The organism is Bacteroides sp. 1_1_30 (assembly GCF_020982715.1).
In the GTDB taxonomy this organism is placed as follows: domain Bacteria; phylum Bacteroidota; class Bacteroidia; order Bacteroidales; family Bacteroidaceae; genus Bacteroides; species Bacteroides xylanisolvens.
Genome location: NZ_JAJKHN010000048.1, coordinates 1,900 through 51,078, shown reverse-complemented (window position 1 = coordinate 51,078; position 49,179 = coordinate 1,900). Strand labels below are relative to the sequence as shown.

Annotated in this window: 41 protein-coding genes and 1 tRNA gene; 27 read left to right on the top strand and 15 right to left on the bottom strand. The window is 44.1% G+C overall.

The window, feature by feature from the left end; genetic code table 11:
- Positions 1–101 precede the first annotated feature (101 nt).
- Entirely contained in the window at positions 102–1,124 is a 1,023-nt protein-coding gene (locus LPH68_RS15220) for a LacI family DNA-binding transcriptional regulator (protein ID WP_004313409.1), read from the bottom strand.
- A gap of 330 nt (positions 1,125–1,454) precedes the next feature.
- On the opposite strand from LPH68_RS15220, the gene LPH68_RS15215 reads away from it, so the two are divergent.
- The 15 genes from LPH68_RS15215 to LPH68_RS15145 all read left to right on the top strand — a co-directional run bounded on the left by LPH68_RS15215 (position 1,455) and on the right by LPH68_RS15145 (position 22,033).
- Positions 1,455–2,774: an FAD-dependent oxidoreductase gene (locus tag LPH68_RS15215; protein ID WP_151923155.1), complete on the top strand. Its 1,320-nt coding sequence runs from the start codon at positions 1,455–1,457 to the stop codon at positions 2,772–2,774.
- Positions 2,775–2,788: 14 nt separating this feature from the next.
- Positions 2,789–4,579, top strand: a complete 1,791-nt coding sequence (locus tag LPH68_RS15210; protein WP_120079006.1) for a sodium:solute symporter family protein — start codon at positions 2,789–2,791, stop codon at positions 4,577–4,579.
- A 31-nt stretch (positions 4,580–4,610) separates the two neighbouring features.
- Positions 4,611–5,975 (top strand): BACON domain-containing protein, encoded by a 1,365-nt coding sequence (locus LPH68_RS15205; RefSeq protein ID WP_151923156.1) that lies wholly within the window; start codon positions 4,611–4,613, stop codon positions 5,973–5,975.
- Between the two features lie 5 nt (positions 5,976–5,980).
- On the top strand, positions 5,981–9,067 hold the full coding sequence (locus LPH68_RS15200; RefSeq protein WP_151923157.1) for a TonB-dependent receptor: 3,087 nt from the start codon (positions 5,981–5,983) through the stop codon (positions 9,065–9,067).
- Positions 9,068–9,091: 24 nt separating this feature from the next.
- Positions 9,092–10,831: a RagB/SusD family nutrient uptake outer membrane protein gene (locus LPH68_RS15195; RefSeq protein WP_151923158.1), complete on the top strand. Its 1,740-nt coding sequence runs from the start codon at positions 9,092–9,094 to the stop codon at positions 10,829–10,831.
- 21 nt (positions 10,832–10,852) lie between these two features.
- Complete coding sequence (locus LPH68_RS15190) at positions 10,853–11,806, top strand: DUF6772 family protein (RefSeq protein WP_004304775.1); 954 nt, start codon at positions 10,853–10,855, stop codon at positions 11,804–11,806.
- Positions 11,807–11,823: 17 nt separating this feature from the next.
- Positions 11,824–12,153: a hypothetical protein gene (locus tag LPH68_RS15185; protein ID WP_117513547.1), complete on the top strand. Its 330-nt coding sequence runs from the start codon at positions 11,824–11,826 to the stop codon at positions 12,151–12,153.
- Positions 12,141–13,517 (top strand): ComEC/Rec2 family competence protein, encoded by a 1,377-nt coding sequence (locus LPH68_RS15180; protein WP_151923159.1) that lies wholly within the window; start codon positions 12,141–12,143, stop codon positions 13,515–13,517. The genes LPH68_RS15185 and LPH68_RS15180 overlap by 13 nt, the downstream gene beginning before the upstream one ends.
- A complete protein-coding gene (locus tag LPH68_RS15175; protein WP_151923160.1) occupies positions 13,517–14,791 on the top strand; it encodes an FAD-dependent oxidoreductase in 1,275 nt (424 codons plus the stop codon). Before LPH68_RS15180 ends, LPH68_RS15175 begins: the two co-directional genes overlap by 1 nt.
- A gap of 40 nt (positions 14,792–14,831) precedes the next feature.
- Positions 14,832–17,069, top strand: a complete 2,238-nt coding sequence (locus LPH68_RS15170; protein WP_151923161.1) for a histidine phosphatase family protein — start codon at positions 14,832–14,834, stop codon at positions 17,067–17,069.
- Complete coding sequence (locus LPH68_RS15165; protein ID WP_151923162.1) at positions 17,056–18,378, top strand: mannitol dehydrogenase family protein; 1,323 nt, start codon at positions 17,056–17,058, stop codon at positions 18,376–18,378. Before LPH68_RS15170 ends, LPH68_RS15165 begins: the two co-directional genes overlap by 14 nt.
- A gap of 21 nt (positions 18,379–18,399) precedes the next feature.
- Positions 18,400–19,485, top strand: a complete 1,086-nt coding sequence (locus LPH68_RS15160; protein ID WP_149946747.1) for an SGNH/GDSL hydrolase family protein — start codon at positions 18,400–18,402, stop codon at positions 19,483–19,485.
- On the top strand, positions 19,482–20,510 hold the full coding sequence (locus LPH68_RS15155) for a zinc-binding dehydrogenase (protein ID WP_151923163.1): 1,029 nt from the start codon (positions 19,482–19,484) through the stop codon (positions 20,508–20,510). The genes LPH68_RS15160 and LPH68_RS15155 overlap by 4 nt, the downstream gene beginning before the upstream one ends.
- Before the next feature lie 4 nt (positions 20,511–20,514).
- Positions 20,515–21,381 carry a carbohydrate kinase gene (locus LPH68_RS15150; RefSeq protein WP_151923164.1) on the top strand — a complete coding sequence of 289 codons (867 nt, stop codon included), beginning with the start codon at positions 20,515–20,517 and terminating at the stop codon, positions 21,379–21,381.
- A gap of 85 nt (positions 21,382–21,466) precedes the next feature.
- The gene (locus LPH68_RS15145; protein WP_118408606.1) at positions 21,467–22,033 is read left to right on the top strand and encodes a nucleosidase; all 567 of its coding nucleotides are present in this window, start codon (positions 21,467–21,469) and stop codon (positions 22,031–22,033) included.
- Here the strand turns inward: LPH68_RS15145 and LPH68_RS15140 are convergent.
- Positions 22,003–22,362 carry a YbaN family protein gene (locus LPH68_RS15140; RefSeq protein ID WP_004304786.1) on the bottom strand — a complete coding sequence of 120 codons (360 nt, stop codon included), beginning with the start codon at positions 22,360–22,362 and terminating at the stop codon, positions 22,003–22,005. The genes LPH68_RS15145 and LPH68_RS15140 overlap by 31 nt on opposite strands.
- Before the next feature lie 129 nt (positions 22,363–22,491).
- On the opposite strand from LPH68_RS15140, the gene LPH68_RS15135 reads away from it, so the two are divergent.
- The 6 genes from LPH68_RS15135 to LPH68_RS15110 all read left to right on the top strand — a co-directional run bounded on the left by LPH68_RS15135 (position 22,492) and on the right by LPH68_RS15110 (position 27,374).
- Positions 22,492–22,848: a 6-carboxytetrahydropterin synthase gene (locus LPH68_RS15135; protein WP_004304787.1), complete on the top strand. Its 357-nt coding sequence runs from the start codon at positions 22,492–22,494 to the stop codon at positions 22,846–22,848.
- A gap of 21 nt (positions 22,849–22,869) precedes the next feature.
- A complete protein-coding gene (locus LPH68_RS15130) occupies positions 22,870–23,415 on the top strand; it encodes a radical SAM protein (protein WP_004320698.1) in 546 nt (181 codons plus the stop codon).
- A 51-nt stretch (positions 23,416–23,466) separates the two neighbouring features.
- Entirely contained in the window at positions 23,467–24,207 is a 741-nt protein-coding gene (locus LPH68_RS15125) for a (Fe-S)-binding protein (RefSeq protein WP_004304789.1), read from the top strand.
- Positions 24,204–25,589: a lactate utilization protein B gene (locus LPH68_RS15120; RefSeq protein ID WP_004304790.1), complete on the top strand. Its 1,386-nt coding sequence runs from the start codon at positions 24,204–24,206 to the stop codon at positions 25,587–25,589. The genes LPH68_RS15125 and LPH68_RS15120 overlap by 4 nt, the downstream gene beginning before the upstream one ends.
- Positions 25,586–26,167: an LUD domain-containing protein gene (locus tag LPH68_RS15115; RefSeq protein WP_008021058.1), complete on the top strand. Its 582-nt coding sequence runs from the start codon at positions 25,586–25,588 to the stop codon at positions 26,165–26,167. The genes LPH68_RS15120 and LPH68_RS15115 overlap by 4 nt, the downstream gene beginning before the upstream one ends.
- A 334-nt stretch (positions 26,168–26,501) precedes the next feature.
- Complete coding sequence (locus tag LPH68_RS15110) at positions 26,502–27,374, top strand: pyridoxamine kinase (protein ID WP_004304792.1); 873 nt, start codon at positions 26,502–26,504, stop codon at positions 27,372–27,374.
- 117 nt (positions 27,375–27,491) lie between these two features.
- Here LPH68_RS15110 and LPH68_RS15105 read toward each other — a convergent pair whose 3' ends face one another.
- Genes LPH68_RS15105 through LPH68_RS15085 form a run of 5 tightly spaced genes read right to left on the bottom strand, consistent with a single transcriptional unit; the run spans position 27,492 to position 31,635 of the window.
- The gene (locus tag LPH68_RS15105; protein ID WP_049703255.1) at positions 27,492–28,775 is read right to left on the bottom strand and encodes an energy transducer TonB; all 1,284 of its coding nucleotides are present in this window, start codon (positions 28,773–28,775) and stop codon (positions 27,492–27,494) included.
- Positions 28,772–29,344 carry an RNA polymerase sigma factor gene (locus tag LPH68_RS15100; RefSeq protein WP_074909510.1) on the bottom strand — a complete coding sequence of 191 codons (573 nt, stop codon included), beginning with the start codon at positions 29,342–29,344 and terminating at the stop codon, positions 28,772–28,774. The genes LPH68_RS15105 and LPH68_RS15100 overlap by 4 nt, the downstream gene beginning before the upstream one ends.
- Entirely contained in the window at positions 29,345–30,001 is a 657-nt protein-coding gene (locus LPH68_RS15095) for a lysophospholipid acyltransferase family protein (RefSeq protein ID WP_074909513.1), read from the bottom strand.
- A 24-nt stretch (positions 30,002–30,025) separates the two neighbouring features.
- The gene (locus LPH68_RS15090) at positions 30,026–30,982 is read right to left on the bottom strand and encodes a phosphatidate cytidylyltransferase (RefSeq protein ID WP_008016953.1); all 957 of its coding nucleotides are present in this window, start codon (positions 30,980–30,982) and stop codon (positions 30,026–30,028) included.
- The gene (locus LPH68_RS15085) at positions 30,979–31,635 is read right to left on the bottom strand and encodes a CDP-alcohol phosphatidyltransferase family protein (protein ID WP_004325081.1); all 657 of its coding nucleotides are present in this window, start codon (positions 31,633–31,635) and stop codon (positions 30,979–30,981) included. Before LPH68_RS15085 ends, LPH68_RS15090 begins: the two co-directional genes overlap by 4 nt.
- 190 nt (positions 31,636–31,825) lie before the next feature.
- Here LPH68_RS15085 and LPH68_RS15080 point away from each other — a divergent pair, with 190 nt between their 5' ends.
- The gene (locus LPH68_RS15080) at positions 31,826–33,676 is read left to right on the top strand and encodes a VWA domain-containing protein (RefSeq protein WP_151923165.1); all 1,851 of its coding nucleotides are present in this window, start codon (positions 31,826–31,828) and stop codon (positions 33,674–33,676) included.
- 259 nt (positions 33,677–33,935) lie between these two features.
- On the opposite strand, the gene LPH68_RS15075 is transcribed toward LPH68_RS15080, so the two are convergent.
- The 3 genes from LPH68_RS15075 to LPH68_RS15065 form a co-directional block, all read right to left on the bottom strand.
- Positions 33,936–34,008 (bottom strand) — tRNA-Trp (locus LPH68_RS15075).
- A gap of 65 nt (positions 34,009–34,073) precedes the next feature.
- A complete protein-coding gene (locus LPH68_RS15070) occupies positions 34,074–34,427 on the bottom strand; it encodes an arsenate reductase family protein (RefSeq protein WP_004308288.1) in 354 nt (117 codons plus the stop codon).
- Between the two features lie 69 nt (positions 34,428–34,496).
- A complete protein-coding gene (locus LPH68_RS15065) occupies positions 34,497–35,075 on the bottom strand; it encodes a uracil-DNA glycosylase family protein (RefSeq protein ID WP_049703251.1) in 579 nt (192 codons plus the stop codon).
- A 108-nt stretch (positions 35,076–35,183) separates the two neighbouring features.
- On the opposite strand from LPH68_RS15065, the gene LPH68_RS15060 reads away from it, so the two are divergent.
- The 4 genes from LPH68_RS15060 to LPH68_RS15045 all read left to right on the top strand — a co-directional run bounded on the left by LPH68_RS15060 (position 35,184) and on the right by LPH68_RS15045 (position 42,175).
- Positions 35,184–38,315 (top strand): TonB-dependent receptor, encoded by a 3,132-nt coding sequence (locus LPH68_RS15060; RefSeq protein ID WP_192923134.1) that lies wholly within the window; start codon positions 35,184–35,186, stop codon positions 38,313–38,315.
- Between the two features lie 15 nt (positions 38,316–38,330).
- A complete protein-coding gene (locus tag LPH68_RS15055) occupies positions 38,331–39,926 on the top strand; it encodes a SusD/RagB family nutrient-binding outer membrane lipoprotein (RefSeq protein ID WP_120145152.1) in 1,596 nt (531 codons plus the stop codon).
- A 73-nt stretch (positions 39,927–39,999) separates the two neighbouring features.
- Positions 40,000–40,707 (top strand): DUF5020 family protein, encoded by a 708-nt coding sequence (locus tag LPH68_RS15050; RefSeq protein WP_008021077.1) that lies wholly within the window; start codon positions 40,000–40,002, stop codon positions 40,705–40,707.
- Positions 40,708–40,861: 154 nt separating this feature from the next.
- Positions 40,862–42,175 carry a nucleobase:cation symporter-2 family protein gene (locus tag LPH68_RS15045; protein WP_008644291.1) on the top strand — a complete coding sequence of 438 codons (1,314 nt, stop codon included), beginning with the start codon at positions 40,862–40,864 and terminating at the stop codon, positions 42,173–42,175.
- A gap of 116 nt (positions 42,176–42,291) precedes the next feature.
- On the opposite strand, the gene LPH68_RS15040 is transcribed toward LPH68_RS15045, so the two are convergent.
- The 4 genes from LPH68_RS15040 to LPH68_RS15025 form a co-directional block, all read right to left on the bottom strand.
- On the bottom strand, positions 42,292–44,433 hold the full coding sequence (locus LPH68_RS15040; RefSeq protein ID WP_049703249.1) for a KamA family radical SAM protein: 2,142 nt from the start codon (positions 44,431–44,433) through the stop codon (positions 42,292–42,294).
- Between the two features lie 485 nt (positions 44,434–44,918).
- A complete protein-coding gene (locus LPH68_RS15035) occupies positions 44,919–45,551 on the bottom strand; it encodes a hypothetical protein (protein ID WP_009041269.1) in 633 nt (210 codons plus the stop codon).
- A 111-nt stretch (positions 45,552–45,662) separates the two neighbouring features.
- The gene (locus LPH68_RS15030; RefSeq protein ID WP_074909523.1) at positions 45,663–47,051 is read right to left on the bottom strand and encodes a sodium:alanine symporter family protein; all 1,389 of its coding nucleotides are present in this window, start codon (positions 47,049–47,051) and stop codon (positions 45,663–45,665) included.
- Between the two features lie 40 nt (positions 47,052–47,091).
- On the bottom strand, positions 47,092–47,739 hold the full coding sequence (locus LPH68_RS15025) for a helix-turn-helix domain-containing protein (protein ID WP_230296970.1): 648 nt from the start codon (positions 47,737–47,739) through the stop codon (positions 47,092–47,094).
- A gap of 147 nt (positions 47,740–47,886) precedes the next feature.
- Here LPH68_RS15025 and LPH68_RS15020 point away from each other — a divergent pair, with 147 nt between their 5' ends.
- On the top strand, positions 47,887–48,063 hold the full coding sequence (locus tag LPH68_RS15020) for a histone H1 (protein ID WP_004301965.1): 177 nt from the start codon (positions 47,887–47,889) through the stop codon (positions 48,061–48,063).
- A 93-nt stretch (positions 48,064–48,156) separates the two neighbouring features.
- Here LPH68_RS15020 and LPH68_RS15015 read toward each other — a convergent pair.
- Positions 48,157–49,179, bottom strand: a 1,023-nt coding sequence (locus LPH68_RS15015; protein ID WP_230296969.1) for a PD-(D/E)XK nuclease domain-containing protein, incomplete at its 5' end; no start/stop codon positions are given.

Genomic DNA, 49,179 nt, shown 5'->3' with positions numbered 1-49,179 from the left:
AAAGTGAGTAAAAAGGGATAATTATTAACTTGGAAATAAAGAGATAAAGAATTTACCACCAAATTTGACGAAGAACCATATAATATCTTTGAGATAAGTCATTAATATACCTCCAAACGTGGCGTCGATGCACGCATTTTGATTTCCGCATCCAACACGATTGAATGATTGGGAGATGCCGGATCTTTGATTTTCTCTAAAATAAGTTCGGCAGCTTTTTTCCCCATCTGGTACAAAGGCGGTTCTACTGTAGTCAATTTGGGATAGACTATGTTGGAAAGTTCAGTTCCTGAAAAACTGGCTACGGCGATTTCTTCGGGTATTTTTTTTCCAAGTTCTCTCAATCTGTTCATGGCTCCAATAGCCAATGTTTCTGTAAAAGCGAAAATAGCATTGAAAGGAATATTTCTTTCCACTAATATATCCGCTGCTTTTTTCCCTTCTTCAAAAGTCATACCGGTTTTTATCAGCATATTATTCTTATCAAAAGGAATCCCGAATTTAGCCAAAGCGTCTTTGTATCCTCTGACACGTTCTATGGAGTTGTAAATATCGTCCGGTCCCTGTATATGAACAATCTGTTTGCGTCCGCTTCGGATCAGACTTTCTACGAGAAAGAATGACTTCATATAATCGTCCACTATAACTTGCGGAACTTCAAGTCCATAGGGAATACGATCATAGAACACCATAGGCATTCCCGCTTGCTGTAAACGAGCATATTCCTCCTTATTCCTTTTATAACTGCAAAGACAGATGATGATGCCATCCACCATGAATCCTTCCATCAGTTGCAGGTTCTCTTTTTCTTTTTCCGGATCTCCTCCCGACTCTGCAATAATCACCTTTATATTTTTGGTGTGAAGCACTTCTTGTATTCCGTTTATTACTCGTGAAGCAAACGGAGTAACCATTTCAGGAACGATCACCCCCACGGTATTGGTATGTCCGTATTTAAGGTTGATTGCTACAGGGTTTGGTCTATATCCCAATCTTTTAGCTGCTTCTATCACCTTTTCTTTCGTTTCTTTACGGATATTCTTGTCATCCCCCAATGCACGAGATACAGTGGAGACGGATATTGATAAATGTCGAGCGATGTCTTTTATGGTTATATACTTCATGCTGAATGATTGTTTAAATCAAAGCAAAGATATTGATTTCAAACAATAAATCCTAATATTGGAGTAAAATACGAATCCCATTTGCCTTTGTGTAATGCTTTTGTAACGTTTGCAGATTTTGGGAACGTTCCCGCAATCGTTTGCAGGCAAAAGAGTTAGGAAAAAACTTTTTTTCAAGCTCTTGTTCTTTATCTTTGCTACATCAACATGATGTCGAACTAAAGAAAAAGAACTATGAAAACACACCTCTTTTCTTATAAGTGCGGTCGAAAGCACATCAAAGTTTACCATCTATTTGAATTGGTAATAATTAAAGGATAAAAAACGGTCATGGACAAGAAAGTACGAAGTATAGAAATTTCGAAACGGGTTCCAATTGTGGGCAACTACGATGTAGTTGTCTGCGGTGGCGGACCAGCTGGTTTCATTGCGGCCATTGCGGCTGCTCGCAGTGGTGCGAAAACTGCTGTTGTGGAACAATATGGGTTTTTAGGTGGAATGGCTACAATGGGGCTTGTTACTCCTTTGAGTGTTTTCACCTATAATAATGAAAAGGTGATAGGCGGTATTCCATGGGAATTTATCGAACGGCTGGAGAAGATGGGAGGCTGTATCATTGAGAAACCTCTTGGCAATGTAGCTTTTGATCCGGAGCTTTACAAACTTTTATGCCAGCAAATGATGCTGGAAGCCGGCGTGGATATGTATATGCACTCTTACTTAAGCGGTTGTCAGACAAAAGCCGGCAAAATATCTTGTATCCTCTTTGAGAATAAGAATGGGACAGAAGCCATCAGTGCCGATATGTATATCGACTGCACTGGGGATGGTGACCTTGCTGCTATGGCGGGTGTTCCGATGCAAACAGATGAATGTAAACCGCTGCAACCTCTTTCCACCTATTTTATATTAGGAGGTGTGGATACAGATTCGCCCATGATAATTGATGCCATGCACCATAATAAACAAGGGCAGAACTGTCATTGCATTGCAGTTCGTGAGAAACTTTTAGCAATGAAAGAGGCACTTGGCATCCCCGAGTTTGGAGGTCCTTGGTTTTGCACCACTCTTCGTCCGGGCGAAGTAACGGTTAATATGACCCGTACTGCAGGAAATGCCATCGATAATAGAAATTTTACCGCAGCGGAATGTCGCTTACGGGAAGACGTATTTAAAATAGCACGAATCTTTAAAGAGAACTTTGAAGAGTTTAAAAACAGTTATGTGACGACCGTCGCCGTACATGCCGGTATTCGTGAGACACGTCGTATCAAAGGTGTACATACCATTACAGCAGAAGAATATGTGAATGCTTATAAGTATCCTGATAGCATATCACGCGGCGCACATCCTATAGATATCCATGTGGCAGCAGGTGCGGAACAGAGCGTAACTTTCCTTAAAAAAGCGGCGTATGTACCTTATCGTGCTCTTATAGCTGAAGATTTCCCGAATCTGCTCGTAGCGGGACGCTGTATTAGTGCTGATAAGACTTCCTTTGCGTCACTTCGCGTTCAGGCAAGTTGTATGGGGGTAGGACAAGCCGCAGGAGTAGCAGCCGCACAATGTATAAAGGCAGGTGTGACCGTACAAAAGGCTGATATTCACAATCTCATAGAGGAATTGAAGAAACTTGGAGCAATTATATAAAGAAGAACCAGAATATGGAACAGTTAGATTATATTATTATTTTACTCTACTTTCTCGGACTGATTGCCGTGAGTGTTGTGATGTCCCGGAAAATTAAAAACTCCGAAGATATGTTTATTGCCGGGCGAAATTCTTCGTGGTGGCTGTCGGGAGTCTCTTCCTACATGACTATCTTCTCGGCAAGTACCTTTGTCGTTTGGGGAGGTGTTGCTTATAAATCGGGACTTGTTGCGGTAGTCGTTGCACTTTGTCTTGGCGTAGCATCGTTTATTGTCGGTAAATGGATCTCGGGCAAATGGCGGGAGCTACGTATCAAATCGCCGGGAGAGTTCCTTACCATCCGGTTCGGACACCGCACGGTGAGTTTTTACACAATTTCAGGAATTATAGCCCGTGCGGTGCATACGGCAGTGTCTCTGTATGCGGTAGCGGTTGTGATGTGTGCATTAATCAAAGTCGATGGTGGCAGTATTTTTGCAAGTACAGGTATGATGGGCGATTCACCGATGGGTTACCTAAGTATTTGGTGGGCGCTTCTTATTCTTGGTGCCATCGCTCTTGGATACACCATTGCCGGAGGATTTCTTGCGGTACTAATGACTGATGTAATTCAGTTCGGAGTACTTCTGGCCGTGGTTGTATTTATGATACCTCTTTCATTTAACGCAGTTGGAGGCGTAAGTGCATTTATTGATAAGGCCAGTGAGATACCGGGATTCTTCTCGGGCACATCTCCGACCTATACATGGGGGTGGCTTTTACTGTGGATATTTCTCAATGTGTCCATGATTGGCGGCGACTGGCCGTTTGTACAACGATACATAAGCGTGCCTACTACAAGAGACGCAAAAAAGAGTACTTATTTAATCGGAATCCTTTATATCGTCACTCCTCTCATCTGGTATCTTCCTACCATGATTTATCGTGTGATGGAACCCGGACTTGCGCTTGATTTGGATGCAACCACAATGACTTTCAACGGCGAACACGCTTATGTGAATATGAGCAAACTCGTGCTTATGAAAGGAATGGTCGGCATGATGTTGGCAGCGATGCTATCGGCCACATTGAGTAATGTTTCGGGCATTTTGAATGTATATGCCAATGTATATACCTATGATATTTGGGGACACAAAGAGAAAAACCGTCAGGCAGATGAGAAAAAGCGTATCAAGGTAGGACGTCTCTTCACATTTGTCTTTGGACTTGTGATTATCGCTTTGTCAATGCTCATCCCGTTTGCCGGAGGTGCCGAAAAGGTGGTAGTAACTCTTCTTACTATGGTGATGTGTCCTTTATACATTCCGTCGATATGGGGGCTGTTCTCGAAGCGGCTGACAGGCAACCAACTTATTTCTGCAATGATTCTTACTTGGCTCGTTGGTATTATGGCTCGCGTCATAATTCCCGCCTCCGTTATTAGTCCAAGCCTTATAGAGTCAGTTGCCGGTTGTGTACTTCCTGTACTTATCCTTGCAATCATGGAAGTTTGGTCGGCACGTAAAAAGTATGAAGACAATGGTTATCAAGCCATTTGTGAATATACTGATCCTGAAGCCGATCGCGAACCGACATTAAAGGAGAAAAAAGCGGTATTAATCTATTCGCATTTGGCTGTTAACTGCTTCTGTATTACCATTGGTGTCGTTGCGCTCTTACTGATTGGTCTGCTTATTGCCGGCGATCCGAAGACCCTTGCGGTCAAAGGAATTGTGATAGGAAGTATCGTACTGATGATTGCCATGATACTTGCTTATGTGATATACAGAATTATATATGCAAGACGTCTGAAAATGTCTAGCTAGTCAATTATTAATAACCCTAAATACTAATCAAATGAATCTAAAGATGTTATTGTTTGCAAGTGTGTCGCTTGTGCTTTTTGCATCTTGTCATAACTCGGATGATCCGTATATGACACTCGCGACAAAGACACTTGATGTAGAAGCAGAAGGTGGGCTTTTCACTGTTGACCTTTCATCTAATGTCTATTACAGAGTCAATAACGATTGCCAGACCGATGGAAGCGATAGCCATTGGGCAGTTGTTGATTCGCATGAGACACAAGGTGAGATTACTAAGTTTACAATCAAAGTCTCTGAAAATTCATCGACTAGTTCACGTGTCGGTGCCATTCGTTTTATTGGCGATGATGTAACTCCTCTAAAGCTGGTTATTACCCAAAAAATGATTGTTCCGAAAGGTATCAGTCCTACCACAGAATCGATTGACGCAACTATAACAGAATCTTCATTCAAAGTCTTTGGCGATAAGGAGTGGAAGGCTGTGTGTACAGATGCGGATGTGACCGTTTCTCCTGCAAATGGGGTAGGCGAATGTGATATTAAACTTACTTTCCCGGAGAACAAGACATTTGCCAAACGGACAATTAAAGTAACGGTAACCATCCAGGATGATACAGACTATACCTATACTCTTGTACAAGATGCTTTCTCGGGCATTTTGGCTGATTGGGACTTGAAGAGTTTAACTGCCAACACAAGTGGAACATTTGCTGATGATGAGGCACAGTCTGTATTCCCGGGAACCAATGGCAAGTATCTTGCTCCGAGTGCCGGAAGTGGTAAGATTGAGTATTGGGCATGTGACCGGACAGGTTATGTAGCGCAGACTGCCGTATGTGAGCGTGCAGTGGGTGGTAATGGTGACCCGTATGTGTCAGGAGCCGTTCCCGGTGACTATTGGTATGTCTATGGGGATATGAAAGGTACGGTTATTCCTGCCGGCACAAAGATTCACTTCTATTTTGTGACCAAATTAGGAACGATGTGTTCCAACTACTGGATGATTGAGTTCAAGGATGGAGAAGAATGGAAACCGGCTCTTCCGACTTTGACTCTTCAGGAAAGTGCGACAGAGACTTTGTCGGGTGCGCCTATCAATTATTCGGCAACTATTACTTACAACTTTGCGGGAATGTTGCTCGATAACAAAAATAATGGCGCATATATCCCTGCCGAAGGAATATTTACCACGACTAAGGATATGGATGAGATTGTGTTACGGTTTGGACAGGCAGGCCGTTTATGTCTTAGTGGTGCCAAATATTCTGGCAAGTATATCGACTGCACACACGCAAGTGGCCAAACACGTTTTTCAGCGCAACATCCGAGTAACCCTGAAACAGGTGAGGCAATCAAAGAGTATAACGAACATGTATTGCTTGAAATCGTAGAATAAATAGTATGAAAAAAAGTATATTAAGCCTGTTATTGGCATGTTTCCTGCAAATCAATCTGGCTTTTGCACAGAATGTAATGAAGGGTGTCGTTAGCGATGCCAATGGTCCTCTTGTCGGAGTGGTGATCCACGATAAAGACAATGCAAAAGGTACTACCTCCGATATGTCGGGAAAGTATGCGCTCAATGGCGCTGAATCAGGCCATACAATAGAATTCCGTTATCTTGGTTATGTGACCGAGACTGTGGTATGGGATGGTAAAAGTGTAGTAAATATAAAACTTAAAGAGGATGCTGTACAACTTGAAGAGACGGTTGTTATCGGCTATGGATCTGTAAAGAAGAAAGATCTTACAGGTGCGGTCGGTGTAATCAACAGTTCGCTTATCGAGAAACAGAGCACGTCTCAACTTTCACAATCTTTGCAAGGACTGATTCCGGGACTGACGGTTACCCGTTCGAGCAGTATGCCGGGAGCGAGTGCTACGGTTCAGGTGCGTGGTGTGACAACAATGTCTGATTCGAGTCCGCTTATCCTTGTCGATGGTATGATGGTCAGTAGCCTCGACAATATAGCAAGCGAAGACGTACAGCAGATTACTGTACTTAAAGATGCAGCTTCTGCATCCATCTATGGTGCCCGTGCTGCTGCCGGTGTTATCTTGATAACGACTAAGGAGGCAACCGAGGGACAACTTTCGATCGGTTATAACGGAGAGATTTCGTTGTCTTCTCCTACCGAATTTCCGAAATTCCTGACCGACCCTTATCACTACATGACAATGTATAACGAATGGTCGTGGAACGATGCCGGTAATCCTGCGGGAGGCGAGTTTGCCAACTATTCACAGGACTACATCGACAACTATGCTACCAACAACAGGTATGATCCCATTCAATATCCTATCTATGATTGGAAAGACGCTATTCTTTCGAATACTGCTATGCGCCATAAGCACAACTTGACCATGACGTATGGCAACAAGGTAATCAAGAGCCACACTTCCGCTACCTACGAAAATGCCGACGCTATCTATAAAGGTTCAAACCACGAAAGAATCTCTATCCGTTCGCGTAATAATCTCAAGATTAGTGATAAGCTCTCCGGTTCTATCGATTTCTCGGTACGTTATGCCACGAAAAATGACCCGACTTCCGGTAGTCCGATTCGTGCAGCTTATATGTATCCTTCCATTTATTTGGGACTTTATCCGGATGGCCGTGTTGGTCCTGGTAAAGACGGCAGTCTTAGCAATACGCTTGCCGCCTTATTGGAAGGCGGAGAGAAGAAGACCGTATCCAACACAATGACCGGTAAATTCTCTTTGAGCTATAAGCCCATAAAAGATTTGACCCTTACTGCCAATCTGACTCCTACCGTCGGAACTGTTTCGATCAAGGAGATGAAGAAAGCCATACCTGTTTACGATGCATACGAAACCGATGTTATGCTGGGATATGTTTCAGGATATACTTCCAATTCGCTAAGTGAAGAACGCCGTAACATCAAATCATTGGAGAAACAATTCATCGCTACATACGACAAGACCTTCAGCAAGGTACATAACTTCAATGCCATGGTCGGTTATGAAGATTATAGTTATACGTATGAAACGATGTCGGGATCGACCAACGATATGTCTTTGTCTTCTTTCCCTTATCTTGATTTGGCGAACAAGAATGCTCTTGCCGTAGCCGGCAATTCTTATCAGAATGCATACCGTTCATTTTTTGGCCGTGTCATGTATAATTACGACAGCCGTTACTACCTCCAGCTCAATGCTCGTGAAGACGGATCTTCACGTTTTCACAAGGATCACCGTTGGGGATTCTTCCCGTCCGCATCGGTGGGTTGGGTCATCTCTAATGAGAAATTCATGCAAAACATAACCCCGATAAACTATCTGAAGTTCCGTGCCTCTATCGGTACTCTCGGTAACGAGCGGATTGGAAATTATCCTTATCAGACATACATTTCGTTCAATAATGCCATTATGTATGACAGTGCAGGTTCTACGCCCCAATCATCGATGTCTGCCGCGCAACAGGATTATGCGTATGAGAATATCCATTGGGAGAAAACACAGAGCTGGGATATAGGTGTGGATGCCGCTTTCTTTAACAATCGTCTAGACTTTAGCGCAGACTATTATTATAAGAAGACAACAGATATGCTCTTGTCGGTGGCAATCCCGTCGTTTACAGGTTATTCGGCACCTGACAGGAACGTAGGTAAAATGCATACCCGCGGTTGGGAAGTGAAACTCGGCTGGTCTGACCGTATCGGAGATGTAAGTTATGCGGTAAGTTTTAATATCTCTGATTACAAGTCTATAATAGATAATCTTAATGGCAAGCAGCAGTTTAACAGCGATGGTACCATTATTACCGAAGGCGCAGAATATAACTCCTGGTACGGATATAAGACTGCAGGTTTATTCCAGACCGCAGAGGAAGTCAGTGAAAGCGCTTTGCTTTCGGCTTCTACCAAACCGGGTGATGTGAAATATGTAGATGTCAGCGGTCCGGACGGCACTCCTGACGGAATTATCAATGAGACATACGACCGCGTAGTGCTTGGCAGCTCATTGCCCCACTATCTATATGGAGGTTCTATTAGTTTGGGCTGGAAAGGTCTCTCTTTCTCCTTACTCTTCAATGGTGTCGGGAAACAACTTTCACGCCTCACCGAAAGTATGATTCGTCCCATGCAGGGACAATGGCTTCCGGCTCCGTCAGTCCTTCTGAACGACAATGGCAGCCGTAATTATTGGAGTGTGTACAACACTGCAGAGCAGAACGCGGCAGCCAGCTATCCCCGTTTGAGCCATCAGGGCGGTGAATACAACAACTATAAAATGTCGGATTACTGGCTCAAGAGTAGTGCCTATATGCGTATAAAGAATATCAACGTTGGCTATACAGTTCCTAAAAAAATCATCTCTAAAGTCGGAATCAAGGGACTTCGGGTGTACGTCAATATCGATGATCCATACTGCTTTGATAGTTATCTTTCGGGATGGGACCCTGAAGCAGGCGCTTCTACCTATATCACACGCACTTATACATTTGGAGTGGATATCAAATTCTAATGGAGTATGAAAAAATTACATAATATGAAAAAAATACATGTATTGATTTGCATGATAGCTCTTCTATCTGTAACTTCTTGTGTGAACCTCGATCTGAATCCTCCTTCAGCCGCATCCAGTGAAAACTGGTTCTCGTCACCGGAGGAAGTTCGAATCTCGTTGAACGATTTTTATCGCAGTACTTTCTTTGTTATAGAAGAAGGTTGGACGCTGGACCGTAATACGGATGACTGGGCGCAACGAACCAACATTTATACCATTGCGGCAGGTTCACTGAATGCGTCTTCTACAAGTAATCCTAACATCAAGACTGTTTGGAGTTACACGTATAAGAACATTAGTCGTGCCAACCGGATTTTGGAGGCACTCGACAAACTTGAAGGCAAATATTCCACCACTGAACTGAATACGCTTCGTGCCGAAGCCCGTTTTTTCAGGGCATTTGCTTATTCACGTTTGATTACTCTTTGGGGAGATGTTCCTTTCTACGTGACTTCGATTACTCCGGAGGAAGCATTTGAGATGGGGCGTACCGACAAAGCTGTCGTTCTGAAACAAATTTATGACGATTATGACTATGCCGCAGAAAATTTGCCGGTCGCAAATAATAATAGCGGCGCCACCCGTGTGGACAAAGGAACGGCTTATGCTTACAAGGCTCGTACCGCTCTCTATCAACACGACTATGGGACTGCTGCAAAGGCTGCGCAAGACTGTATGGATCTGGAAGTATATGACTTGGCCCCTGATTATGGAGAACTTTTCCGCGACAAGACAAGAGGAAGCAAAGAAGTTATCTTCTCTGTTGCTCACTCAAGCGACCTTGAGTTGGATGAAAACGGTAAACCTACTACACAGGCTATCGGTTCCTTTATTGCTCGTTCGGCAGGCGGTACACATAACGCACAACCTTCGTGGGAACTTCTTGCTGTCTACGAAATGACGAATGGCAAGACGATTGATGAACCGGGCAGCGGTTTTGATCCTCACGATCCATTTGCCAACCGCGATCCCCGTTGCCTGGAAACATTTGCAGCTCCCGGCAGCCGTATCTATGGTATTGAGTGGAATCCTGCGCCAAACGCACTCGAAATAATGGACTATACGCAAAATCGTATGATTACAAATAAAGATTCCAAAGGCGGTTCGGATGCTTCCAACTGTGCTTACAATGGTTGTTGCCTGCGCAAAGGCGCGCAAGAATCATGGCGTACTACTTTGTATAACGACAACCCCGTTATTCTTATGCGTTATGCCGATGTTTTGTTGATGTATGCCGAAGCTAAGATTGAACTGGGGGAGATTGACGCTACTGTCCTTGCTTGCATCAACGATGTCCGTGCCCGTGCTTATGGCACCACCCGTACACAAACCAACGACTATCCGTCCATCACGACAACCGATCAGACGGCATTGCGCAAAGTGCTTCGCCGTGAGCGTCGTGTGGAGTTTGCATGGGAAAATCTGCGCTATTTCGATTTGCTTCGTTGGCATCAGTTTGAAAATGCTTTCGGACACAATATGTACGGATTTACCCGTACAGCCAACAGGGCAAAGGAATACTTTGCGGCAGGCAACTGGTTTTGGCCGGAGACTCCGACATTTGACAAAGACGGATTTCCTTCTTTTGAAGCGATGGCCGACGGAACCTATATCGTCCAGCATGGTGAACGTAAGTATGATGAGAAGATTTATTTATGGCCATTGCCAAGTGATGATGTATTGATAATGAATGGAAAACTTGTTCAAAATCCAGGGTACTAACTTTATTAAATAAATGATATTATGAGCATTGGAGAGATTTTATTGCGCAGTCGCTATCAACCATTGAAAAGGGTGTTGAGCTATGATGTATTCAACACCGGCTTTAACGGCTGGATGACATTAATGCCTAACTTTACGGAATATCCCGATTTTGATGTTCCCAAGACATTGGTCAATAAAGACCAGTGGCCACCGGTCATGCTTAGTTCCGCTACTTTCAGGTATCCGGGCACTCACGGGGCAATGTCCGGCACTTACTCTCTTAAACTTTCGACAAGACCTGTTGCCGCTCCTTATACGGAGATTCCGGCGGAAGGTTGTCTGGGACATGCCATTAAGCGGCTTTCGTTCTCTCGTCCGGGCTGCAAATATTTGCAGATAGAATGTTGGTTTACATACACGGCGGAGCAGGATGTGGTGGATGGCGGTGACCGTCCGCAACCGGGTTTGCATGAGAGTTCCATCCGCGATTTTGGTATGGGATTCGATGTACAGGAGGGTGGAAAACGTTACCATGTAGGAATTCGCTATCTCAATGCAGTAGATGGCAAATTAATGCAGAAGTGGCAGTATGAACATTCCAATGAAGACATAACCGACCGCGATTGGGCTTATGGACTTGACGGAGACTGGTGTAAGAGGGGAGTCGATCCCTGGTGGTTCGGCCGCCGTTATCCTAATGGCGACCACGATGGATTTAAGGATTTGAAAGATGGTCATCAGAAACTCATTTACAATGAGACCGACTGTAAACTCAATTGGCAATACATGCGTCTGAAACTTGACACAGAGCTTCGTGAATATGTAGAGTTCCAATGTCAGGACAAAATTTGGGATATGCGTGGCATTGCAGCTGATACCGTTGACGGATATGGACGCATCGACAATCTTATCAATCCTCTTTTCTGGGTGGGTACTGATACCAATCGTCGTGTATTCTTTTATATAGATTCTGTTGTTGTTTCACAAGAATAAAAGGAGGAATGTAATATATGAAAATGTTTAATGATTCCCATCTTGAGGTAAAGAAGTTCTTTAAAGGCACTTTCTTCACTCATCCTTACGAGGCTGGTTGGGCAGATGAGGCTATATTCTTTGTTATGGTTGAGAAAATAGAAGGAGATCCCGTATTTGAAGGTCGTGTACAACTATCGCAAGACGGTATACATTGGGCTGACGACGGTAGTGAGCCTACAATCTTCAAAGGACTTGGCCAACATATTATAAAGGTAAATTCAAATTTTGGTAATTATATTCGTCTTGCCGTCAGCATTGAAGGCGGAGAGATGTTTTTAAATCTTCATATAGCATGCAAAGGTTAATATTTATATTTAGTCTGTTCATCCTTGCGATTGTAGGATGCAGCTCCAATGAGTCTCACTCATTTTTGATTCGTCCGGATGGAGGTGGGGAAGATGCTGCCACTGAAATAGAGGTAGGTAAAACGATTCCTGCCTGGCAGGAGGGTGTGATGGATATTCATTTCATCAATACGACTACCGGTGAAAGCATGTTTGTAATATTCCCGGATGGTACGCAAATGCTTATCGATGCCGCAAGTTCGAGTGTTACGACCAACTCTAATAGTAATACGACCAACACCGGGATCCGTAGTCGTTGGGATCCGACTCTGACTTCTACCCGTGGTTCACAGATTATAACTGATTACATTCGTAAGTGTATGGTATGGACAGGTAACAGTACGATTGATTATGCCGTACTTACCCACTTCCATAATGACCACTTCGGCGGTTATACTTCTTCCTTGCCGAAATCTTCCAACTCCGACACTTATTCGTTAATAGGTTTTGCCGAGATTTTCGACAATTTCAAGATTGGTACGCTTCTCGATCGTGGCTATCCCGATTATAACTATCCGTTTAATATGGCGACAATGGCAGACAATGCTCCAAGTTGTAATAACTATATCAATGCAGTGAAATGGCATGTCGCCAATCAAAAGTTCGATGCTGCGATATTCAAAGCAGGGGCGAATAATCAGATCGTTCAGAAGTATAATCCTGCAAAGTACCCTACTGCAAAGGTGCAAAATGTGGCAGTGAATGGAGAGATCTGGACAGGTTCGGGCACTACCACAAAGAAGACATTCCCTGAACTCTCGGAGATTTCATACGAAAACAGTAAGAACATTACCTCCAGTGACAATTGTCCGCCGGAGAATATAACCAGTTGTGTGATGAAAGTTTCGTATGGCAACTTTGACTTCTTTGCCGGTGGTGACCTTCAGTATAACGGACGTTCGAGTCATGCGTGGAAAGATGCCGAACTGCCCTGTGCAAAAGCAGTAGGTCAGGTGGAATTATTGAAAGCTAACCATCACGGTGTAACCAACACCAATCAGGTGGATGCTCTGAAAGCACTTAATCCACAAACGATTGTTGTCAATTCGTGGGTAGATTGTCATCCTCGTACCGATATACTGAATTCGATGGAGACAACACTCCCTGCGTGTGACATGTTTATCACTAACTTCTGGCAAGGCGATCGCCCCAGCGGAGTAGACGACCGGGTTACGGCGGAAGAGGCTGCGAGAGTAAAGGGATATGATGGACATATTGTAGTTCGTGTGACCGACGGGGGAAACAAATACAGAGTTGTGACAATCACAGATTCTGACGGGGCAATGACTGTTAAGACTATTTCCGGTCCATATACAAGCAGATAATGAATACAAAATATTATGATGTAATAGTAGCAGGTGCAGGTCCTGCCGGGATATGTGCGGCTGTAGCCGCCGCCCGGCAAGGAGCACGTGTTGCTCTTATCGAAAGATATGGAGTCATCGGAGGTAACCTGACCGCCGGGTATGTCGGCCCTATTCTCGGTAGTGTAAGCAAGAACACGATGCGCGATGAGGTTTGTGCTATTCTTGGCGTCGAAGACAATGACTGGATTGGCGAACATGGAAATGCTCACGATTTCGAAGAGGCAAAACTTACATTGGCAGAATTTGTCGCCAGGGAAAAGAACGTCGATGTCTTTTTGCAATGTTGTGTGTCGGATGTTATTCGTGACGGAAAGGTGGTAAAAGGCATTAAGTGTGCAAGTAACGAGGGGACGCTCTGTTTTGAAGCCGCGGTTACGATTGACTGTACCGGTGATGCCATAGTATCTTTTCTTGCCGGTGCAAAAATAGAAAAAGGACGTGCTGACGGACTCATGCAGCCTGTAACCCTTGAATACACCATTGACGGCGTAGATGAATCGAAAGGAATTATCTGTATTGGAGATGTAGACAATGTCCAATTGAATGGCGAGTGTTTTCTTGATTGGTGTAAAAAGAAAGCCGATGAGGGCAAACTTCCCCGGATGCTTGCTGCCGTGCGTTTGCATCCGTCGGTCAGCCCGGGTTGCCGTCAGGTAAATACGACACAAGTCAATAGGGTGGATATAACTTCGGTAAGCTCTATTTTCGCCGCCGATCTTGAACTTAGGCAACAGATACGCCTCCTGACTCAATTCTTGAAAGAAAATTTGCCGGGTTACGAAAACTGTAGAGTGATCGGAAGTGGTACAACAACCGGAGTGCGCGAAAGCCGCAGGGTGATGGGCGACTATGTGATCGATGCCGATGAGATGGCGGAAGGCTGCCGTTTTGCCGATGTGGTGGTACATAAAGCATTGTTCATTGTCGATATACATAATCCTGACGGAGCCGGACAGGCGGAACCAACCATCCAATATTGCAAACCATACGATTTGCCGTATCGTTGTTTTCTCCCGTTGGGCTTGGAAGGGCTTTTGGTGGCGGGACGGTGCATATCGGGTACTCACAGAGCTCACGCTTCCTATCGTGTCATGAGTATTTGCATGGCGATGGGAGAGGCAGTTGGTATTGCCGCTGCCATGAGTGCGTCGCAGCATTGTACTCCGCGGGCTCTCGATGTGGGAGAGTTGCAGAAACGGCTTGAGTCGTTAGGCGTAGAGCTGTTCGATTAACGTAGAACATAATCATACTTTAAATTTATAGAGCATACTTATGAAAAAGATATATTTGTCTGTCGTGTGCTTACTGATCTCTATTCCCCTTATCGCCCAGTTGTATGTAGAGCCGGAGAAAGAGGTAGAGTGCTCTGTCTTCCTGGCAAAGGAAGGACGGGGGCGGGCACAGCAAGGACTTGAAATATGGGATGATTACATATTCTCGTGCGAGGATGGAGGGCACGTGAATATCTATGATTTCAAAAGTGCCGATCCGAAACCTGTGGCAGGCTTTGAGTTGGCGTCCTCCCATCCGGACAACCATGTAAATAATGTATGCTTTGGCGTCGAGACAAAACGCGGAGCATCGTTTCCTCTCTTGTATATCACAAACGGGAAGGTAGGAAGCGAGTTGGAATGGTTGTGTTTTGTGGAGAGCATCACCCGTCGTGGAAAACGTTTTAGCAGCGAAATCGTACAGACAATTGAACTCGATGGCTCGAAGTGGGCGGAGAAAGGGTATGTCCCCATCTTTGGTGCGCCAAGCTGGCTGGTCGATCGGGAACGGGGATTTATATGGATATTCTCGGCGCGTAAACGTACTGTGGCGAAGGTGACAAAGCATGCATGGGAAAACCAGTATGTCGCCACCAAATTCCGCATACCGTCGTTGAGTGAGGGCGCAAAGGTGCGCCTCGACGAAAATGACATTCTCGATCAGGTGGTGTTCCCCTATGAGGTATGGTTCACACAAGCGGGCTGTATGCATGATGGTAAAATCTATTTCTGCTTCGGAGTTGGGAAACAGGATGACAGCCGTCCTTCCTGCATCCGGGTGTACGATACGGATAGGCGGACGATTACTGCCCGATACAATGTGCAGGAACAGGTTATTTACGAACCGGAAGATATTGTGGTTAAAGACGGGGTTATGTATGTCAATACCAATACGAATGCGAAAAAGACGTCTGATCTTCCTTGCATATTCAAACTCTCTCTTCCGAAAGAAAAGCCGGTGGCCGAAAATCCTCTCGACGAGATACGCAGGGATCCGGAACGTGCAGGCGGCGTGTATTATGTGACCGATCTTTCACATCCGGTTACGCCGGCGCCCAAAGGATATACGCCTTTCTATATAAACGGCTATTTTCGTCACGGAGCGCGTCAGATAGACGATGAGGTGACTTATCCTGCCATATACGGCGTATTGGAGAAAGCTCATGCCACAAACAACCTTACCGATTTTGGAAAAGCCCTGTACGAACGTCTTGAACCGTTCAAGAAGAATGTGTTTTACAAAGAAGGCGATCTGACACAAATCGGTTATCGTCAGACAAGGGAGATAGGCCGGAGGATGGTACAAAACTATCCGGAAGTATTTGAAGGCCATCCCTATTTGAAGACTAACGCAACGAATGTGCTTCGGGTGGCGGCCACCATGCAATCTGTAAATTCGGGCATTTTGTCACTGCGCCCCGGGCTTGAATGGGCGGAGATAGACAACTCCCGTTCGTTCCTTACCACACTGAATCCATACGGTAACGTATGTCCCGGCAGGAGTCCGCTTGATAAGTATATACTCGGTAAGGAAAACAGTTGGTATAAAAAATATCGTTCATATATAGATGAAAAGTTGGATGTGGATGCTTTTTTTACAAGACTGTTTATAGATGTTACACAAGTAGAAAGTGAATATGACAAGTACGACCTGATTCATCGCTTCTGGTTAATGGCATCGCTGATGCAATGCCTCGACCGCCAAGTGCCTATATGGGATATCTTTACAGAAGAGGAAATATTGGCTTGGGCGGAAATCGAGAACTATAAGTATTTTGCGCAGAAAGGTCCTGAACCGGTATCTCACGGGCGTAGTTGGGGACTTGCGTCCCGCACGTTACGCCATTTGTTAGACGAATCTGCCGAAGATCTGGTTCGCAAGCGTCATGGCATCAATCTCAACTTCGGACACGATGGCGTTCTGATGGCCATCTTGACAAATCTGCAAGCCGGAACGTGGGCGCGGGAGGCTGGTAATTCCAAAGAAGCGTTGCGGAGTTGGAAGTACTGGGATATTCCGATGGGTGCGAACCTTCAGATGATCTTTTACCAATCAGAAGGCAATCCGGACGTTTTAGTTAAGTTTATGCTGAATGAAAAAGACCTCCGGTTGCCGTTGGAAGCGGTTGAAGCATCTTATTACAAATGGAATGAGGTTTATAAATTCTATATAGAACATTGCGACAAGGTGGAAAAATCACTTGCCGAAACATTGAAATTATCGTATGAAGACTTTTAATTATAATCGTGCTGAAATAAAGGCCGGAATAGTACATTTCGGCGTTGGAAACTTCCATCGTGCACATCTCGAAGCTTACACAAATCTATTACTTGAAGATCCGTCACAAAGATGCTGGGGGGTATTTGGAGCCATGATTATGCCTACGGACGGGGTCTTGTTCAACGCCCTCAAGAAAGACGACGGCATATATCAGTTGACGACATGCAGCCCTTCCGGCGAACAGGATAGTATGCTGATTGGTTCGCTTATAGAACTGGCCTGGGGGGAAATAGACAGTGAGCCTATCATCGCTAAACTAGCATCGGAGGAGATAAAAATCATCTCTCTCACCATTACCGAAGGGGGATATAAGGTTGATTTTAACCAATCGCGCAGTGTGTTTTGGTATGTAGCCGAAGGACTTAAACGCCGGATGGAGAAAGATTTGCCGATTACGATTCTTTCGTGTGACAACATGCAGATGAACGGCAATGTCGCTAGATGTGCGTTTATGTCATACTTCGAAGCGAAATATCCCGAGGTGGCAGCGTGGGCGAAAAAGAAAGTGACGTTCCCGAATTCGATGGTAGATCGAATCACTCCCGTAACAAAACCGGGTAAGGTTACAGATGTGTGTTGTGAAGACTTTATACAATGGGTGATTGAAGATAATTTCATTGCAGGCCGTCCTGCATGGGAGAAGGTGGGAGTTACATTCACCCATGATGTGACCCCGTATGAAATCATGAAATTAAGTCTTCTCAATGCTTCACATACTCTTCTTTCTTATCCTGCCTATATGGAAGGATTCAGGAAGGTCGATGCTGTAATGGCAGACGAGAGGTATCGTGCAATGATAAAGCTGTTTATGAACAGGGACGTTACTCCTTATGTTCCGGTTCCCGAAGGCGTTGACCTTGAAGCGTATAAAGACCAGCTTATCGAACGATTTTCAAACAAGGCGATCAGCGATCAGGTATCACGGCTTTGCGGCGATGGCATTGCTAAGTTTGCGGTTTATGTGGTACCCATACTCAAACAGATGTTGCAGGATGGGAAGGATATTTCGATAGAGGCTTTCCTGATAGCTGTTTATTGCAAATACCTGATAGGTGCGCGCACCGAGTCCGGTGAAAATATAGCTATCTCCGAACCTCACATCACCCCAGCGGACAGGAAGTTGATTTCCGGAGGATCGCCGGCCGAGTTCTTGAAAATATCACCTTTTGTGTCATTGGGACTGGACAAATATCCTGTGTTTATGGAAAAGTATGAGCAGTTTTATGCTATGCAGGTAGCGGAAGGGTTGAAGGTCTTATTACAGTAAACAACTAAAAAATACAAGGCAATGAAGAAGTTTTTCATAACGGTTGTTCTGTCGCTTTCGTGCGTATTGTCGGTTTCGGCACAAAAACAGACGGAGGCGTCAACGCTTAACCTGATAGGTAAGCCGTTTGAATCGACTCCCAATCCGTATCATAGAGTCGATACATTGGTTTATAAAGGTTTTAACAGGACGGAGAATCGACAACTCCGTTGCTCTGCCGGTATGGCTGTGTTGTTTAAAACGAACACGCGTAATATACAGATTACGACAAAGTGGGGATATGTATATTCGAGCCATTCAACCATGCCGATCTCTTATAAAGGATATGATCTTTATATCAAAAATGCAGACGGTCAATGGCAGTATGCGGCAAGCGGTTCATTGAAAGCGTATAAGGGCGAGAAAACCGAGACATTCACGCTCATTGAGAATATGGATGGTACAATGCACGAATGTATGATGTATATGCCGATGTATTCGGAGGTCATTTCTTGTAAGATAGGGATAGATGACGATGCTGTTATCGAACCGTTGAAGTCCGATTTTCGTCACAGGATAGCGGTATATGGCTCTTCGTTTACGCAGGGAGTGAGCACGGATCGATCCGGTATGAGTTATCCCATGCAATTTATGCGTAATACAGGTCTTCAAGTCGTGTCGCTCGCAACAAGCGGACGTTGCCTGATGCAACCTTACATGCTCGACGTTCTTGCGGAAGTCAAGGCTGATGCCTTTATATTCGATACTTTTTCAAATCCTGACGCAGAACTGATAAGAGAGCGCCTGATGCCGTTTATCGATCGGCTTATAGCGGCACATCCGGCTATTCCGTTGATATTTCAGCGTACTATCTATCGTGAACGACGTTCATTCGATACAGTTCTTGATGCGAAAGAACGGGCTAAGGCGGCAACCGTAGAGGAGTTGTTTGCGAAAATCCTCACGAACCCGAAATATAAAGACGTTTATCTGATTACGCCTGATGCTTCCGATGCGCATGAGACATCGGTCGACGGAACTCATCCAAGTAGTTATGGATATGCACTTTGGGCGAAGTCAATAGAGACTCCGGTAATAGAAATTTTAAGTAAATATGGTATAAAATGAGACAAGCGGTATTAGTAGAACCAAAACATATTGAATTTCGTGAAGTTGAGGCGCCTAAGGCGTCGGACCTGAAAGAACATCAGGTGCTTCTGAATATTAAGAGAATTGGTATTTGTGGAAGTGAGATACATTCTTATCACGGATGTCATCCGGCAACTTTCTATCCGGTAGTTCAGGGGCATGAATATTCGGCAGTGGTAGTCGCTACGGGGGCGGCGGTTACGATCTGCAAGGTGGGTGACGTTGTCACCGCACGTCCGCAACTTGCGTGTGGGAAGTGCAAGCCTTGTCAGCGGGGAGAGTATAATATTTGTGAGGAGCTAAGAGTGCAAGCTTTTCAGGCAAATGGAGCTGCGCAAGACTTTTTTGTGGTTGATGATGACAGGATTGCGGTGTTGCCTGAAGGTATGTCACTTGATTATGGGGCTATGATAGAACCGGTGGCAGTGGCTGCGCATGCAACCATGCGTGGCGGGGATTTGAAAGGTAAGAATGTGGTTGTATCGGGTGCCGGAACGATCGGTAACCTCGTGGCGCAGTTCGCTAAGGCAAGAGGAGCCAAACGGGTCCTTATTACCGATGTAAGTGATTTCAGACTTGAAATCGCTCGTAAATGTGGTATAATAGATACGCTCAATGTAGCTAAGATGCCGCTGAAAGAAGGAGCGAAGAGGCTTTTCGGGGATGAAGATTTTCAAGCTGCGTTTGAGGTTGCCGGAGTTGAGTCGAGTATTCGTTCGCTTATGGAGTGTATCGAAAAAGGGAGTACCATCGTTGTAGTGGCGGTATTTGGCAAGGATCCGTCGCTTGATATGTTCTATTTGGGAGAGCACGAACTGAAGGTGAACGGAACGATGATGTATCGCCATGAAGATTATCTTACGGCTATCGATCAGGTAAGTTCGGGAGCTATCCGTCTCGAACCGCTTATTTCGAATCATTTTCTGTTCGAGCAGTATGACGAGGCATATAAATTTATAGACGAGAATGGTGCAACATCCATGAAAATAATTATTAAACTATAAAACCATGAAAATAATAGGTATAGGAGAAGTTGTTTGGGATTGCTTCCCGGAAGGTAAGAGACTCGGTGGAGCACCTATCAATTTCTGCTTTTTTGCGAAGGAATTGGGAGCAGAATCATATCCCGTTACGGCAATAGGTGACGACGAACTCGGTGATGAAACGTTTACAGTGCTTAAAGAGACCGGACTTGATTTAGGATATATTTCCCGTAATATTTTGCCGACAGGTAAAGTGCTTGTGTCGTTGAATGAGGCCGGTGTACCGCAATATGACATTGTTGAGAATGTTGCTTGGGATGCTATCGAGTGTAGTCCTGCGACCATGAAACTTGTCGGCGATGCAGATGCTGTTTGTTGGGGCTCTTTGGCACAGCGAAGCGAAAAGTCACGTGCTGCAATCTTGAGGCTCATAGATGCCGTGCCGGATACCTCTTTGAAGGTGTTCGATATTAATATCAGGCAACATTTTTATTCGACAGATTTGATTGTGGAATCCTTGCAAAAGGCAAATGTGCTCAAATTGAATGAAGACGAATTGCCATTATTGATCTCTCTCCTTTCTCTTTCGACTGATTTTGTGGAAGCTATCGCAGAACTCATTGCTCGGTTCTCGCTCAAATATGTTATATTCACACAGGGGGCAGTACGTAGTGGCATATACGATATGAGTGGGGAAGTGTCATCCATAAACACACCTAAAGTCGAGGTGGCCGATACTGTAGGTGCAGGCGACTCGTTTACTGCTACTTTTGTTGTGAACATACTTAGAGGGGCGTCGGTCGCTGAATCACACCGCAAAGCGGTAGATGTATCGGCATATACTTGTACACAAAGGGGGGCTATTAATCCGTTGCCGGATAGTAAAAAGTAATCTCTTTTGATTGCATTTTATAGATAACTCCAGTTAAATAGTTATTTTTGCAGAAATAACTGATTTTTACGAAATAAAGGAACCCATGTTGAAAATATTAATAACCTACGCCGTCCAAGGCGAATTTGTAGAGATTAAATGGCCGGATATAGAACCTTACTACGTTCGTACAGGCATTGGTAAAGTGAAATCAGCCTTTCATTTGGCAGAGGCAATCCGTCAGGTACAACCGGACTTGGTGCTCAATATCGGAAGTGCCGGAACAGTCAACCATCAGGTAGGAGATATTTTTGTATGTCGCAAGTTTGTAGACCGTGATATGCAGAAAATGAAAGAGTTCGGATTGGAGTGTGAAATCGATTCATCAGCTTTGCTCGAAGAAAAAGGTTATTGCACGCATTGGACGGAACATGGAATCTGTAATACGGGAGATGGCTTCCTCACCGAGTTGACTCACGTTAGCGGAGATGTTGTAGATATGGAAGCATACGCACAGGCATTTGTTTGCCGTTCAAAAGAAATACCGTTTATTTCCGTGAAATACGTGACTGATATTATTGGTCAGAACTCCGTGAAACATTGGGAAGATAAACTTGCCGATGCACGGCAGGGACTATCACACTATTTCAATGTCTTGAAAGAAAGAATATGATAAGTGACTCCTGCGGCTATCAATCCCAGGAGAATCTTTACCCATATAAAAGGTATTAGGAAGAAAATGCAATAAAGCATCGTTCCCCACATTAATACGAGAGAAATTATTTTGGCACGGAGAGGAATCGCCTTGTTTTCGCGGAAATTGCGGATATAAGGACCGAAGTGCCGATGATTGAGCAGCCAGTTATATAATCGGGGTGACCCTTTGAAATAAAGGGCGGCGGTGAGCAATAGAAAAGGGGTAGTGGGCAGTAACGGCAGAAAGATGCCGAGAATACCGAGCGCAAGGGAAATACTACCTAAAACAATATATAGAGTTTTCATGCGGCAAAGATAGTGCAAAAAAAGGGAAAAAATAACACTCTTTGCTGGATGAAAACTCTATTTTATATTACCTTTGCCGTTGCATCGAGGTGACATTAGATGCGTGTAACTATTAAAATACATACACTCATGTTTACAGTAATCAAACGCATGGAGATCTCGGCTTCTCATAAGCTGGTACTCCCGTATCGCAGTAAATGCGCCAGTTTACACGGTCACAACTGGATTATCACCGTCTATTGCCGTTCCGCACGGCTCAACTCCGAAGGAATGGTGGTAGATTTCACCCGCATCAAAGAAGTGGTCACGGAGAAACTCGACCATCAAAATCTGAATGAAGTACTTCCATTTAATCCCACAGCGGAGAATATCGCCCGGTGGGTATGCAAACAGATTCCTCAATGCTATAAAGTAGAAGTGCAGGAATCGGAAGGAAACATTGTCATCTACGAGAAAGATCCCGTCGGCGCAGAAGGACAAGAATAGCAAACCAAACAAATTTTGATGATGAGAAAGATTAATGAAATCTTTTACAGCTTGCAAGGCGAAGGCTACCATACCGGAACTCCGGCCATATTCGTCCGTTTTTCCGGCTGCAACTTGAAATGTGACTTTTGCGACACACAACACGAAGAAGGAAAAATGATGACCGACGATGAAATAATCGCCGAAGTGAAAAAATATCCTGCCGTCACCGTTGTCCTTACGGGCGGCGAACCTTCCTTATGGATAGACGATGAATTGATTGACCGTTTGCACCAAGCAGGCAAATATGTGACTATCGAAACCAACGGTACACGCCCCCTGCCGGCAGCTATCGACTGGGTGACCTGCTCCCCCAAACAAGGGGCGAAACTTGCTATCGACCGGATGGATGAAGTGAAAGTGGTCTATGAAGGACAAGATATAAGTATTTTTGAACTACTTCCGGCCGAACATTTTTTCCTCCAGCCTTGTTCTTGTAATAACACTGCTTCAACAGTGGACTGTGTAATGCGACATCCCAAATGGAGACTCAGCCTGCAAACACACAAATTAATCGACATCCGTTGAACAAAATAGACGGGTGATGCGGAAGAAGCTTAAATTATTACAAAATATAGTATGAAAGTAGGTTTGTTTATTCCTTGTTATATCAATGCTATTTACCCCAATGTGGGAGTGGCATCGTATAGACTATTGAAAAGTTTGGGAGTAGACGTCGATTATCCGTTGGATCAGACTTGTTGCGGACAACCGATGGCAAATGCCGGTTTTGAAGATGAATCGATGAAATTGGCACTCCGTTTTGACGATCTGTTTCGGGAATACGATTACATCGTCGGTCCTTCCGCCAGTTGTGTGGCATTTGTGAAAGAGAATCATCCGGGCATCTTGGAGAAAGAAGGACATGTTTGTCAGAGTGCGGGAAAGATTTATGATATTTGTGAGTTCATTCACGATGTCTTGAAACCTTCCAAAATTCCTGCACGCTTTCCTCATAAAGTCAGTATTCACAATAGCTGTCATGGGGTTCGCGAACTGTTGATTTCCGCTCCTACCGAACTGAACATCCCTTATTATAATAAATTGCGTGACCTGCTCAATCTGGTAGAAGGCATCGAAGTATTCGAGCCCAGCCATATTGACGAGTGTTGCGGCTTTGGCGGAATGTTTGCGGTGGAAGAGCAGGCAGTCTCCGTCTGCATGGGGCGTGATAAGGTAAAAGATCACATCGCTACCGGAGCCGAGTATATTGTCGGAGCGGACAGTTCTTGCCTGATGCACATGCAAGGTGTCATCAAACGGGAGCATCTGCCTATTCAGATTATCCATATTGTAGAAATTCTAGCGTCGCAATCATGAGTACAAAACATTCAAAGGCTGCCGAAAAGTTCTTGCAGGACAGCAAGATGGCAGCATGGCATAACGAAACCCTTTGGATGGTCCGTGCCAAAAGGGACAAGATGAGCAAGGAAGTTCCCGAATGGGAAGAGTTGCGCAATAAGGCTTGCGAGTTGAAACTATACTCCAACAGCCACCTCGAAGAACTTCTGCTGGAGTTTGAGAAGAATGCTACCGCCAACGGCGCCATCGTACATTGGGCAAAAGATGCCGATGAATACTGCGCCATCGTCTACGAAATACTGAATGAGCATAATGTCCACCATTTCATCAAGAGCAAATCTATGCTCGCCGAAGAGTGTGGATTGAATCCTTTCCTGATGGAGCGTGGCATCGATGTCGTAGAGTCCGATTTGGGCGAACGCATCCTGCAATTGATGCATCTCGAACCAAGCCACATCGTACTGCCCGCCATCCACATCAAACGGGAACAGGTAGGCGAACTATTCGAAAAGGAGATGGGCACGGAAAAGGGAAACTTTGACCCTACCTACCTGACTCATGCCGCACGTAAGAACCTGCGTCATCTCTTCCTCAATGCCGAAGCCGCCATGACAGGCGCCAACTTTGCCGTTGCTTCAACCGGTGACATTGTGGTCTGTACCAATGAAGGAAATGCCGATATGGGTACTTCCTACCCGAAACTGAACATTGCCGCTTTCGGTATGGAAAAGATCGTCCCGGATCTGGACGCATTGGGTGTGTTCACCCGATTACTCGCCCGTTCGGCCACCGGACAACCGGTGACAACATATACCTCTCATTACCGCCGTCCCCGCGAAGGCGGTGAATATCATATTATCATCGTAGACAACGGCCGGAGTGCCTTACTGTCCAAGCCCGATCATATCAAGACACTGAACTGTATTCGTTGCGGTGCGTGCATGAATACCTGCCCGGTGTACCGCCGGAGTGGAGGCTACTCTTATACGTACTTCATCCCCGGACCTATTGGCATCAACTTGGGTATGGCTCACGCTCCGGAGAAGTATTATGATAATCTTTCAGCCTGTTCTCTGTGTATGTCCTGTTCCGATGTCTGTCCGGTGAAAGTAGATTTGGCCGAACAGATTTACAAATGGCGTCAGGATTTGGACGGACTGGGGAAAGCCAATACGGGAAAGAAGATCATGTCCGGCGGTATGAAGTTCCTGATGGAGCGTCCGGCATTGTTCAACGCAGCCTTGTGGGCAGCCCCGGTGGTAAATGGCCTGCCTCGTTTCATGAAATACAACGATCTCGACGATTGGGGAAAGGGGCGTGAACTGCCGGAATTTGCCAGCGAGTCGTTCAATGAAATGTGGAAGAAAAACAAAGTACAGGGAAAGGAGGAATCCAAATGAGCAGCAGAGAAGATATATTAGCCAGCATCCGCCAGCATACGCAGACGCGTTATGATAAACCGGATATTGCGGATATGAAACGATTGTCATATCCTGATAAGATAGAACAGTTCTGTGCAATCAGCCGTGCAGTGGGTGGTACGGCAGTTGTATTGGGTGAAGGGGAAGATGTGAATACAGTCATAAGACGGACTTACCCGGATGCTATGCGCATTGCTTCCGTATTGCCGGATATTTCCTGCGCTACGTTCAATCCCGATAATTTGGATGATCCGAAAGAATTGGACGGCACAGATGTTGCCGTAGTGAAAGGAGAAATCGGAGTAGCCGAAAACGGAGCCATCTGGATACCGCAGACGGTGAAATATAAAGCGATCTATTTTATCTCGGAGAAGTTGGTTATTCTGCTCGATCGGAATAAAATTGTAGATACCATGTATGACGCCTACCGCGAACTGGACGGACAGGAATATCAGTTCGGAACGTTCATCTCCGGTCCGTCAAAGACTGCTGATATTGAGCAGGCTTTAGTGATGGGAGCGCATGGGGCACGGGACGTGTTAGTGATATTAACCTAATGTTTCCGTGTTGATTATTCTAAAATAAATTTGGTTTCAAAACAATGGAGTTTTATATTTGTTAGTACAAACGAAATGGAGACTCCGTTGACGCTTAAAAACAGAGGCTCTATTGATAAGAAATAGAGCCTTTGTTTCATATAAACAGAGCTTCCGTTTGATGTAAATAGAGGCTCTGTTTGGATAAAGTCCGGTTTCCATCGGATGTAATAGAGTCTTTGGGAGAATATAGTCGAATCTCCTTTGATGTAAATAGGATATCTGTTTCTGTTTGTCCATAGTAGATAAATGAATTTGTAGGATAAGAGTAGTAAAACGTTTAATTATAAATTATATGTATGCCAATAAAGTAAAGAAAATAGCCGCCGTCCATGACCTTTCGGGAATGGGGCGCGTATCTCTGACCGTCGTCATTCCTATTCTTTCATCCATGGGTTTTCAAGTCTGTCCGCTTCCTACGGCTGTGTTATCCAATCATACGCAATATCCCGGTTTCTCCTTCCTCGACCTGACGGACGAAATGCCGAAGATTATTGCCCAATGGAAGAAACTGGAGGTAGAGTTCGACGCTATCTATACCGGATACTTGGGTTCTCCGAGACAAATTCAGATTGTTTCTGATTTTATCAGGGACTTTCGTCGGCCGGACAGCCTGATCGTTGCCGATCCGGTGTTGGGAGATAACGGACGGTTGTATACCAACTTTGATGGAGAGATGATAAAAGAGATGCGCCATTTAATCACGAAAGCAGATGTGATTACCCCCAATCTGACGGAACTGTTTTATTTATTGGATAAACCCTATAAAGCAGATAACACGGATGAAGAGCTGAAAGAATATCTTCGTCTTTTGTCTGATAAAGGTCCGCAAGTGGTTATCATCACCAGTGTTCCTGTACATGATGAGCCTCATAAAACATCTGTCTATGCTTATAACCGTCAGGGAAACCGCTACTGGAAAGTGACCTGCCCTTATCTGCCTGCACATTATCCCGGCACGGGCGATACTTTTACAAGTGTCATCACCGGCTCTTTGATGCAGGGAGACAGTCTGCCGATGGCATTGGACCGTGCCACACAGTTTATCCTGCAAGGTATTCGTGCCACTTTCGGGTATGAATATGATAACCGCGAGGGTATTCTATTGGAGAAAGTGCTTCATAATTTGGATATGCCAATACAGATGGCTAGTTACGAACTGATTTAAGATAGGCTTTGTGTTGTTATTACTATGCCAATAGGTTGGCACAACAATGCCACCTTGTTTGCACATTTGTGCCACTGTGTTGGCACAAATGTGCCTTCTTATTGGTATTTATTAAGTTCAGAATCGTACTGTTACTCTTGCCGGGAGTTTTCCACTTGTCCACTTAGGTCCTTCTTTGACAAGCCGGATGGCTTCTTTATCAGCGAATTCACATAATCCATGAATAACAGTGATATTTTGTGGCTTTCCTTCTTCATCAACAAAGAAAGAAAGGACTACCTCCCCTTTAATATCTTTACAGTTATCATCCGTTGGACGAACGAGATTCTCTTTCAGGTATTTTTGATAGCTACGTTTACCGATGACAGGTTGCGGAGTAATCTCTTTCTTTGCCTGTTCCTTAACCGTCACAACATTTCCGGTAGTTGTTGACTTCTTATTTTTCTTAGCGCCGTATCCCACTACCACCACTTCATTGAGTGCCTGTTTGTTTTCGTTCATGGCAATGAGCATCGTCCGGTTGGTATCTATCCGGATTTCTACCGGATTATATCCGATATACTCCGCTGTCAATCGTTTCTTATCATCCTTTTTGACTAACGAAAATTCTCCATTCATATTTGTGATGGTTCCGATATTCGTTCCTTTATATGTCACACTGGCTCCGATAAGCGGTTCTCCTTTTTCGTCGGTCACCCTCCCTTTAATCATGTTCTTTTGAGGAAGGATAGTCGCTACCTTAGCCAACTTCATTTTCTTATCAGATTCAGATTCGAAAGTATCCATCGTTGCTATTACTTCTTGCAATGCGGCAGTCTCTTCCGACACTTCCTCCATCACCGGCATAGTTGCCACAGGCGGCGTACCTTGTTGTGGTTGGGAAGTCGCTTGGATTTTGGCAATCATATCTTTCTTATTCGCTTGTCTCGCAGTAATTTCGGAAACAGGAGTGGAATCTTCGGAAGCAGGAGTGGAATCCGTTTTTACCTTTGCGGTAGCCAATGCGATTTCCTTTTGTGGAGTTGCCGGAACTGTTGGAGTTGCAGGAATGGCCGGAGTGGGCGGAACTGCGGGTTCAGCCAACTTGGAGGAAACACTCTCTTTGGCAATGAACACTTCGTCCGTCATACTCTTTTTCAGGAACAGGAAATAACTGCTGATACCGAATCCGATAGCCAGACAGGCAGCGATGCTCCAGGTGATAGCACGGGTGTTCTTTTTCTTTGCCGAATGAGCTGAAACCTGCATCCGCAGTTTCTCGATCCGTTGTTCGTGATTTCCCTCCACTTGGCTGTAACCATCCATAGCATCGGCCAGGAAAGGGTCCTGCATCGACTCTCGTTCCAGTCGGTGTGCCTCTTTTCCTTTGCGGAGTCCTCGTATGTAGTCCAATAGTTTCATAGGGCTTGTTTCTTGATACAAATTTTTAAATTTCGCTTTCCGTTCTGGATATAGCTTTTCACATTGTTCAGAGTAAATCCGGTCTGTTCCACAATGTCGGCATACGACATCTCTTCCAGAAAGAAACGCGTAATACTGGTCCGTTGTTCTTCGGGCAACTTTTCGAGACAGTGATGTAATGCCTTCAGTTGTTCCTCCGAACTTTCCTCTTCACTTAATAGATGCAGAAATTCGTCAGATTCCATAATATTAACCGTATAATCTAACGGAATTTCTTTATTTTCCTTCCGTAAAAGTTGCAGGCAATGATTCTTCGCCACCCGGTAGAGCCATGGCTTGAAAACTTTTATCTCATAATTTCCCAGTTTAGGCAATAAATCTTCAAACAACTGCATGACTGCTTCCTGTGCCCGGTCTTCATCATGCAGGTATTTCAGGCAAAGTCCGTACAGTAACGGGATATATCGGTTGTATAATTCACCGAAATATTCTGTATCGCCGGACTGCGTATAGTGTATCAGTAATTCCTCGTCCGATAGTTTCGATATGTTTCTTTTGAAAAACAACATCTATTCCTCTTCTTCGTCGAAAACGACTTGATATTTTTCTTTCATTCTTTCAAAATCACCTGTTATCTGCTCCAATATTTCATGTGTATCCGTACTCTTTACCAAAGCAGGCATACCATAATAGATAGATGCTTTGTATGGCAACAGGATCATCTTTCCTTTGGGTAAAGAGCGTCCCATACCGGTCATGAATACAGGAATATATTTCACTTCAGGTCGTAGTGACAGGATACGGGCAATGCCGGATTTTATTTTTCCCATCTGCTCCGGCTTCCCTCTGGTTCCTTCCGGAAAAAGAATCAGTGAATACCCGGCATCGATGGCTTCAAGCATCTTACGGATCGGATCGTGCTCCGAATCTTTTTCCCCTTTTCTTCTGATAAGAAGCGTATTGATGAAAAAGTTGCTGATGGAAGCCTGAAAGCGGGTTTTCCCGAAATAGTCTTCTGCTGCCACGGGTTTGACTTTCCACAAAAGATCGCCGGGCAGGGAAGCCAACAGGCTTAGGGTGTCCAGGTGACTGTTATGGTTGGCAAGGATAATGAATTGCTTTTCTTTTTTAAGGAAGCGGCAATCGGTGAACTGAACCCCTACGATTAATTTCAGGAACCATTGGAAAACACCTTTATATATAATCTGCATGGCAGCAGCTTGCATGACTCTTTTTTCCATTCTCTCCGTTTAATATGCAATGTAATAAACTAAATGAAAAAATACAGGAGCAGTGTAGGACAGCGAATCTATCCGGTCGAATACTCCTCCATGACCGGGAATACTGTTCCCCATATCTTTAATTCCTTTATCTCTCTTGATAGCGGAGATGACCACGTCTCCCGAGAAGCCGGCAATCGCAAGGAGGGCGCTTACCAGAATAACGTTGGGAGCGGAGAGGGGAGTCAGGAAACCGAGGAAGTAACCAATGACAGTGGTACTGATGACACCGCCCAGGAAACCTTCCCATGTCTTGTTCGGACTTACTTTCGGAAGAATCTTATGCCGTCCGAGAAGTTTGCCCCAGATAAATTGCATGATATCATTGATTTCCGTAAGGAATACAAGGAACAACAGCAGACCCCGTCCTCCGGAACTGAATCCCGGTAGTTCGGGAAGCGACAGGAGATAAGCGAGGTGGCTGATACCGAATACCGAAAGCATCAAAATCCATTGCAACAGTGCCATCGACTTGGTGATTCCGTGTGTATCTCCTTTTAAAACGAGCCGTAAAGGCAATACGAGGAACATGACTACCGGAATGAAGATGATGAATGCTCCATACCAGGCAAGGTAAGCCAGATAATATTGAATGGGGATAGACAGTATGCCCCAAAACAGTGCTCCGCGATCTGCCTCTCTGAATCCCAATACAGAATAAAGTTCTCTGAAAGCAATGAAAGAGAGAAAGGCAAGGAAGAAATAAGAGATGTTATAGCTGATAAATACAGCACCGATAAACATACCCGCCATAATCCACCATGAGCGCGTGCGTGCGGCGAGTTCGCTGATATTTGTTTTCGGAGATATCTTTTTTACAAGGAAAAGAATAAGGCTTGCCGTAACAAGCAATCCGATGATAAGCGAGATGACAATAATCAGTTCATCGCTTAATGTAGGGAATATTTTATCCAGTAGATTTTTCATTTTATTTCAGTGTTTGTTGTGTGTGACATGAGGTACAGGCGATGTATCAGTGTCGCGATAAGACCGATGTTGATAATGATTAGAGCGATGAAGCATACCATCCGGTCGTATCCTGAATGGATGGTGCAGGTGGCGACTACAAAGGTCAGTGTCAGCAATGCCATGCGGTGTTGCTTGGCCATCGGACCATTGAAGAAATGCTGATGTGTTTTGTAGGCTCCTATCCAGCGGAAATAGGCTGTCATAACAGCAAGAAGGGCGCCCAGCCATCCCAATTCGACTCCGAATCCACCTGCTACATACCCGACGGGAATGATGAATAATGCATCGGCAAAACGGTCGGGCATATCGTTATAAAGATCTCCGTTGGCACTTTTCTTTCCTCCTTCAATGGCAACCATCCCATCGAACAGGTTGCAGAGCAACCGCGACTGCATACAAACGATGAACAGAATATAGGCTACATATTTATTGAAGCCGGGATAAATAACTGTGCCAATCAGCAGGAGGCAACCTACCATAGCGAAGAATACACTCATCATGGAAATTTGATTGGGAGTGACACCCCAACGAGTTAGTTTGCGGGCAATGTTATTAGCCCAGGCCGTGTTTCGCGAGGCTATTTCCCGCCTTCCGTCGACTTCGTTTTTCATATTTGTGATATGTTTATGATTCGCAAATATACACATCATCTGATGAGTGGCAAAGGAATAAGGGAGAATTTTGAAAGGACTCTTTTTTTCTGCCGGATAAAAAAAAGTTCAAGTCATTTATGGAATCAGTGTGAAATCTGCATCTCTATAGTAAAAGCGAACTATTAGTAACATTTTAAATAATGAAGTTATGAAAACAAATCAATTCAGAGCAATGATGCTCGTACTGCTGATGGCAGTTGTTTCTTTAGGTATGGTGAACGCGCAAGCTATTACCGTGTCGGGTACTGTGACGGATGCAAAGGATGGAACTCCGCTTGTTGGCTGTTCGGTACAGATAAAGGGTACTACGAAGGGTACGGTAACGAATATGAATGGCCGGTACACGATACAGGCTAAGAAAGGGGAAACGTTGTTGTTCCAGTATATCGGGTATAAGCAAGAGAGAAGGGTGGTAAAATCGGCCACGCTGGATGTGAAGATGAAAGCTGACGAACTGGTATTGGAAGAATGTGTGGTGGTAGGATACGGCCATGAGACAAGAGCTGCAAAAGTAATGTCTACTGCTTACAAGGCAGTATGTCCGACTCCGGGAATCATGTATGATGCTGTAAATGCGGAAGAATACGGAGAGTTTCAGGAGAACGGCTTCAAGAGTGTATCGGATGCTCCGCTTTCTACTTTCTCTATTGATGTAGATGCCGCTTCTTATAGTAATATGCGTCGTTTTATCAATAAAGGTGAACTGCCTCCGGTTGATGCCATCCGTACGGAAGAATTAGTGAACTACTTTTCTTATGATTATCCGAAGCCGACAGGAAGTGATCCTGTGAAAATTACGATGGAATCCGGAGCCTGTCCCTGGAACACAAACCATCGTCTTGTACGTATCGGCCTGAAAGCAAAAGAAATCCCGACGGATAATCTGCCTGCATCTAATCTGGTATTCCTGATTGATGTCTCCGGTTCTATGTGGGGAGCCAACCGGTTGGATTTGGTGAAGTCATCTCTCAAATTATTGGTAAATAACTTACGTGATAAAGATAAAGTAGCGATTGTGACTTATTCAGGTAGTGCCGGTGTGAAACTGGAAGCAACTCCGGGTAGCGACAAACAGAAGATTCGCGAAGCGATAGATGAATTAACGGCGGGTGGCTCTACGGCAGGTGGTGCAGGTATCTTGTTAGCGTATAAAATAGCCAAGAAGAATCTGATCTCTAACGGCAATAACCGTATCATACTTTGCTCCGATGGTGATTTTAATGTGGGCGTTTCTTCCGCTGAAGGATTGGAACAATTGATTGAAAAAGAGCGCAAGAGTGGAGTATTCCTTACCGTACTGGGTTATGGCATGGGTAATTATAAAGATAAGAAGATTCAGGTGTTGGCTGAAAAGGGAAATGGCAATCATGCTTATATAGATAACTTGCAGGAAGCCAACCGTGTTTTAGTAGGCGAATTCGGTGCTACATTGCATACGGTGGCGAAAGACGTCAAACTGCAAGTGGAATTTAATCCTTCCCAAGTGCAGGCCTATCGTCTGGTTGGTTACGAAAGTCGTCTGTTGAAAGATGAGGACTTTAATAATGATGCTAAAGATGCCGGAGATATGGGTGCGGGACATACAGTGACAGCCTTTTACGAAGTGATTCCTACGGGAGTAAAGAATGAATATGTAGGTAAAATAGACGACTTGAAATATCAGAAGAAAGAGAAAGTGTCCGTGAAGCCGACAGGCTCTAATGAACTCCTGACTGTGAAACTGCGTTATAAAGCTCCGGATAAAGATGTCAGCAAGAAAATGGAACTTCCTTTCGTAGATAATAAAGGAAATAATGTTTCTTCCGATTTCCGCTTTGCTTCTGCAGTGGCTATGTTCGGACAGTTACTTCGGGAGTCTGACTTTAAAGGAAATGCCAGTTACGACAAAGTGATTGATCTGGCTAAACAGGGACTGAATAACGATGATAAAGGATATAGAAGAGAATTCATTCGTTTGGTTGAGGCTGCTAAAGGATTGGAAAGAACAAATAAGAACTAGGAAAGCAAACAGGAGTCATTGGAAATGTACATCATATTATTATGCGTAATATTCACTGATATGAATAAACGTACAATTCCAGATAGATAATCCTAAAAAATAATAGTGACGGTATATGCTCGGGATAGTGACGCTATCACTGTTGTATACCGTCACTATCTTTGCCGGATACCGTCACTATAATTAATTTCGTCCGAAATTCGTCTGACCTAAAACGAAAAATAGCCATAAACTTATCGTTTACAGCTATTTAACTCTGCACGGGAGGAGAGGCTCGAACTCCCGACACCCGGTTTTGGAGACCGGTGCTCTACCAACTGAGCTACTCCCGTGTTTGCGGCTGCAAAGGTAGTAGAAACTTCTGAATCTCCAAACATTCGGGTAAATAAGTTTTGAATTATTTTAATTTTTCCCACTCATCGGGCTTGAAACCGACCAGAACGAAGCTGTCTGTCACTACCAATGGGCGTTTCACCAATTTACCGTTCGTTGCCAAGAGTGCTATCTGTTCTTCCTCACTCATAGCAGGCAGCTTCTCGCTTAGTTTCAGCTCTTTATATACTAATCCACTCGTGTTGAAGAATTTCTTCACCGGTAAACCGCTGCGTGGAATCCATGCTTTTAATTCTTCAACTGTAGGATTTTCTTCTACAATTAATCGGTTTGTAAACTCAATGTTATTTTCTGTTAACCATTTCTTGGCTTTCTGGCATGTGCTGCATGCCGGGTACTGCAAAAATAATGTTGCCATATTCATTTATAATTTAATTTTTACTATGTAATACTTAATACCTAATACTTAATACTTACCACTTAAACCTCACCTCAATATCTGCAAATCCTGAAACATAATCCGGTAAGCGGCTGCTTTCTTGTCCAACGCCAGTGGATATGCTCTTGATGATGAAGGCATCCGGTAAAGCCGCATGGCGCGTCCTTCAAAAACGAACTCGGAGTAATCGCCCACTTTGGGCTCTTCTATTTCGAATTGCTGTCGGAGAGTGTCCGTTGCTTTTTGCCCGGTAGTGACGATGGCTTTGCATTCGGGAAGTTGTCGCAGCAATGCTGCTACATCGGTAGCCTCCACTACTTCGAGAAACTTATCCGATGCGTTATCCTGCAACCGGCGGATGGATGAAGCGGTATCAAACAGGGCAATTCCCTTTTCGTTCAAAAAATCTATGATTTGCTCACGACAAAACGATTTTAGTGTTGAATTCAGAAAGTGATTCTTATCATTAAAGAATAAGATTCCATATATACGCCACATGTCATTGTTTAGGTTTGGATAATAAAAATCCATCGACCATCTTTTTTTCTGTGGCGGGAAACTGCCCAGCATAAGCAATTTTGATTTCGCTGGGAGAAATGGTTCTAGCGGATGTGTTTCGATTTCCATGTTATCGTTCATTTTAATTTCGTACAAAAATAGTGATAATGTTTATTTCCCTCAAAATCAATGAGAAAAAATGCTAGATTTAAAATATTTAGTTATTTTTGCGGTGTGATGAACAAACAGTATCTTATTATATCATTGAAAAAAGAAATTTTAGTAAGTTGTTTCTTAATGAGCCTATTTTTCCTGGAGGGTGGGAATTGTTATGCTTCGGAGCAACAACTGTTAAGAGGGACGATAGAAACTCCTTCTGACAATTATACCGTGAGAGGGCGTGTTATGGATGTCTATGGTGAACCACTAATCGGTGCTACAATACGAGAGAAAGGGGGAGCCAATGGTACTGTGACCGATATTGATGGACGATTCTTTTTATCTGTTCCGGATAGTGCTGTCTTGCAGGTTTCTTTTGTAGGTTACAAAACTTTAGAAGTCAATGTGACAGGTCGGACTATGCTTGAAATACGCCTTCAGGAAGACGCGGTGATGCTTGATCATGTCATCGTAACAGCCTTGGGAATTGAAAAGGATGAAGCTACACTGGCTTATTCTGCGCAGAAAATCAAAGGTGAGGAACTAAATCGTATAAAAGAAATAAATATGATTACTGCCCTGGCGGGAAAAGCTGCCGGTGTACAAATCAATAAAAACTCTTCCGGTATGGGAGGGTCTGCCAAAGTCAGTCTCCGGGGAATCCGTTCGGTGTCCGGTGATAATCAACCGCTGTATGTGATAGACGGAGTGCCGATGTCGAATACCTCTTCCGAGCAGGCTTATTCGGCAATTGGAGGTACGGCGAATGCCGGCAACCGTGATGGAGGAGATGGGATTTCTAACCTGAACCCGGAAGATGTGGAAAGCATCAGTATCTTGAAAGGTGCTCCAGCAGCAGCTTTATATGGTAGCATGGCTGCTAACGGGGTCATTCTTATCACTACTAAAAAAGGAAATTCTGTCGGGCAAAGGAATATTAATTTCTCTACGGGACTAACTTTCGAGAAAGCATTCAGCCTGCCTAAAATGCAGGATCGTTACGGTGTCAGTGATGTGGTAGACAGCTGGGGTGAGAAAGATAATCTGACGGCTCATGATAACCTGAATGATTTTTTCCGTACCGGATTGACCTCAATGACTTCTGTGTCCGTCAGCTATGGAAATGAAACTCTACAAACTTATTTCTCCTATGCCAACACCACCGGAAAGGGGATTATGGATAAAAACAAGCTGAAGAAACATAATATAAACCTACGCGAAACAGCTACCATGTTCAACAAACGTCTGAAACTGGATGGTAATGTGAATGTAATGAAACAGACTGTTGAGAATAAGCCGGTATCGGGAGGCTTTTATATGAATCCGTTGGTAGGGCTTTATCGTTTTCCTCGTGGTGAGAATCTGTCTTATTATAAAGACCATTTTGAAACCTATGACGAAGAACGGAATTTGAATGTGCAAAACTGGCATACATTTACCGAAGACTTCGAACAGAATCCATATTGGATAGTGAACCGTATACAAAGTAAAGAAACGCGTACGCGCATTATCCTTTCCCTTTCGGCAAACTTTAAAATAAATGATTGGTTGACTATTCAAGCTCGTGGCAACATGGATTATTGGGCTGATAAGTTGCGTCAGAAATTCTATGCATCTACCGCTACTGCCCTGTGTGGAGCGAACGGTCGATATATTGAAATGGATTATCAGGAAACGCAGATGTATGGTGATGTCATGGCGATGTTTAAGAAAACCTGGGGAGATTTTACACTGGATGCGGCTATTGGCGGTAGTATAAATGACCGAATCAGAAACTCGACCCGTTATGATTCCAAGAATGCTTCTTTGAAGTTTGCTAATGTTTTTAATATTGCCAATATCATCATGAACAGTTCTGCCAGTATTGACCAGAAAATAGATGAGCATCGTCAGCTTCAATCTATTTTCGGTACAGCACAGATTGGCTACAAGGAAAAATTATTTCTTGATTTGACAGCTCGTAATGACTGGGCATCAACCTTGGCTTATACTGAACATGAGAAAGCGGGATTTGCTTATCCTTCCGTTGGTCTTTCCATATTGCTTGATAAATGGGTGAAGCTGCCCGAATGGATTTCTTTTGCGAAACTGCGTGGTGCCTATAGTAAAGTGGGGAACGATATTCCTGTATTTGTCACTAATTCCACTTCTCATATCGGTGCCGGTGGCGAGATACAGGCAAATGATGCAGCTCCTTTCAAAGATATGGAGCCGGAAATGACTCATGCCATGGAATTCGGAACGGAATGGAGATTCTTCCAACATCGGTTAGGAATCAATCTGACCTATTATCGTACCAACACTTATAATCAGTTCTTCAAACTTCCTGCTCTTGCAGGTGATAAGTATGCTTACCGGTATGTGAATGCCGGAAATATCCAAAACCAAGGATGGGAAGTGACACTGAACGGAACTCCAATACTAACTTCTGATTTCACCTGGAAAACTTCCATCAATTTTTCTGCTAACAAGAATAAGATCGTGAAGCTGCACGACGAATTGAAAGAATTAGTCTACGGGCCTACGAGCTTTTCTTCCAGTTATGCAATGAAACTGGTGAAAGGTGGTTCTATCGGTGATATCTACGGTAAAGCCTTTGTACGTGATGCCGCAGGAAACATTGTTTATGAAACAGAAGGAGATTACAAAGGACTTCCATTGGTGGAAGGTGACGGAAATACGGTGAAAGTAGGAAATGCCAACCCTGTCTTTATGATGGGATGGGATCACACATTCTCTTACAAAGGATTCAGCCTTTATTTCCTGCTTGACTGGCGTTACGGAGGAAAAGTCCTTTCGCAGACACAAGCGGAAATGGATCTCTATGGCGTATCGGAAATTACAGCTGATGCACGCGACAGAGGATATGTGATGCTTGAAGGTCAGCAGATCGATAATGTGAAAGGATTCTATAAAAATGTAGTGGGTGGGCGTGCCGGAGTGACAGAGTATTATATGTATGATGCCACTAATTTACGGTTGCGCGAAGTATCGTTGAGCTACAATTTCTCAAAGAAGTGGATACAGAAAACGAAGGTTCTGAAAGATGTGCAGCTTTCGTTTGTGGCCCGCAATCTATGTTTCTTATATAAGAAAGCTCCTTTTGATCCGGATTTGGTACTTTCCACCGGGAATGATAACCAAGGGATTGAAGTATTCGGAATGCCTACAACCCGTAGTTTGGGCTTTACTCTGAAATGTGAATTTTAAAGGTAGGAGAGAGAAATGAAGAGAAAATATGTATATCTATACTTGCTGGGCTTACTGCTCTTTTCTGTAGCATGTACCGGTAATTTCCGTGATTACAATACCGACTTGTCCGGAATCACGGATGATGACCTGATTATTGACGACAATGGTTATGGAATCCGTTTGGGCATTATTCAGCAGGGTATTTATTTTAATTATGATTTCGGAAAAGGGAAGAACTGGCCTTTCCAGCTGATACAGAATCTGAACGCAGATATGTTTGGTGGATATATGCATGACGGCAAACCCTTGAACGGAGGTTCGCATAATTCCGACTATAATATGCAGGATGGTTGGAACAGCGCCATGTGGACGCATATGTATTCTTATATTTTCCCGCAGATATACCAATCGGAGAATGCTACCCGGAATACACATCCTGCTTTGTTCGGGATCACGAAAATATTAAAGGTAGAAGCCATGCATCGTGTGACGGATTATTATGGTCCCATCATTTATAAGAATTTTGCGAATGCGGAAAAGCACTACCGTCCTGATAAACAAAAAGATGTTTATTATGAGTTTTTCAATGAACTCGATTCTGCCGTGGTTGCCCTCACCGGTTATATAGAGGAGAAACCGGAATTCAATGGATTTGCACGTTTTGATATTTTGTTGGATGGTAAATACCCTTCCTGGGTAAAGTTTGCCAATTCGTTGCGTTTGCGTCTAGCTATGCGTATTGCCTCTGTTGCCCCCGATAAGGCACGTGCTGAAATACAGAAAATAAAAGAAAACGATTACGGCTTCTTTGAAGCGGAAACAGGCGGAGCTGTTGTTTCTACCAAATCCGGATATACCAATCCATTGGGAGAACTTAACCGTGTGTGGAATGAAACTTACATGAGTGCGAATATGGAATCAATCTTGGTGGGATATAATGATCCCCGTCTTGGAATTTATTTCGAACACTGTACGGATGAAACCCTGAAAGGACAATATCGTGGAATTCGTCAGGGGACATGTTTTGCTCATAGTCATTATTCCGGATTGTCGAAGCTGTTTGTCAAGCAAAGTACCGATGCGCCTCTGATGACTGCTTCGGAAGTTTGGTTTCTGCGTGCTGAAGCTGCATTGCGCGGGTGGACGGATGAAGATGAAGAAACCTGTTATCAGAACGGTGTAACTACTTCTTTCCATCAATGGGGAATCTATGGCGTAGAAGATTATCTGCAAAGCGAACGGAAAGCCTCTGACTTTATAGACACGTATGATGAAGAAAATAATATAGAGGCCCGTTGTAAAGTCTCTCCCAAATGGAATCGCCTGGATGATAAGGAAACGAAACTGGAGAAGATTATTACGCAGAAGTGGATTGCTATGTTCCCGGAAGGTTGCGAAGCTTGGGCAGAACAAAGACGAACAGGGTATCCCCGTTTATTTCCCGTGCGATTCAACCATAGCAGAAACGGTTGCATCGACACGGAGATTATGGTGCGTCGTCTAAACTTCCCCGGTACCTTGCAGACGGAAGACCCGGAACAATATTCCGCGCTTGTGGAAGCTTTAGGAGGAAACGATCATGGAGGTACAAGGCTTTGGTGGGACACGGGAAATAATAACCTGGAATAAAAAAAGATAAAAGTAGTGTGTTTATATGTGTAGCTTTAACTATTTTTGCATCTTCATTTAAACACATTTACTTATGAAACAGATTATCTCTGCTCTTTTCCTTTGTATGTTGCTCTCTGCCGTACCGGGATTGCAGGCGCAAAACATCCAGTTACATTATGATTTTGGACGTTCTTTGTATGATAAAGATTTGCAAGGTCGTCCGCTGTTAACTTCCACAGTAGAGAAGTTTCATCCTGATACTTGGGGAAGTACTTATTTCTTTGTCGATATGGATTATACCTCCGAAGGTGTCGCTGCTGCTTATTGGGAAATAGCCCGTGAAGTGAAATTCTGGAAAGGTCCTTTCTCTGCGCATCTTGAATATAACGGTGGATTATCCAAAGGTATGTCTTATAAAAATGCTTATCTGGCAGGAGCCACGTATACCTTTAATAATGCTTCTTTTTCCAAAGGCTTCACACTGACCGCCATGTATAAGTATATTCAGAAACACTCATCACCCAACAACTTCCAGTTGACAGGTACATGGTACGTAAACTTCTGCCGTAACCTGCTCACTTTCTCCGGCTTTGCCGACTGGTGGCGTGAAGAAACGAACTACGGAAAGACTATCTTCCTCTCCGAACCACAATTTTGGGTAAACCTGAATCAAATCAAGGGAGTAAATAAAAACTTCAATCTAAGCGTTGGCTCCGAAGTCGAATTGAGCAATAACTTCGGTGGTCGCGATGGCTTTTATGTGATCCCGACGCTTGCTCTGAAATGGACGCTGAACTAAAAAAATCGAACCAAAAATCGAACCAAAAAACGGATTAAAAAGCGAGTTAAAAGAAATAGAGTAAAAAGAAGTCAGGCTAAAAGAATCCGAACTTCAGAGGAATCTCCGTTTATCCCTTTGTGGAACTTACAAAATATATAGAACAACCTATTAAATGAAAACTGATTTAATCTACGGCGTAGAAGACCGTCCCCCTTTTAAAGACGCCCTGTTTGCGGCTTTACAACATCTCTTGGCTATTTTCGTGGCAATTATCACACCGCCGCTTATCATAGCGAGTGCCTTGAAACTGGATGTAGAAAAGACAAGCTTTCTAGTTTCCATGTCCCTTTTTGCTTCGGGAGTATCTACCTTTATACAATGCCGTCGTTTCGGTCCGATAGGAGCAAAGCTGCTCTGCATCCAGGGAACCAGTTTTTCTTTTATCGGTCCTATCATCGCCACAGGAATGGTAGGCGGATTGCCGTTGATTTTCGGTTCCTGTATGGCTGCCGCACCTATCGAAATGATTGTCAGCCGCACATTCAAATATTTGCGTAATATCATCACTCCGCTGGTTTCCGGTATTGTCGTACTGCTTATCGGATTGAGCCTGATAAAAGTAGGTATCGTATCTTGCGGAGGTGGATATGCAGCTATGGATAACGGTACGTTTGCTACCTGGAAAAACCTGTCTATTGCAGCACTGGTACTTCTTAGCGTCTTATTTTTCAACCGTTGTGGGAACAAATACCTGCGCATGAGTTCCATTGTACTCGGACTTTGTCTGGGTTATGGTTTGGCATTTGTTTTGGGAAAAGTGGATATGAGTGCATTGAATGTAGAAATGCTGATGAGCTTTAATATTCCCCAACCTTTTAAATATGGTGTTGATTTCAATGTGTCTTCTTTCATAGCCATTGGTCTGGTCTACCTGATAACTGCCATCGAAGCAACAGGTGACGTGACTGCCAACTCTATGATTTCCGGACTTCCCATTGAAGGAGATTCCTATTTGAAACGAGTTTCCGGTGGAGTAATGGCAGATGGATTCAATTCCTTCCTCGCTGGTATATTCAACTCTTTCCCCAACTCCATCTTTGCACAGAATAACGGTATTATCCAACTGACCGGAGTAGCCAGCCGCTATGTCGGTTATTATATCGCAGCAATGCTCGTTCTTTTGGGATTATTTCCCATTGTAGGTGCCGTATTCTCCTTAATGCCCGATCCTGTATTGGGTGGTGCAACCTTACTAATGTTCGGTACAGTAGCAGCGGCAGGAATCCGTATTATCTCCTCACAAGAAATAGGCCGTAAAGAAACTCTGGTATTAGCAGTCAGCCTTTCCTTAGGCCTAGGAGTAGAATTAATGCCGGACGTATTACAACAAGCCCCGGAAGCAATTCGAAGTATCTTCTCTTCAGGGATCACCACCGGAGGCCTAACTGCAATTATTGCAAATATAGTAATACGTGTAAAAGAATGATGAATAAGTATTAAGTATTAACCGACAAGTATCAATCAACAAGTTTAAGTATTAATCGACAAGTATCAAATAGCAGGTATTATCCAGCAGCTTCGGTAATACTTATTACTTAATACTTAGTACTTATTACTTATTTCTAAATTACTCATTTTATCAGTAGTGCGGAAGGGGAAATCAGGATACTCGTAAAGACTGAAGCGAGGTTCGGTTTCTCCTTTCGTATAATTCCAGATAGAAGCATAATCTTCCGGATCTTCTCCCATCTTGGCTAATTGGCGCAGATAAGCGGCCAGTGATTTATTTTCTACAATATAAATCTGTCCCATCTGGTCGATAATCGGGCTATGATGACGAGTGCCGTCATGTTCGAAGCGTAGAATCCGTTTTCCTTCTTCCGTCAGTCCCACCAATTGGAAGGTCATACTCTTACCGATAGCCGGCAAATTCAATACACTGCGATCCGTAGCAAGGAAAGGCAAATGATGTTTTCTCATGAAATGTCTTAATTGCTTGGCAACATCTTCTTTCGTCTCCTCTTCCGTTCCGACTTTCGTCTCTAATATTTTGTATAATTCCTCCGCCTGTTCCAGTGTCATCCGACCATAAATCTTTTCCTCCTGTTGTTCCTGCATCGAACGGCTGTTGGGAGCAAATACTGCATAATTCTCATTGAATCCCTTCACCGAGAAAGTATAATAACATACCACGCCCAATGAATTGAGCACCTGGCGAAGCCGTGTCGTATGTCCCCGACGCGAAGCAGCCACTGTATATACCAACTGATTCGTGATAATCCATCCGGCAGAAAGAATCTTCCGAATCGCCTCTTTAGCTTCAGGCGTGACCTCCAGCGGTGTTTGAAAATGAGTCTGGATAATAAACTGTTTCACCCCGATAGCCGAAGCCTTTTCTTTGAATTCCCGCAGAATATCCACCAATCCGTCATTGATACGCATCGGCAAATAAGCCAACAACCGTGACCCCAGCCGTACCCGTTGCAATTCCGCATATTTCTCTCCTTCCGGTCGTTCGAGATTTGCCTTCTGCTTGCGTACCGCCATCCGATACACCGCATCCAAAATATTCTGAAGCGTCTTATTCTGACTCATCAGCGCATCGCCCCCTGTAATCAGAATATCCCGCAGCTGTGTATCCTCTTCAAAATAAGTCATCAACCGGCGCAACTTACGATCCCATGACTCCTTCGGGCGTAAAGACTCAAACTCGAAATTCAACCGTTCGCTTTGGAAATCATACATCCGCTGGCAAGAAGCACAAAGTCCCCCGCAGGCCCTTCCCATCGTGTCAGGAATGAGAATAGCCACCTCCGGATACCGGCGATGAATATTATGTCCGTCCGGCAGAAGCCATCCCGCAGCATTAGGTTTACCAACCTCCACAATATCCTCCTTTTCCCACGCACGAATATTTCCATACGTCTCCACCAATCGTGGCGAATACAGAATATAACTCCGGATAGCCTCATCATTATACCCATATCCTGTAATATTGAGTAACGATAAATAATAAGGAGTCGCAAAAAACGGCATCCCCTTCTTCCGTGCCCGATAAAGCAAATACATCGTCTCCGAAGAAAGAGAATTCCCCAGGAACCGATTCAGTTCTCCCGGACTCTTCACAGCCATCGCCAAGTGAAAGCGGAAATCATTCCACCACTCACTTACCAACCTGTATTTCTCCTCATAACTCATTCCCTCCTCAAAGTGGAAACGAACCGAAGGCTTCGACTTCCTGTTCTCAATCTTCTGAATCAGCAAGTGCAACATCCGCTCCTTATTCTCATCCCGTATCTCCCGTACCTCTTCATCCAGTCCGGTTTCCCACCGGTCATTCCGACTTTTGATACGCTGCGGTGACGGCAAAGGCATAACTTCTCCCTTCAACCGTTTAAACATCTGAAAAATTTCAATAAACAAATCCGTCGGCATCTCCATATTCTCCAACGTCCCCGTCAGAAACTCATAAAGCAGCCGAATAGTCTGTACTGACATATCCTGTCCCGTAGACAGTTCATGAACATTTTGCCCATCATAATCAAGTAAGAGTCGAATTTGCTCCCTCGCCTCCTCCGCAGCTTCGTTTTCTATCCTGCAAGTCTCCAACAACCGCAGTATTCCAGCCTTGAAATCCTCAACAGTAGAGCTCTTATCCGCTATCTCCACTATCTCCGGAATCTCCTGACCATAGATTTGTTTCAACTGTGAAAAAGTAAGTGTAAGCATTTTCTTTTGTTTCATAAGCAATCTATCAATTTTTAAATTATATAATAAGCATTTTAAGTTTGAACGACCTCCCTTCTCCCCGAACTATATGTCTCAAATCCCGAACAGCATCTCATCCCCTAAGTATTCTCCATCCATAACCTACCAACATAATCATCAAAGCGCAACATAATACACAATCACACCGCATAGCACTCTACACTGCATAGCATTCCACGCCGCATGGCCTCCCGGCCTCGTCTGCACGGCGTCAAGCGGAGGTTTCATTCCCGGCGTTAAGAAGGGCAGACTGTTTGAGCGAAGCGAGTTTCTGCCCTTTAGCCGGGGATGAGACCGGAGTAGCCGGGCAGACGCAGCCTTGATTTTTTCTTTTTGGTACTTTTTCTTTTGTATCAAGACAAAAGAAAAAAGTACATAAAGATAACAAAAAAAGCGGAAGTACAAAACCCCCGCTTTCTCTATCATATTAATCTTTACGCTTTTCTAACATTTAACGCGACTTATTTTTTCGTTTCCGTGTCGTCATCCTTCCGTTTCGGTTCCTTCTTGGCAAGTAGAACGATATTATACACATAATCCGTCATCCACTGCTCCGAGTATCCCAGACGCTCTTTGTATTGGCGGATAGCCGCAGCCGTCTTATGCACATCATCCGCTTTCCATACCGTCTTGGTGCAAACATCATGCACCGTCTTCTGCGTCATGCCATACAGAGCCTTTTTAAAGATCGACGGCATACGGAACTTCCACTGCATCAGATTTCCCATCAACATCATCAGATCATTAGAAAATCCCTGATACATGAACAAATAAGATTGAATATCATTTTGAGTGCGGCAGTTACGTTTCACGGAAGCGTCGATTTCCTTGAAGAAATTCTCATTCAGTCCATAATCCTGCATCAGCATTTTGCGTGACGCAGACTTTTCGGCCAATCCCAGTTTACCGTTTTGAGTAGGCACTTTAAACAAACGTTTGAAGTTAGCTACGTCCGGCAAGAATCGGATATTGGTGATACCTAGGTTTGTGGCGATCACTGACTGGAAATACACCCGGGTCAGTGAAATGAAATCTTCTACATTGCCGACTTTCGTTTCATCGGATTTTTTCTTGAATAAACCAAATAAGCCCATTGTTATATTTACAATTTTACAATTTACAATTTACTATTTGAGTGCGTGGAAGGTATATAATATAACTACCATCTGTCAATTTCCGTGCAAAGGTACAAAAACAGTTGGTTTTCACCAACATTCCAAGTCCTTTTCGATGTCCGGCATAGACTCTTTCTTAAAAACAGGACTTTGGATGCCGGCTTTCTTTTGCGCCCGGTAATCATTTAACAGGCGGATCGCATATTTTCCAAGGAAGAGGATAGCGATCAGATTGCAGATAGCCATTAATGCCATAGTGACATCTGCCAAGCTCCATACCATATCCAATGTGGCAAGTGAACCGAAGAGCACCATACCGCCCACTAATATCCTGTAACCATGAAGCACCCACTTCCGGTGAGTGATAAAGCGGATATTGGCCTCCCCGTAATAATAATTTCCCAGAATACTGCTGAAAGCGAAAAAGAAAAGAGCCACAGCAACGAAGACACTGCCCGAAGAACCGATCTCGTTCGTCAATGCCTGTTGAGTCAACTGCACCCCATTGGTCGATCCATCCAGCGGAGCACCACTAAACAGAATGATAAAAGCCGTACAAGTACAAATCAATAATGTATCCGTAAATACTGCCAAAGTCTGTATCAATCCTTGTTTCGCGGGATGACTGACATGAGCCGTGGCAGCCGCATTCGGAGCCGATCCCATACCGGCCTCATTGCTGAAGAGCCCTCTCTTGATACCTTGCATCAATGCCATGCCTACTCCTCCTGCCAGTGCCTGTTTCCAACCGAAAGCATGACTGATAATCAGCGCGATGACGCCCGGTAAATGAGTGATATTGAGTATAACGATCACCAGCGCCAGTCCCACATATCCCAATGCCATAACCGGCACGATAATGCTGCTGACACGGGCAATGCGTTGAATACCTCCGAAGATGATAACCAACGTCAGTAATGTCAGTACCCCTCCCAATATAATATGATTGAACCCGAAAGCATGCTCCGCAGCAGCACAGATGGTATTGCTCTGTACAGAATTGAAAGCAAAACCGAAAGTGATGCTTATTAATATGGCAAAAAGCATTCCCATCCACGGTTGTTTCAATCCCTTCTTCATATAATAAGCAGGACCTCCGATGAATGAATCCTTTCCGCGTATTTTGTATAATTGCCCTAAGGTAGACTCGATGAAAGCACTCGAAGCCCCTAACAGTGCGATGACCCACATCCAGAAAATAGCTCCGGGACCGCCGATAGCGATGGCGGTAGCCACTCCCGCAAGATTTCCCGTACCTACACGGCTGGCGATAGAGATAGCGAATGCCTGAAAAGAAGATACATGTTTCTCTCCCTGCTTCCCTTTGCCCGCAGATTCGCTTAACAGTACGATCATTTCGCGAATCATGCGGAATTGTACGAAGCGTGTCCGTATGCTGAACCAGACAGCACATCCCAATAACATGATAATCAGGATATAGGTCCAGAGTATGTCGTTAATCTCGTTGATAAAGGTCATAGTTAAGTATTAAGTGTCAAATATTAAGTATTGTTTGTGGTTATTCGTTTTTTATTCGGAAGTAGAATTTATGATTTTCGAATACGGGTTCCACAATATCATAACGAACAAATTTGGCGAGCAGATGTTCAGCGGCACGTCGTGAAAGTCCGGTTTGGCGACAGTAGCAGTTGAGTGAAAGTAAAGTGCCATGCTCCAGTTGTTCGAGCAGGAGCTGTTCACGTTCGGTGTAACGGATCAGTTCGCCACGGGGGCTGTCGCTCTGTTGCCATACACGGAGGTGTATAGGTGTTGCCAGAATATTTTCATCCTTGATGCGGAGATAGGCTAGAGGTTTCCCGGTTTCGTCTTTGGCGTAAACCGGTTTATGCGGAGTCTCTTCGATGGTCGCTACCAACACTTGCCGTCCCTCCACTATATATGTTTGCAATGTGTATTCCACTTCCGGCACGCAATAAAGTTGTGCGGCGGCTTCAATCATATATTTTTCTTCTTCGGAGCGTACTCCCGCGATTTTTCCATTGTCTTTTACGCCAATAAGTAATCTTCCTCCGTCCGTGTTGGCAAAAGCCGAGAGTGTTTTGGCAATTTTGCGTGCGTCGGAAATTTCGAATTTAAAGTCCTGTTGCTGGTGCTCCCCTTCAGCAATCAATGCATGTATATAATCGGTATCTGTAAGCAGTTTCATGGCTACAAAGGTAGGTAAAAATGGTGAAAAGCCCCTTTTTTAGATATTTTTCGAAGATTATTTCAAAAAAAATATTGATTTTATGCTTTTATTTCGGGAAACAGTGTATTTTTGCGGCACATTATTAACGAAAAAAATAAAAGGATTATGAAAGAATTGGTAGAAAAGGTAGCAGCTCTGTATGCTGACTTCTCAAAAGATGCTAACGCACAGATCGAAAACGGTAACAAAGCAGCAGGAACTCGCGCTCGTAAAGCTTCTTTGGAAATCGAAAAAGCAATGAAAGAATTCCGTAAAGCATCTTTGGAAGCTTCTAAGAAATAATTTAGAAGACTACTAAGATATCGAAAGAGGCTGTCTAAACTTGTTAGACAGCCTCTTTTATTATAATATAATACATGAAAATATATACGAACTTTAAACTTCTTCGCACACCACCATTTTCATCCCTTGATAAACGACTATAATTTTGTGCAGCGTCGTTGTTCCGATTGCTTTTTGCACCGTTTCACTGGCGGCATAGCGGTTGGCTTGTGTGATAGCCTCTTGCCGGAGTTGCTCTACCTTTTCATCACTATCCTTTCCTTTGACATACTTCAGTTCGATAATGTAGGAATGGAGCATATCTTTATAAATATCCAGTAAGGGAAACATGAAAATGTCGGCATATCCTTCCTGATTCTCCTGTTCGGAGATAGGGCGATAGAAACGGTTCTGTGCAGTCATAGCCAGTGTAAATCCATGTACGTATGCTTCGCCTTTTTGCTTGTCGCGCTGGGAAGAATATCGGTGCAGACATTCGGCAATATAATTGAAGTAGGCTTTCCAATCGCCGTCATAAGCCATTGCTGATGCCAGTTCTCCTTTTTCCCAGTTGTCAAAGCGGAGATTTGCTTCGTTGTAAGTATCTAGTAAGTAACTGTACAGTTGCTCACGTACTACTTGATTGGGAATGGTCAATAATGTCTTGCCTCGTTTAGTACCGCTGATAGTCAACATTCCGAAATAGAATAATAGGCTGATAAAGTTATCCGGTTCTGCGATTGTTTCGGCAGGGAAGCCAGTTTTCAATTCACCGGTGATGTATCCTTGTTGCACCAATGTCTGGATAGTCGAGGCGTCATGAGCAAATTCTTTGTCCTTGCGGATCAACATTCGTAGTTTGTTGTAATCCACGCGGATGTTTTCTTCTACCATATTGCGTGGCATATAGCCTCCGTTTCGGATGTAATTATCCACAAAGTAGAGTACCATATTGGAGTTGTACATTGTAGTACCGCCATAACTTTTCTCTGCAAAACAGTAATTATCATACCAAGGCTTCATAGCTTCTATCAGCTCGTCGGTAGAGTGGTGAAACTGGCAGGTAGTGGCATAATAATCCAGCATTGCGCGCACCTCTTCTTCGTTGAATCCGGTCATTTCATTAAATTCCGGAGA

Bases quoted from the DNA above. Each gene is read 5' to 3' on its own strand.
- LPH68_RS15220 (WP_004313409.1), bottom strand. From the start codon at position 1,124: ATGAAGTATATAACCATAAAAGACATCGCTCGACATTTATCAATATCC.
- LPH68_RS15215 (WP_151923155.1), top strand. From the start codon at position 1,455: ATGGACAAGAAAGTACGAAGTATAGAAATTTCGAAACGGGTTCCAATT.
- LPH68_RS15210 (WP_120079006.1), top strand. From the start codon at position 2,789: ATGGAACAGTTAGATTATATTATTATTTTACTCTACTTTCTCGGACTG.
- LPH68_RS15205 (WP_151923156.1), top strand. From the start codon at position 4,611: ATGAATCTAAAGATGTTATTGTTTGCAAGTGTGTCGCTTGTGCTTTTT.
- LPH68_RS15200 (WP_151923157.1), top strand. From the start codon at position 5,981: ATGAAAAAAAGTATATTAAGCCTGTTATTGGCATGTTTCCTGCAAATC.
- LPH68_RS15195 (WP_151923158.1), top strand. From the start codon at position 9,092: ATGAAAAAAATACATGTATTGATTTGCATGATAGCTCTTCTATCTGTA.
- LPH68_RS15190 (WP_004304775.1), top strand. From the start codon at position 10,853: ATGAGCATTGGAGAGATTTTATTGCGCAGTCGCTATCAACCATTGAAA.
- LPH68_RS15185 (WP_117513547.1), top strand. From the start codon at position 11,824: ATGAAAATGTTTAATGATTCCCATCTTGAGGTAAAGAAGTTCTTTAAA.
- LPH68_RS15180 (WP_151923159.1), top strand. From the start codon at position 12,141: ATGCAAAGGTTAATATTTATATTTAGTCTGTTCATCCTTGCGATTGTA.
- LPH68_RS15175 (WP_151923160.1), top strand. From the start codon at position 13,517: ATGAATACAAAATATTATGATGTAATAGTAGCAGGTGCAGGTCCTGCC.
- LPH68_RS15170 (WP_151923161.1), top strand. From the start codon at position 14,832: ATGAAAAAGATATATTTGTCTGTCGTGTGCTTACTGATCTCTATTCCC.
- LPH68_RS15165 (WP_151923162.1), top strand. From the start codon at position 17,056: ATGAAGACTTTTAATTATAATCGTGCTGAAATAAAGGCCGGAATAGTA.
- LPH68_RS15160 (WP_149946747.1), top strand. From the start codon at position 18,400: ATGAAGAAGTTTTTCATAACGGTTGTTCTGTCGCTTTCGTGCGTATTG.
- LPH68_RS15155 (WP_151923163.1), top strand. From the start codon at position 19,482: ATGAGACAAGCGGTATTAGTAGAACCAAAACATATTGAATTTCGTGAA.
- LPH68_RS15150 (WP_151923164.1), top strand. From the start codon at position 20,515: ATGAAAATAATAGGTATAGGAGAAGTTGTTTGGGATTGCTTCCCGGAA.
- LPH68_RS15145 (WP_118408606.1), top strand. From the start codon at position 21,467: ATGTTGAAAATATTAATAACCTACGCCGTCCAAGGCGAATTTGTAGAG.
- LPH68_RS15140 (WP_004304786.1), bottom strand. From the start codon at position 22,362: ATGAAAACTCTATATATTGTTTTAGGTAGTATTTCCCTTGCGCTCGGT.
- LPH68_RS15135 (WP_004304787.1), top strand. From the start codon at position 22,492: ATGTTTACAGTAATCAAACGCATGGAGATCTCGGCTTCTCATAAGCTG.
- LPH68_RS15130 (WP_004320698.1), top strand. From the start codon at position 22,870: ATGAGAAAGATTAATGAAATCTTTTACAGCTTGCAAGGCGAAGGCTAC.
- LPH68_RS15125 (WP_004304789.1), top strand. From the start codon at position 23,467: ATGAAAGTAGGTTTGTTTATTCCTTGTTATATCAATGCTATTTACCCC.
- LPH68_RS15120 (WP_004304790.1), top strand. From the start codon at position 24,204: ATGAGTACAAAACATTCAAAGGCTGCCGAAAAGTTCTTGCAGGACAGC.
- LPH68_RS15115 (WP_008021058.1), top strand. From the start codon at position 25,586: ATGAGCAGCAGAGAAGATATATTAGCCAGCATCCGCCAGCATACGCAG.
- LPH68_RS15110 (WP_004304792.1), top strand. From the start codon at position 26,502: ATGTATGCCAATAAAGTAAAGAAAATAGCCGCCGTCCATGACCTTTCG.
- LPH68_RS15105 (WP_049703255.1), bottom strand. From the start codon at position 28,775: ATGAAACTATTGGACTACATACGAGGACTCCGCAAAGGAAAAGAGGCA.
- LPH68_RS15100 (WP_074909510.1), bottom strand. From the start codon at position 29,344: ATGTTGTTTTTCAAAAGAAACATATCGAAACTATCGGACGAGGAATTA.
- LPH68_RS15095 (WP_074909513.1), bottom strand. From the start codon at position 30,001: ATGCAAGCTGCTGCCATGCAGATTATATATAAAGGTGTTTTCCAATGG.
- LPH68_RS15090 (WP_008016953.1), bottom strand. From the start codon at position 30,982: ATGAAAAATCTACTGGATAAAATATTCCCTACATTAAGCGATGAACTG.
- LPH68_RS15085 (WP_004325081.1), bottom strand. From the start codon at position 31,635: ATGAAAAACGAAGTCGACGGAAGGCGGGAAATAGCCTCGCGAAACACG.
- LPH68_RS15080 (WP_151923165.1), top strand. From the start codon at position 31,826: ATGAAAACAAATCAATTCAGAGCAATGATGCTCGTACTGCTGATGGCA.
- LPH68_RS15070 (WP_004308288.1), bottom strand. From the start codon at position 34,427: ATGGCAACATTATTTTTGCAGTACCCGGCATGCAGCACATGCCAGAAA.
- LPH68_RS15065 (WP_049703251.1), bottom strand. From the start codon at position 35,075: ATGGAAATCGAAACACATCCGCTAGAACCATTTCTCCCAGCGAAATCA.
- LPH68_RS15060 (WP_192923134.1), top strand. From the start codon at position 35,184: ATGAACAAACAGTATCTTATTATATCATTGAAAAAAGAAATTTTAGTA.
- LPH68_RS15055 (WP_120145152.1), top strand. From the start codon at position 38,331: ATGAAGAGAAAATATGTATATCTATACTTGCTGGGCTTACTGCTCTTT.
- LPH68_RS15050 (WP_008021077.1), top strand. From the start codon at position 40,000: ATGAAACAGATTATCTCTGCTCTTTTCCTTTGTATGTTGCTCTCTGCC.
- LPH68_RS15045 (WP_008644291.1), top strand. From the start codon at position 40,862: ATGAAAACTGATTTAATCTACGGCGTAGAAGACCGTCCCCCTTTTAAA.
- LPH68_RS15040 (WP_049703249.1), bottom strand. From the start codon at position 44,433: ATGAAACAAAAGAAAATGCTTACACTTACTTTTTCACAGTTGAAACAA.
- LPH68_RS15035 (WP_009041269.1), bottom strand. From the start codon at position 45,551: ATGGGCTTATTTGGTTTATTCAAGAAAAAATCCGATGAAACGAAAGTC.
- LPH68_RS15030 (WP_074909523.1), bottom strand. From the start codon at position 47,051: ATGACCTTTATCAACGAGATTAACGACATACTCTGGACCTATATCCTG.
- LPH68_RS15025 (WP_230296970.1), bottom strand. From the start codon at position 47,739: ATGAAACTGCTTACAGATACCGATTATATACATGCATTGATTGCTGAA.
- LPH68_RS15020 (WP_004301965.1), top strand. From the start codon at position 47,887: ATGAAAGAATTGGTAGAAAAGGTAGCAGCTCTGTATGCTGACTTCTCA.